Origin of the sequence: Photorhabdus stackebrandtii (assembly GCF_011189495.1) — a bacterium.
GTDB lineage: Bacteria > Pseudomonadota > Gammaproteobacteria > Enterobacterales > Enterobacteriaceae > Photorhabdus > Photorhabdus khanii.
Genome location: NZ_PUJV01000032.1, coordinates 1 through 41,132, shown reverse-complemented (window position 1 = coordinate 41,132; position 41,132 = coordinate 1). Strand labels below are relative to the sequence as shown.

32 protein-coding genes, 4 tRNA genes, 3 pseudogenes and 1 other annotated feature are annotated in these 41,132 nt (G+C 42.6%); of the genes and pseudogenes, 10 read left to right on the top strand and 29 right to left on the bottom strand.

Annotation, left to right across the window (positions count from 1 at the left end):
• Window positions 1-494: 494 nt before the first annotated feature.
• From clpB to rluD, 3 genes are all read right to left on the bottom strand, one after another.
• On the bottom strand, window positions 495-3,068 hold the full coding sequence (gene clpB / locus C5470_RS18855; RefSeq protein WP_166291238.1) for an ATP-dependent chaperone ClpB: 2,574 nt from the start codon (window positions 3,066-3,068) through the stop codon (window positions 495-497).
• Between the two features lie 134 nt (window positions 3,069-3,202).
• Window positions 3,203-3,934, bottom strand: coding sequence for a purine nucleoside phosphorylase YfiH (yfiH, locus tag C5470_RS18850; protein WP_166291236.1), 732 nt, complete (start codon window positions 3,932-3,934; stop codon window positions 3,203-3,205).
• Complete coding sequence (gene rluD, locus C5470_RS18845) at window positions 3,935-4,912, bottom strand: 23S rRNA pseudouridine(1911/1915/1917) synthase RluD (RefSeq protein WP_166291234.1); 978 nt, start codon at window positions 4,910-4,912, stop codon at window positions 3,935-3,937. It abuts the gene before it with no gap.
• A 138-nt stretch (window positions 4,913-5,050) separates the two neighbouring features.
• Between rluD and bamD the strand changes: the two genes are divergently transcribed.
• The 3 genes from bamD to pheA all read left to right on the top strand — a co-directional run bounded on the left by bamD (window position 5,051) and on the right by pheA (window position 7,848).
• The gene (gene bamD, locus C5470_RS18840) at window positions 5,051-5,782 is read left to right on the top strand and encodes an outer membrane protein assembly factor BamD (RefSeq protein ID WP_036850313.1); all 732 of its coding nucleotides are present in this window, start codon (window positions 5,051-5,053) and stop codon (window positions 5,780-5,782) included.
• Between the two features lie 288 nt (window positions 5,783-6,070).
• Window positions 6,071-6,409, top strand: coding sequence for a ribosome-associated translation inhibitor RaiA (gene raiA, locus C5470_RS18835; RefSeq protein WP_036850311.1), 339 nt, complete (start codon window positions 6,071-6,073; stop codon window positions 6,407-6,409).
• 108 nt (window positions 6,410-6,517) lie between these two features.
• Window positions 6,518-6,636 (top strand) — a sequence feature (Phe leader region).
• Between the two features lie 54 nt (window positions 6,637-6,690).
• Window positions 6,691-7,848, top strand: coding sequence for a bifunctional chorismate mutase/prephenate dehydratase (gene pheA / locus C5470_RS18830; RefSeq protein WP_166291233.1), 1,158 nt, complete (start codon window positions 6,691-6,693; stop codon window positions 7,846-7,848).
• A gap of 40 nt (window positions 7,849-7,888) precedes the next feature.
• On the opposite strand, the gene tyrA is transcribed toward pheA, so the two are convergent.
• From tyrA to ffh, 8 genes are all read right to left on the bottom strand, one after another.
• A complete protein-coding gene (gene tyrA, locus C5470_RS18825; protein WP_166291231.1) occupies window positions 7,889-9,010 on the bottom strand; it encodes a bifunctional chorismate mutase/prephenate dehydrogenase in 1,122 nt (373 codons plus the stop codon).
• Between the two features lie 5 nt (window positions 9,011-9,015).
• Complete coding sequence (locus C5470_RS18820; protein ID WP_166291229.1) at window positions 9,016-10,110, bottom strand: 3-deoxy-7-phosphoheptulonate synthase; 1,095 nt, start codon at window positions 10,108-10,110, stop codon at window positions 9,016-9,018.
• A 671-nt stretch (window positions 10,111-10,781) separates the two neighbouring features.
• Window positions 10,782-11,585 carry an alpha/beta fold hydrolase gene (locus C5470_RS18815; protein WP_166291227.1) on the bottom strand — a complete coding sequence of 268 codons (804 nt, stop codon included), beginning with the start codon at window positions 11,583-11,585 and terminating at the stop codon, window positions 10,782-10,784.
• 189 nt (window positions 11,586-11,774) lie between these two features.
• Window positions 11,775-12,128, bottom strand: coding sequence for a 50S ribosomal protein L19 (gene rplS, locus C5470_RS18810; protein WP_021325982.1), 354 nt, complete (start codon window positions 12,126-12,128; stop codon window positions 11,775-11,777).
• A gap of 63 nt (window positions 12,129-12,191) precedes the next feature.
• Window positions 12,192-12,944, bottom strand: a complete 753-nt coding sequence (trmD, locus tag C5470_RS18805; RefSeq protein WP_166291225.1) for a tRNA (guanosine(37)-N1)-methyltransferase TrmD — start codon at window positions 12,942-12,944, stop codon at window positions 12,192-12,194.
• A 39-nt stretch (window positions 12,945-12,983) separates the two neighbouring features.
• On the bottom strand, window positions 12,984-13,532 hold the full coding sequence (gene rimM, locus C5470_RS18800; protein ID WP_166291223.1) for a ribosome maturation factor RimM: 549 nt from the start codon (window positions 13,530-13,532) through the stop codon (window positions 12,984-12,986).
• An 18-nt stretch (window positions 13,533-13,550) separates the two neighbouring features.
• Complete coding sequence (rpsP, locus tag C5470_RS18795) at window positions 13,551-13,799, bottom strand: 30S ribosomal protein S16 (RefSeq protein ID WP_036850135.1); 249 nt, start codon at window positions 13,797-13,799, stop codon at window positions 13,551-13,553.
• 136 nt (window positions 13,800-13,935) lie between these two features.
• Window positions 13,936-15,297 carry a signal recognition particle protein gene (ffh, locus tag C5470_RS18790; protein WP_166291221.1) on the bottom strand — a complete coding sequence of 454 codons (1,362 nt, stop codon included), beginning with the start codon at window positions 15,295-15,297 and terminating at the stop codon, window positions 13,936-13,938.
• Window positions 15,298-15,480: 183 nt separating this feature from the next.
• Between ffh and C5470_RS18785 the strand changes: the two genes are divergently transcribed.
• Both C5470_RS18785 and C5470_RS18780 read left to right on the top strand, forming a co-directional pair.
• The gene (locus C5470_RS18785; protein ID WP_166291243.1) at window positions 15,481-16,272 is read left to right on the top strand and encodes a cytochrome C assembly family protein; all 792 of its coding nucleotides are present in this window, start codon (window positions 15,481-15,483) and stop codon (window positions 16,270-16,272) included.
• Between the two features lie 45 nt (window positions 16,273-16,317).
• Window positions 16,318-17,610 (top strand): HlyC/CorC family transporter, encoded by a 1,293-nt coding sequence (locus tag C5470_RS18780; RefSeq protein ID WP_166291219.1) that lies wholly within the window; start codon window positions 16,318-16,320, stop codon window positions 17,608-17,610.
• 109 nt (window positions 17,611-17,719) lie between these two features.
• On the opposite strand, the gene luxS is transcribed toward C5470_RS18780, so the two are convergent.
• Together luxS and gshA are read right to left on the bottom strand one after the other, a co-directional pair.
• Window positions 17,720-18,235 (bottom strand): S-ribosylhomocysteine lyase, encoded by a 516-nt coding sequence (gene luxS / locus C5470_RS18775; protein ID WP_166291218.1) that lies wholly within the window; start codon window positions 18,233-18,235, stop codon window positions 17,720-17,722.
• Window positions 18,236-18,391: 156 nt separating this feature from the next.
• Entirely contained in the window at window positions 18,392-19,951 is a 1,560-nt protein-coding gene (gene gshA / locus C5470_RS18770; protein WP_166291216.1) for a glutamate--cysteine ligase, read from the bottom strand.
• A 186-nt stretch (window positions 19,952-20,137) separates the two neighbouring features.
• Between gshA and C5470_RS18765 the strand changes: the two are divergent.
• A pseudogene (locus C5470_RS18765) lies at window positions 20,138-20,377 on the top strand (transposase); the annotation flags it as partial.
• A 119-nt stretch (window positions 20,378-20,496) separates the two neighbouring features.
• Here C5470_RS18765 and C5470_RS18760 read toward each other — a convergent pair.
• The 15 genes and pseudogenes from C5470_RS18760 to gpt form a co-directional block, all read right to left on the bottom strand.
• A tRNA-Arg gene (locus C5470_RS18760) sits at window positions 20,497-20,573 on the bottom strand.
• Window positions 20,574-20,659: 86 nt separating this feature from the next.
• Window positions 20,660-20,736: transfer RNA gene (locus tag C5470_RS18755), tRNA-Arg, on the bottom strand.
• An 87-nt stretch (window positions 20,737-20,823) separates the two neighbouring features.
• Window positions 20,824-20,900: transfer RNA gene (locus tag C5470_RS18750), tRNA-Arg, on the bottom strand.
• Window positions 20,901-20,912: 12 nt separating this feature from the next.
• A tRNA-Ser gene (locus tag C5470_RS18745) sits at window positions 20,913-21,005 on the bottom strand.
• A gap of 397 nt (window positions 21,006-21,402) precedes the next feature.
• The gene (gene csrA / locus C5470_RS18740) at window positions 21,403-21,588 is read right to left on the bottom strand and encodes a carbon storage regulator CsrA (protein ID WP_002209449.1); all 186 of its coding nucleotides are present in this window, start codon (window positions 21,586-21,588) and stop codon (window positions 21,403-21,405) included.
• Window positions 21,589-21,831: 243 nt separating this feature from the next.
• Complete coding sequence (gene alaS / locus C5470_RS18735) at window positions 21,832-24,465, bottom strand: alanine--tRNA ligase (RefSeq protein ID WP_036850117.1); 2,634 nt, start codon at window positions 24,463-24,465, stop codon at window positions 21,832-21,834.
• A gap of 317 nt (window positions 24,466-24,782) precedes the next feature.
• Entirely contained in the window at window positions 24,783-25,850 is a 1,068-nt protein-coding gene (recA, locus tag C5470_RS18730; protein ID WP_166291214.1) for a recombinase RecA, read from the bottom strand.
• Window positions 25,851-25,955: 105 nt separating this feature from the next.
• A complete protein-coding gene (pncC, locus tag C5470_RS18725) occupies window positions 25,956-26,459 on the bottom strand; it encodes a nicotinamide-nucleotide amidase (protein ID WP_166291212.1) in 504 nt (167 codons plus the stop codon).
• Between the two features lie 25 nt (window positions 26,460-26,484).
• Window positions 26,485-27,639 carry a lysophospholipid transporter LplT gene (gene lplT, locus C5470_RS18720; RefSeq protein WP_207627046.1) on the bottom strand — a complete coding sequence of 385 codons (1,155 nt, stop codon included), beginning with the start codon at window positions 27,637-27,639 and terminating at the stop codon, window positions 26,485-26,487.
• A 53-nt stretch (window positions 27,640-27,692) separates the two neighbouring features.
• A pseudogene (gene aas, locus C5470_RS18715) lies at window positions 27,693-29,718 on the bottom strand (bifunctional acyl-ACP--phospholipid O-acyltransferase/long-chain-fatty-acid--ACP ligase); the annotation flags it as partial.
• An 83-nt stretch (window positions 29,719-29,801) separates the two neighbouring features.
• Complete coding sequence (gene aroL / locus C5470_RS18710; protein ID WP_166291208.1) at window positions 29,802-30,326, bottom strand: shikimate kinase AroL; 525 nt, start codon at window positions 30,324-30,326, stop codon at window positions 29,802-29,804.
• A 174-nt stretch (window positions 30,327-30,500) separates the two neighbouring features.
• Window positions 30,501-31,754, bottom strand: a complete 1,254-nt coding sequence (proA, locus tag C5470_RS18705; RefSeq protein ID WP_166291206.1) for a glutamate-5-semialdehyde dehydrogenase — start codon at window positions 31,752-31,754, stop codon at window positions 30,501-30,503.
• Between the two features lie 9 nt (window positions 31,755-31,763).
• Window positions 31,764-32,867 (bottom strand): glutamate 5-kinase, encoded by a 1,104-nt coding sequence (proB, locus tag C5470_RS18700; protein ID WP_166291241.1) that lies wholly within the window; start codon window positions 32,865-32,867, stop codon window positions 31,764-31,766.
• Between the two features lie 132 nt (window positions 32,868-32,999).
• Complete coding sequence (frsA, locus tag C5470_RS18695; protein WP_166291204.1) at window positions 33,000-34,247, bottom strand: esterase FrsA; 1,248 nt, start codon at window positions 34,245-34,247, stop codon at window positions 33,000-33,002.
• A 14-nt stretch (window positions 34,248-34,261) separates the two neighbouring features.
• Window positions 34,262-34,723, bottom strand: a complete 462-nt coding sequence (gene gpt, locus C5470_RS18690; RefSeq protein ID WP_036850100.1) for a xanthine phosphoribosyltransferase — start codon at window positions 34,721-34,723, stop codon at window positions 34,262-34,264.
• Between the two features lie 256 nt (window positions 34,724-34,979).
• Here gpt and pepD point away from each other — a divergent pair, with 256 nt between their 5' ends.
• Complete coding sequence (gene pepD / locus C5470_RS18685) at window positions 34,980-36,440, top strand: beta-Ala-His dipeptidase (RefSeq protein ID WP_162524252.1); 1,461 nt, start codon at window positions 34,980-34,982, stop codon at window positions 36,438-36,440.
• 38 nt (window positions 36,441-36,478) lie between these two features.
• Here the strand turns inward: pepD and C5470_RS18680 are convergent.
• Window positions 36,479-36,637 (bottom strand): annotated as a pseudogene (locus C5470_RS18680) (DNA polymerase IV); the annotation flags it as partial.
• Window positions 36,638-36,834: 197 nt separating this feature from the next.
• On the opposite strand from C5470_RS18680, the gene C5470_RS18675 reads away from it, so the two are divergent.
• From C5470_RS18675 to C5470_RS18665, 3 genes are all read left to right on the top strand, one after another.
• Window positions 36,835-39,135, top strand: a complete 2,301-nt coding sequence (locus tag C5470_RS18675) for a TonB-dependent hemoglobin/transferrin/lactoferrin family receptor (RefSeq protein ID WP_166291239.1) — start codon at window positions 36,835-36,837, stop codon at window positions 39,133-39,135.
• Between the two features lie 600 nt (window positions 39,136-39,735).
• A complete protein-coding gene (locus C5470_RS18670) occupies window positions 39,736-40,050 on the top strand; it encodes an antitoxin of toxin-antitoxin stability system (RefSeq protein WP_166291202.1) in 315 nt (104 codons plus the stop codon).
• Window positions 40,051-40,211: 161 nt separating this feature from the next.
• Window positions 40,212-40,616 carry a type II toxin-antitoxin system YafO family toxin gene (locus C5470_RS18665; RefSeq protein ID WP_166291200.1) on the top strand — a complete coding sequence of 135 codons (405 nt, stop codon included), beginning with the start codon at window positions 40,212-40,214 and terminating at the stop codon, window positions 40,614-40,616.
• Window positions 40,617-41,132 lie beyond the last annotated feature (516 nt).

Sequence of the window (41,132 nt, the reverse complement as noted above, 5' to 3'; positions counted from 1 at the left end):
CATGTGTTAGGCCTGCCGCCAGCGTTCAATCTGAGCCATGATCAAACTCTTCTATTAAAAGCTTGATGCTCAAAGAATTTTACTGTTCATTCGTCATGAATCAACTGTTGTTCACTCTTCAAGACTTAGTGTATTTTTTTTGTGATACGGTCTTGTGAGTGCCCACACAGATTGTCTGATTAATTGTTAAAGAGCAGGCTGAACTAAAAAATAACATTCTGGTTCAGCCGGGCTGCGTATACTACGCTTTTCGCCCGCAGAGTCAAGCGCTTATTCACTTTTCCCTGCCTGGCCTCACAATGTTTATCAGCGTTGTGTCGGTCAGTGGTGGCGCATTATAGGGGGTTCTTCGGCGCTGGCAAGTGTTTAATTACAAAAACAATCCGACCGCTCACAAATCAAGCGAAAACAGTGCTGAATTGCGACTCCTTGCACAAAATGGCAAAAAAAGAGGCAGTTTCCTACCTCTTTATTATCTTCAGTTAAGTATAAAGTTATTGTTTTGCCACTATATGGCTATTTTCCACATCCAGAGTAACTGGTTTTCCTGGTAATAGCTGACCGGAAAGTATCTTTTGAGCTAATGGGTTTTCGATTTCCTGCTGGATAGCTCGTTTCAATGGTCGTGCGCCATACACAGGATCGAACCCAGCTTCTCCTAGCATTTCCAACGCTTGCTGAGTAATAGTAACCTGATAGCCACGCTCTTCCAGACGCTTGTACAAACGTTGCAATTGAATATCTGCAATTGCTGACAAATGCCGACGTCCTAATGGATGGAACACAACAACTTCATCAATACGGTTAATAAACTCCGGTCTGAAATGATGGTTAACAGTTTCCATCACCATATCTTTCATTTCGCCATAATTTAGGCTACCAAAACGCTCTTGAATCATGTCCGAACCCAGGTTAGAAGTCATGATCACAACCGTGTTACGGAAATCGACAGTACGACCTTGCCCATCAGTCAACCGACCATCATCCAATACCTGCAACAAAATGTTAAAAACATCCGGGTGCGCTTTTTCCACCTCATCAAGCAAAATGACAGAGTAAGGTCGACGACGAACAGCCTCTGTCAGATAGCCGCCTTCTTCGTAACCGACATATCCTGGAGGTGCCCCCACCAACCGTGATATTGCATGCTTTTCCATAAACTCAGACATGTCGATACGCACCATGGCATCATCGCTGTCAAACAGGAAATTAGCCAAAGCTTTGCATAACTCAGTTTTACCCACTCCGGTTGGGCCAAGGAACAAGAATGAACCAATCGGCCGGTTTGGGTCAGATAATCCAGCCCGATTACGGCGAATCGCATTGGATACCGCATCTACCGCTTCATCCTGACCAATAACACGTTTGTGCAATTCTTGGTCCATGCGCAGCAGCTTATCTTTTTCACTCTCAAGCATTCTGGAAACCGGAATACCCGTCCAACGAGCAAGAATTTCAGCAATTTCCGCATCAGTAACTTTGTTACGTAGCAGTTTCATTGGCTTACCTTCAGCTTGTGTGGCTGCGGCAAGCTGCTTCTCCAATCCAGGTATTTTCCCATACTGAATTTCAGACATCTTCGCTAAATCACCACTACGGCGTGCTTGTTCCAGACTGATACGGGCATTTTCCAGTTCTGCTTTTATATTCTGAGTACCAGTAAGTTCAGCTTTCTCAGCTTTCCATTCTTCTTCCAGTTCAGAATATTCCCGTTCTTTTTCAATCAGCTCTTCATTAAGCATTTCAAGCCGTTTTTTACTCGCATCATCAGATTCTTTTCTCAGTGCCTGCTGTTCCAGCTTTAATTGAATAACCCGACGTTCCAGACGGTCCAGCGTTTCAGGTTTTGAGTCCATTTGCATACGTAGACTGGCACCAGCTTCATCAATCAGGTCGATAGCTTTGTCCGGCAACATACGATCTGAGATATAACGATGAGATAATGTTGCTGCCGCGACAATCGCAGGGTCTGTAATCTGTACATGGTGATGTAGTTCATAACGCTCTTTCAGGCCACGCAAAATAGCGATGGTATCTTCCACTGAAGGTTCTGCAACGTAGACTTTTTGGAAACGACGCTCCAGTGCAGCATCTTTTTCAATATATTGGCGATATTCGTCCAATGTAGTTGCACCTACACAGTGAAGTTCACCGCGGGCCAGAGCAGGTTTCAGCATGTTACCGGCATCCATTGCCCCCTCAGCTTTACCTGCACCAACCATAGTGTGTAATTCGTCAATAAACAGAATAATACTGCCTTCCTGTTTAGAAAGATCATTCAGCACACCTTTCAATCGCTCTTCAAATTCACCACGATATTTAGCTCCTGCTAACAGTGCCCCCATATCTAGAGAAAGAACCCGCTTATTTTTCAGTCCTTCAGGAACTTCTCCATTAATAATTCGTTGAGCAAGCCCTTCGACAATAGCAGTTTTACCAACCCCAGGTTCACCAATCAAGACAGGGTTATTTTTGGTACGGCGTTGCAATACCTGAATAGTGCGACGAATTTCTTCATCACGGCCAATCACCGGATCAAGTTTGCCTTGTTCAGCACGTTCAGTCAGATCAATGGTATATTTTTTAAGAGCTTGGCGTTGATCTTCCGCGCCTTGGTCATTAATTTTTTCACCACCACGCATTTGTTCTATTGCCTTAATGATTTTTTCTTTTGTTGCTCCGACAGTTTTCAATATGTCGCTCAATGTGCCACGCTCTTCCAGCGCTGCCAGAACAAATAATTCTGAGGAAATAAAATTATCCCCCGCTTTTTGTGCTAGTTTGTCGCACAGATTTAAATGACGAATTAAGTCATTAGATGGTTGCACATCACCACCAACACCCTGTACTCGTGGCAAACGTTCTAAAACCTGCTCAAGCTGGTTGCTGAAACGGCCTGCATCAATTCCAACTAACATTAATAACGGACGAACAGAACCACCTTCTTGTTTTAACAGTGAGCTCATCAAGTGAATTGGTTCGATGAATTGATTATCATGCCCCAGCGCAAAGGACTGGGCATCAGCGAGAGCAAGCTGGAATTTATTAGTAAGACGATCCAGACGCATAACACCTCCAATACTGATTTCAGAATTTTGCTACTGGAGATTAAATGAGGCCATTCCTCAAATATTCAAGGTGATTCTGAAAAGCAAATTGTGAGGTATTCTCTTATGCGCCAGTGGATCGCCCTATGGGTAGGTTATATCAGCCAGATTAAAGTTGCCATACGTCCAGTGATTCCATCACGACGATAAGAGAAAAATTTCTCTTTATTACTGACAGTACACTCAATCCCGCCAAAAATCGCTTTTACACCAACAGATTGCAATTTTAATTTTGCCAGCAAATATATATCTGCTAAATATTTTTCACCAAAAGGCATAAAAGCTTTACTTAGATCAGAATTCTGTGCAATGAACGCTTCCATAACTTCACTGCCAACTTCAAATTCTTTCGCGCCAATTGCCGGCCCCAACCAAGCTTGAATCTGATCAGGTTCAGTTTTAAATTGAGCAATCGTATTCTCTAACACTCCAGCGCATAGACCACGCCAACCAGAATGAGCGGCTGCAACCTCATCACCAGCAGAGCTGCAAAACAGTACAGGCAAGCAATCTGCTGTCATCACAGCACAAACCTGCCCGGGAATGTTGGTGTAAACAGCATCAGCTTTATTATCTTCCACTGGCTGACCATTAAGCCTTACAACACGAGTGCCATGGACCTGTTCTAACCAGGCCGGCTGTTGAGGCAATTCTGCCACTTTAGCCAGAATATGCCTGTTTTGTTCAACAACATCAGGCTCATCGCCAACATGCTTACCAAGGTTCAGACTATCATAAGGCGACAAACTGATTCCTCCCAAACGGGTGGAACTACAGGCTTTTACTGTCGTCGGTTGTGGCCAGGCTGGAAAAATAAGCGACGTCATTTACCAATCCATTTCGTCTTTAAACGCTTCTGCATCAGCTTTTAATGCATTAATCAGAATAACCATATCTTTAGGTAAGTTAGCATGCCATTCCATTTCAATTCCGGTAATCGGATGATAAAGACGTAGCATTGTGGCGTGCAATGCCTGACGATCAAAGTTGCGCATCACATCGCGGAATTCATAGGAAGCGCCTTTCAAAGGACGAGGACGACCACCATACAGAGGATCTCCCACCAATGAGTGACTAATATAGGCCATGTGGACACGTATCTGATGCGTTCTACCCGTTTCCAGCCGCAAACGCAAACGAGTATGTGCCCTGAAATGCTCCATCACCCGATAGCGGGTAATTGCAGGTTTTCCCATCGGATGTACTGCCATATGTGTGCGTTTTGTCGGATGACGCGAAATAGGCTCTTCAATTATTCCACCAGCAGTCATACGACCTGTTGCTACAGCTTCATACTCACGGGTAATTTCGCGTAGTTGGAGTGATTCCACCAAACGAGTTTGAGCAGGAACAGTTTTAGCAATGACCATAAGCCCTGTCGTATCTTTATCAAGGCGGTGAACAATGCCCGCCCGTGGAACATCGGCTATTTCAGGGTAACGATATAACAGAGCATTTAATACCGTACCGTCTGAATTTCCCGCACCGGGGTGAACAACCAAACCACGTGGCTTATTTATTACCAGAATGTCATCATCTTCATAGACAATATCTAACGAAATATTCTGAGGCTCCCAACGTGCATCTTCCTCAATGATGGCATCAATTGAGATTTCTTCACCGCCCAGCACTTTTTCTTTTGGCTTATTGATTAATTTGCCATTAACCTGAACTCTATCATCCAAGATCCAATCTTTTATGCGTGATCTTGAATAATCAGGGAACAATTCGGCCAAAGCCTGATCTAAACGTTGACCGAGCTGAGAATCGGCGACTGTTGTATTAAGTCGTATTTGTTGTGCCATATATTATTTCTACACTTACGTTGAGTTTTGACGGCAGAGCCGTTTAATTTAATATAGTGTGCTATTGTAACTCGATCTTTTGCCGGGAGCTTCATGGATAGTCTCCCAGAAAAACACTCAGAGGATAATCAACACGTGATGATACGCATAAAACATCTGGTGGCAGCAGCCACATTGAGCCTGGTACTTGCCGGGTGCTCTGGTAGTAAAAATGCTGTCCCAGACAGCCCACCTTCGGAGATTTACTCCGAGGGTCAAGAAAAACTGCAAAACGGTAACTATAAAGCTGCGATCTCGCAATTGGAAACCCTCGATAACCGCTATCCATTTGGCCCTTATTCACAACAAGTACAACTCGATCTGATTTATGCTTATTATAAATCCTCTGACTTGGCAATGGCATTAGCCTCCATTGACCGTTTCATGCGCCTAAACCCAACTCACCCCAACATTGATTATGTTCTGTATATGCGCGGATTAACCTCACAAACATTGGATAACAGCGCACTGCAAAGTTTCTTCGGCATTGACCGCTCAGATCGTGATCCTGAACATGCCAGGGCATCATTCAGGGATTTTAGCCAATTAGTACGTTATCATCCTAACAGCCTCTATGCTGCCGATGCCAGTAAGCGTTTAGTGTTTATTAAAGAGCGCCTGGCGAAATATGAACTTTCTGTTGTGGAATATTATAACAAACGTGGCGCTTATGTCGCGGTGGTAAATCGAGCGGAACAAATGCTACGAGATTATCCTGATACACCGTCAACCCTGAAGGCACTGCTTTATATGGAAAAGGCTTATGCACGTTTGGGCTTAACAGCTCAGGCAGATAAAGTAGCAAAACTCATTGCTGCTAATCCAGTATAAAAAAACAGACAAAATAAAACAGCAGTTCCAGCTGCTGTTTTATTTTTTACTTATAAAACACAAAAAAGGACTGTTTATCAAGAGGGTTAATAAAGACTCAACTTATCAATAATGTCTCATAAGCTTTAATCCCGCAATAGATATTCTTCACATTCTTATCGCTAATCACAATTACTTCAACTACTTGCCACATATCTGATTAAAAGTGATTTAGATCACTTTTTTCATGAAAAAGAAATGTATGCTGAAATTATTGAAGGTGGATAATCAATAATGAGAGGTAACTATATGATAGTGAATATTACCAGCAAACAAATGGAGATTACCCCGGCAATTCGCAACCACGTAGAAAACCGTCTGAGTAAACTGAATAAATGGCAAGTAAACCTGATAAATCCTCATATTATTCTATCAAAAGGCCCTCAATTTTTTATGGCTGATGCAACTATAAGTATACCAAATGGTACTCTGGTTGCAGGTGCAAAACATGAAGATATGTATGCTGCCATCAATGAATTATTAGCAAAACTGGAACGTCAGTTGAATAAAGTACAGCACAAAGGAGAAGCTCGCCGTACTTATAACAGTGTTAAAGAATTAAATCTTGACCTAGAAACACAACAATAAAATAACTATGGTTTTCTCTAACGCGTTCGATTTGGGCGCGTTTTTTTATTGACAGAAACAACAACATAAGGTTAATTAGGGTATATTGTTTATGCAAACTATGAATATGATGAATACAAACCTGTTTTTCTTCTCCTTCTTTTTTACCTTCCCCTAAGGAGGCTTTCGTCCTTGAAGAAAGAACCAGAAGACGAACAGCAAGCCTCCCAATTGGGAGGCTTTTTTCTGTCCAATACAAACATATTATTGTCAGAATATGAATAACCAATTAGGAACTCATTATGGATCAAAACAATTTGCTGAGAATACGGAAAAAAGTCAGCGAACTTGATTTAAAGTTACTGATTTTACTGGCAGAACGACGCCAATTAGCCTCTGATATTGCACAAACTAAATTACAGAATAATCGTCCCATCAGAGACAAAGATCGTGAACGGGAACTATTAGATGTTCTAATTAAAAAAGGAAAAAGCCACGGGCTTGATGGCTTCTATATCACCCGTCTGTTTCAAACGATCATCGAAGATTCTGTACTCACTCAGCAAGCATTATTACAGCAACACCTCAATCAAACCCCCTACGATTCAGCTCGTATTGCGTTCCTTGGTCCTCGTGGTTCCTATTCCCATATCGCAGCCCGCCAATATGCAGCACGTCATTTTGATCAATTGGTTGAATGCAGTTGCCATAAGTTCCAGGATATCTTCCCCCTGGTTGAAACAGGACAGGCTGATTACGGAATATTGCCGATTGAAAACACCAGTTCTGGCTCTATCAATGATGTTTACGACTTATTACAACATACCAGTTTGTCAATTGTAGGAGAAATAACGATTCCCATTAACCATTGCCTGCTGGTTGCAAGCAATACAGAACTATCACAGATAAAAACGGTTTACAGCCACCCTCAACCATTCCAACAATGCAGTCAATATATTAATCAATTCCCGCATTGGAAAATTAAATATTGCGAAAGCACCGCCGCAGCTATGCAAAAAGTCGCTGAACAGAACTCACCAGAAATTGCAGCTTTAGGCAGTGAAGCCGGTGGTGCGCTTTATCAGTTACAAGTCCTGGAACAAAATCTGGCAAATCAATCACATAATATTACCCGTTTTATTATCGTTGCCCGTCAGCCTATCGAGGTTTCAGAACAGGTACCATCCAAAACGACATTTATTATGGCTACTGGGCAACAAGCGGGAGCGTTAGTAGATGCACTTATGGTACTAAAAGAACATAATATCATTATAAGCAAACTGGAATCTCGGCCGATTAGCGGAAATCCGTGGGAAGAGATGTTTTATATTGATGTCCAGGCTAATATTCGTTCAATCAATATGCAACATGTCCTGAAAACATTAGCGGAAATTACTCACTCATTAAAAGTATTGGGGTGTTATCCAACAGAAAGTATAGTTCCTGTCAGTCCATCCTGATTAAAAAGAACCGGATATTTCGATATCCGGTTCTTTTTAATTATTGACGACTATCATTCGCTTGTTGAAGCAATACTCTGCTCTCTTTCATAAAGTGAAACGCATAATCACCAAACCATTCACTAACATCTTTAAAACTACTGATAAATGCCTGTTTATCCTGGCCTTCCAGTAACTCAAGCGCTTGCCCAAAACTTTGGTGATAACGACGTATAAGATTAATATTCTCTGGTGATGACATAATAATATCAGCGTAAAGCTGAGGATCTTGCGCAAACAATCGCCCCACCATAATCAGTTCCAGGCGGTAAATTGGTGAGGATATTGATAACAATTGTTGTAAATCAGTACCTTCCTGTGCAAGATGTTGCCCATAAGCGAACGTTGTGAAGTGGCGTAACGCCTGGATAAAACTCATATTTTTATCATGCTGTTCAGCATCCATCTGATGCAGGCAAGCCCCCCAAATCAGCAGCTGTTCCAAAAACCACTGATAAGCTTCCTCTTGGCGTCCATCACAGTAAACAACAACCTGTTTTGCCAAGCTGCCCACATCCGGCCCAAACATAGGATGTAGCCCCAGCACTGGACCGTTGTGCACATCAAGCATAGCTTGTAATGGTTTCTGTTTGATAGATGCCAAATCCACCAAAATACAACGGTCAGGTAATGGTGGTAAACGGCGAATAACCTCTTCTGTCAGATGAATAGGTACACTGATAATGACCATACCCGCACCAGTCAGAATCTGCTCTGCGTCAGACCAATCTTGTGATTCCAGATTTTTGACCTCATAACCAGACAAAGTTAACAAGCGACCAAACAGTTTCCCCATTTTACCCAAGCCACCAACAATGACTATTGACCCCAATTGAGGGCAAAGAGTTTTAAATCCTTTGTCATTCTCACTGGTATAAGACTCCCGCATAATGCGACGCAGAATATCTTCAATTAAATCCGGTGGAACACCAAAATCTTCAGCCTCCTGCCGACGTGAAGCAAGCATCGCAGTTTCTCTGTCAGGCGCATAAATTGGCAACCCATTCTGGCTTTTTACCTCACCGACCTCTGCAACTAATTCCAGTCGCTTTGCCAGTAAATCCAACAAAGCCTTATCCACTTCATCAATCTTGTCCCGCAATTGAGATAATTCAGCCACCATACTTATTACCCTGCTTTTTTCAATATCGTAATTCTTTGCGACAATTGCGAACTGATTTGCTGATGCAATTTTCTCAGAACCGCTTCTGTGGTCTGCCAACTAATACAAGCGTCAGTCACTGATACTCCATATTTCATTTCACTACGAGGTTGATCAGAAGATTGGTTACCTTCATTAATATGGCTCTCCAACATAATCCCAGTGATAGATTGGTTACCCGAAATAATCTGTTCTGCTACAGAATCTACAACCTCGCTTTGGCGACGAAAATCTTTATTAGAGTTACCATGGCTGCAATCAATCATCAAGGAAGGCAATAATCCGGACTTCATCATCTGCTGTTCACATTCCATTACATGTTCAGCACTGTAATTAGGTGTCTTGCCTCCACGTAAAATAATGTGTCCATTCGGATTCCCTTGTGTTTGTAACAAACATACCTGCCCTGACTGATTTATTCCCATAAAACGATGAGGCATAGCGGCTGCACGCATCGCATTAATTGCTGTACTTAGGCTACCATCAGTCCCATTTTTGAAACCAACCGGCATAGACAAACCTGAAGCCATTTCCCGGTGCGTCTGAGATTCTGTCGTTCTTGCGCCGATTGCAGACCAACTAAACAAATCGCCTAAGTACTGTGGGCTATTCGGATCTAAAGCCTCTGTTGCAAGAGGTAATCCCATTTTAACCAAGCTAAGTAGTAAACGACGAGCAATATGCAAGCCAGCTTCCACATCAAATGAACCATCCATGAATGGATCGTTAATAAGACCTTTCCAACCCACTGTTGTACGAGGTTTTTCAAAATAGACACGCATTACAATGTACAGACTGTCACTTAATTCAGAAGAAAGTACGGCCAAACGATGAGCATAATCCAAAGCTGCATCCACATCATGAATAGAGCAAGGACCACACACGACCAGCAAACGGGGATCACGACGCTGAATAATGTCAGCAATTATTTTACGTGCATTTGCAATAGCATGCAGATCATTACCACTGAGTGAATATTGTTGTTTTAATTCTTCCGGAGTTATAAGAATTTGTTCACCACTGATGTGAACGTTATTAAGTGCATCTTTTTGTATGAACATTTCAGTTATCTCCTCAAATTATCATTATGTGTTAATTTATTTTTATGTTTTTTATGTATTTGACCAATAACATATCACGCATCGTAAAGAATACAATCCAAATGTGTAAATAAAATATAAATAGTGTAAATTTTTATTTACAAAAACAAAGACTTAATCCAAATTACAAATATACCCAGATAGTTATTAATAATATTAAAATTATCCCAAATAAAAACACATTAGGAATAATTATCATATTCAAATAAAAATTAATATCAAAACACAATAATTAATATTTTATTATTATTGACTTTGTATATTTATCTTTAAAACCATCAAGTAAAAACAAAATATTCATCTCGTTTTTATTATTGAAAATAAATAACATTAACAATCATATTTTATATTTAAGTTAGATTATCTCAATTTATTTATATGAAATTAATGAATCATACCAATAAAATATTAAGGTATGTCAAATTCACTCTTTTCCATTAATTAAGAAAATTTATGATAATACTACAGCCAGCGATATATAGTTATATGCTTATTACTAGCAGACGTTATGAAGGGAACCTGTGTCACCAGTTCTTATATATGGGTTATATCCTGAAGAAAATATTTATGCAGATCTTTACTAAACTCAATATTAAGGGCCGGAAAATCCGGCCTTTTCATTAAAAGAATCGCTACAGAGCTTGCTGCAAAAAAGCGACCAATTCCTGATTAACTTTATGGGGTTGCTCCAATGTGGAAATATGCCCGGCATCCTGAATAACAACATAATCACAGCGAAGTATTTCAGCCATCAAGTAACCTTCTAAGGGCGGACGAGGAATATCTTGTTCACCAGTGATAACAAGAGCTGGAATATCTAATTTTTCCAACAAATGAGTCCTATCTTCACGCCCAAAAATCATTCGCCCTAACGGAACAATGCTATTACATAATACTTCCGCAGGAATTGTTACCAAACGCTGAGTTAACTCATCAACCAAATTTTGCGCGGGTTGCTGACTGAAAAAGATTGGCACTATCTGTTGCAAGAGAGATTGCGGAATAGCGCCAGCCTGCTCTATCACATCCAACATAGCAAAGTATTTTTTATGAGTAATCTCAGGTTCTAACCCCACAAAGGTATCCATCAGAACTAATGCTTTAACTCTGTTCGGTACCATCGCGGCTAATTCAGTCCCCCACATACCGCCAGCCGATAAACCAATTACAGCAAATTCTTTAATTCCAAGTTGATCCATCAACGCCAGGTAATCTCTCGCCAAATCGGCCAACGTTTTATGTTGCTCTGGTAATTCCGCCGAATTCCCGTGTCCCCACAAATCGGGAGCGATCACTCTGTATTTTTTACTTAAAACTTCGATTTGTGGTGCCCACATATCAGAGTTAAACAAATAACTATGCCCCAGTAATAACGGGAAACCTTCTCCTTCATCTCGGTAAGCCATTGTTTTATTATGTAGTTGAATAGTTTTCAAAATAAATCCTTATTTTAGTTAGTCATGCATGAAATCATTTTAAAATACTCAAGATAATTTTCTTTAAGATTATTACTGTCAGATAATAAGATATTGCCGAGTGATTCATTGATGAATTAAAAATACAAAAAAAGAGGCCAGCAATTACTGGCCTCTTCAACGATAACTTTCGGATGTAACGAAAGCGTATTATTTGCTGTTCAAACGCTCTTTAATACGAGCAGCTTTACCAGAACGCTCACGCAGATAGTACAATTTAGCTCTACGAACAGCACCACGACGTTTAACGCTAATGCTGTCTACGACTGGGGAGTGAGTTTGGAATACACGCTCAACACCTTCGCCGTTAGAAATCTTGCGAACAGTGAATGCAGAGTGCAGACCGCGGTTACGAATAGCGATAACCACGCCCTCGAATGCCTGCAGACGTTTCTTAGAACCTTCTACGACCCATACCTTAACTTCCACGGTGTCACCCGGACGGAATGAAGGTACGTCTTGCTTCATCTGCTCTTGTTCAAGTTGTTTAATAATGTTGCTCATAATAATTCTCTTACCCTAGGTAAACTGATATATCAAAGACATTCCCTTTGGGATATGTCTGGATTAATTCGTTGCTTCAACCAGATGTTCCCGCTGGAACTCTGCCAGCAATATCCTTTGCTCGTCAGTCAGAGCTAGGTTTTCCAGAAGTTCAGGTCTTCTAAGCCAGGTCCGGCCAAGCGATTGTTTCATACGCCAACGATTAATTTCAGCATGATTCCCCGATAACAGAACGGATGGAACTTCCATGCCATCTAGTACCTCCGGGCGGGTATAGTGCGGACAATCCAGCAATCCATCAGCAAAAGAGTCTTCTTCAGCCGATGCCTGATGCCCCAGAACTCCCGGAATGAACCGGGAAACAGAGTCAATCATGGTCATTGCAGGAATTTCACCACCACTGAGCACGTAATCACCGATAGACCATTCTTCGTCAATCTCAGTTTGAATAACTCGCTCATCTATCCCTTCATAGCGGCCACAAATCAAAATCAGTTTCTCATTTGTTGCCAGCTCACAAACTCCTTGTTGATTGAGTTTGCGCCCCTGAGGTGAAAGATAAATCACCTTTGCATCTTCGCCTGCCGCAGTTTTTGCTGCATGAATAGCTTCCCGTAAAGGCTGAACCATCATCAACATGCCTGGACCACCGCCGTAAGGTCGATCGTCAACAGTACGATGCCGGTCGTAGGTAAAATCCCGTGGATTCCAGCATTCAATACTTAACAGGCCATTCTTTACTGCCCGGCCAGTTACCCCATAATCGGTTATTGCGCGGAACATTTCAGGAAACAGGCTAATAACCCCAATCCACATTACAGCGTCCCACTCATTTAAACCGTTTATAACCGGAGTTTAAAAACCAGGATCCCAATCTACGTCAATAGTTTTAGTAGCGAGATCGACTTTCTTGATAACCTGCCCATCAAGAAACGGAATCAGCCGTTCCTTGACACCGAATGCATCTTTCAGGCTTGCTTTAACTACCATTACATCATTAGAACCGGTTTCCATCATGTCACTGACAGTACCCAGGCTATAACCTGTTGTGCTTACTACCTGGCAACCCATCAGGTCTTTCCAGTAGTAATCACCCGCATCCAGTTCCGGTAGTTGCGCTGAATCTACGGTAATTTCGCAATTAATCAGTAAATTCGCAGCATCCCGATCATCAATACCTTTAATTTTGACGATCATATCCTGATTGTGGTGTTTCCAGGCTTCCAGTTCGATGTGTTGCCACTGACCTGCCCGTTGGATAAACCACGGTTGATACTCAAAAATGTCTTCGGCATGTTCGGTGGAAGAAAAAACTCTGAGCCAACCACGAATACCATAAGTTGAACCCAGTTTCCCCAATACGATTGGACTCACAGGAAGTTCAAGGCTGGTTTGCTTGCTCATAGTTACCACCGCGACAGATTAAGCTGCTTTTTTAGCGTCTTTGATCAGTGAAGAAACACGATCAGACACAGTTGCACCCAGACCCACCCAATGTTCAATGCGGTCCAGATCTAAACGCAGAGCTTCTGCTTTCCCTGTTGCAATAGGGTTGAAGAAGCCAACGCGCTCAATAAAGCGACCATCACGCGGGTTGCGGCTATCGGTCACTACGACTTGATAAAACGGACGCTTTTTTGCGCCGCCACGAGCTAAACGAATTGTTACCATAACATCCTCATTAGTTAACAAAACAACCAGACTCCATCGAGGAATGAAGTCCGGCTGTCAGATAAAAAGCCCGAAAAGTTTACTCACTTTGGCGCAAAAAGCAATCCAAAGTCGATATTCTTCGAGACTTTATCAATTAACGGCCCATAAATCCGGGTGGCATCATGCCTTTCATGCCACGCATCATTTTCGCCAGACCGCCTTTCTTCATTTTCTTCATCATGCGCTGCATTTCGTCGAATTGTTTAAGCAAGCGGTTAACATCCTGAACCTGAGTACCGGAACCACCGGCAATGCGGCGTTTACGGGACCCTTTGATAATTTCCGGTTTTTCCCGCTCTTTACGCGTCATGGAGTTTATAATAGCTTCCATTTTCACCAGCACTTTATCATCCATCTGGGATTTTACTGCATCAGGCACCTGAGACATTCCCGGCATTTTGCTTAACATGCTCGCCATACCGCCCATATTGCGCATTTGTTTAAGCTGGTCAAGAAAGTCATTTAAATCGAAGCCGTCACCTTTTTTTAGCTTAGAAGCCAGCTTTTCCGCTTGGGTACGATCAACTTTGCTTTCAATCTCTTCAATCAGAGAGAGAACATCACCCATCCCAAGAATTCGAGAGGCAATACGATCCGGGTGGAAAGGTTCCAGTGCATCAGTTTTTTCACCAACACCCAGGAATTTAATTGGTTTACCGGTGATATGGCGAATAGACAGAGCAGCGCCGCCACGAGCATCACCATCGACTTTAGTCAACACCACACCCGTCAGTGGCAATGCTTCATTAAAAGCTTTTGCTGTATTCGCGGCATCCTGGCCCGTCATAGCATCAACAACAAACAGGGTTTCCACTGGATTAATGGCTTCATGAACCTGTTTGATCTCATCCATCATAGCTTCGTCAACATGAAGACGACCAGCAGTATCCACCAACAGCGCATCATAGAATTTCAACTTGGCATGTTGTACAGCTTTAGTCACGATATCGACCGGTTTTTCCTGAGCATCGGAAGGGTAGAAATCAATACCGACTGTCTGCGCCAACGTTTCAAGCTGTTTGATCGCAGCCGGACGATAGACGTCAGCAGAGACCACCAAAACTTTTTTCTTTTGTTTTCCTTTCAGAAAATTACCCAATTTAGCAACGCTGGTCGTTTTACCTGCACCTTGCAAACCAGCCATCAATACAACAGCCGGAGGCTGAGTAGAGAGATTCAGTTCACTGTTAACTTCTCCCATTGCCTTAACCAGTTCATTCTGAACAATTTTGACAAATTCCTGTCCGGGGGTAAGGCTTTTGTTAACTTCGTGACCTACCGCGCTCTCTTTAACGCACGAAATAAAGTCACGCACTACAGGCAATGCGACATCAGCCTCAAGTAAAGCCATGCGAACTTCGCGCAGTGTCTCTTTAATATTGTCTTCAGTCAGTCGCCCACGGCCACTGATATTGCGCAATGTGCGCGATAGTCTGTCAGTTAAATTATCAAACATTGTCTCTGCTCAATTTTTAAAAATGGGCTACCTGTAAGCGTATTCTAAAAATTATAACACGATGATAAAGGGATCTCTGCACAGAGATTCGCACGGATGATTAACAACGGTTGGAGGCTACCCTTGCTGGCGCTATACTTAAGCTTTAATTCACCGAAAATTATCGCTAAAACGACTAACGCTATGCCAGTATTCTCTATAATTGCTTTATTCGCTTATTTACTCAGCCTGGTACTGATTATTCCCGGCTTACTGCGGAAACCAAATGGATACCGCAGACTGGCATTGCTTTCAGCGATTGTCGCTTTAATTTGTCATGCAATTGCGCTTAAATACAAGATCTTTCACGTCAGCAGTGGGCAGAATCTCACACTCTTGAATCTGGGTTCTATTGTCAGCTTACTTATCTGTATCATAATGACAATTGTCGCTTCCCACGGCCGTGCCTGGTTCCTACTGCCCATTGTCTATAGTTTTGCCATGATAAATCTGGCATTAGCCAGCCTTATGCCCGGTGAATTCATTACTCATCTGGAAGCCAGCCTTGAATTATCTATTCATATCGGCTTGGCCCTGCTTGGCTATGCGACTTTGCTTATCGCTGCACTGTATGCTTTACAACTTGGGTGGCTGGATCATCAGCTTAAAAATAAAAAACTGACTTTTACTCCGGATATGCCCCCACTAATGTTCATCGAACGCAAAATGTTTCATATCACTCAGGTTGGCGTAATATTACTGACTCTGACACTCTGCACCGGCATCCTCTATATGGATAATATTTTCAGTAAGGAGAATATCCATAAAGCAGTTCTGTCTATCATCGCGTGGTTTGTCTACATTGTTTTACTATGGGGCCACTACCATGATGGATGGCGTGGCAAACGAGTTATTTGGTTTAATCTGATTGGTGCATTTACCCTGACACTTGCCTATTTTGGCAATCGATTATTGCAAGAAATCATGATTTATTAAAAACATGATGTCCAATCAGCATCAATATTTGGAAGGAATTTTGTTTTGGAGCATGTCTCAACAAGCACATTAATTATCATTTTAATCATTATGCTTCTCGTTTCAGCGTACTTCTCCGCTTCTGAGACAGGTATGATGACACTGAACCGCTACCGCTTACGTCATCTGGCAAAGCAAGGAAGCCATTCTGCACGCAGAGTTGAACTATTGCTTCGTCATCCTGACCGGCTTATAAGCCTGATTCTTATCGGCAACAATTTGGTTAATATTCTAGCCTCTGCACTCGCTACCATCATTGGTATGCGCCTTTATGGTGATGTCGGGGTCGCTATCGCAACAGGTGTTCTGACCTTTATCGTGCTGATATTTTCTGAAGTTATGCCGAAGACTATAGCCGCTCTCTATCCTGAAAGAATCGCTTTTCCGAGCAGTTTCCTGCTGTGCCCATTACAAAAAATCATGATGCCGTTAGTTTGGCTGCTAAATAAAATTACCTTATTGTTAATGCGTTGCCTCGGTATCAAACACCCTACCAACCACAATGATGCAATTAGTAAAGATGAACTACGCACTATTGTGAATGAATCAGATGCCAAGCTATCACGGCAAAATCAGGATATGCTGATTTCAATTTTAGACCTGGAAAAAGTCACCATCGGCGACATTATGGTTCCCCGTAATGAAATTGTTGGTATTGATATTAATGATGACTGGAAATCCATCATACGTCAGTTAACTCATTCACCTCATGGCCGGATCGTGCTTTATCGTGATTCACTTGATGATGCCATTGGTATGCTCCGTGTACGTGAAGCTTACCGACTGATGACGGAAAAAAAAGAATTCACCAAAAGAAACCTGATTAAAGCAGCGGATAAAATTTACTATATCCCGATCAGCGCCCCACTTAATGTTCAACTGGTAAACTTCCAACGCAATAAGGAAAAAGCCGGACTTATCGTTGATGAATACGGTGATATTCAAGGGCTGGTAGCTGTTGAAGATATTCTTGAAGAGATCGTCGGTGATTTTACAACATCAATGTCTCCATCTCTGGCTGAAGAAGTTTCACCTCAAAGCGACGGTACTATTTTAGTTGACGGGACAGCCAACATCCGTGAATTAAATAAAGCTTTTAACTGGGCATTACCTGTTGAGGGACCACGAACAGTTAATGGTATGGTGCTTGAAGAGTTAGGAGAAATACCTGCACTGAATGTACAAGTGCAAATTGGCAAATATAATTTTGAAGTGCTTTCTGTGAACGATAATGTCATTAAACAAGTTCGAGTCACGCCCATCAACCAACTTGCTGGACAAAAAGCACAAACAGCTTAAATGACCGCTTAAGATCCATACCGTTGGAGGTATGCTACAACTCCCCCCAACGGTATATTTTTGCTAATATCTCATTGAAAAAATTCGAAATCTCATTGCTGTTATAGAGCTATACATGCAATTCTGTCAGCTTTTCTTCTGGTAATGCCAGTTCATCATTCTTATTAATACGAACATCTGAATCAAGAATATGGCGGGCAATATCCTGAGCCTCTGTCAGTGAATGCATGTGATAAGTACCGCATTGATAAATATTTAATTCTGGGATCTGATTCTGATCTTTCACTTTCAATACATCGGCCATTGCTGCTTTCCAAGCTTCAGCAACACGTATTTCTGCTGGCGCACCAACCAGGCTCATATAAAAACCAGTTCGACACCCCATTGGTGATATATCAACAATTTCAACACCATCACCATTGAGATGGTTACGCATAAAACCAGCAAATAAATGTTCAAGTGTATGAATACCCTTCTCAGGCATAACCTCTTTATTTGGCACACAGAAGCGTAAATCAAAAACCGTGATGGTGTCACCATGAGGCGTTTTCATGGTCTTAGCAACTCTGACAGCTGGTGCAACCATACGGGTATGGTCAACAGTGAAACTATCCAGTAAAGGCATTTCTTCATCTCCACAAAAAATTCAGCTTTTTTTACAGGCAAATGAAACCTTTTCATCTACCATCGGTCGTAAAGAGTGAAAGACGCGCAATTATTACCATTCCTATTTTTCCAGAAGGTTTTATTTGGTCACTATTATTAGTGGCCATTTTCTTCTCTAGCATCCTGCCTGTTGTTTCAGATATTCATCAAAACTGATGGTATCTTCATGTTCCAACGCGTCTTGTCTCTCCAAGGAAGCCCTGCGTTCAATAGCGAACTGTTTGTCGCTAATAACCTCATATTTTTCATTGATTAATTGATGATGATATTTATCTGCCAATTCCAGCCCAAAGCCACCGATGCCCTGAGTCTTCATTTTCTCCAGCACACGAGCCGATAAAGTCAGTGATGAATCATCAAACATAGCAATCAATTCTTCGCAAACCTTCCGATATTGCGTACCAGAACAACTATCCAGTATTTCCGCAACCCGTTTCAAGTCATTAAATAATTCTTTGCCAACTTTAGCTAATGGTTCCTCTACGCTACCACAACCAAAGCCAATCATCTGCCCTGGTTTACGCCCTTCAAGGATCACTCTATTCCAGTTTTTACGGCAACACTCCAACTCATCACTACTCATTTCCGGCGCTTCAGCAAGCACACACCATATTAAGAATAGGTCAAGAAAGCGAATTTGGGTTTCATTGACCCCAATCGCCGTAAACGGATTAATATCCAATGAGCGAACTTCAATATATTCCACCCCTCCACGTAACAAAGCATCAGAAGGCGATTCATTCCCCTTTGCTACACGTTTAGGCCGGATTGGCGCATATAACTCATTTTCAATCTGTAAGACGTTTGTATTGAGTTGGATATATTTATCGTCTTGTTTAATGCCCAATTTAGCAAACTCGTCAGACGGTTTGTAAATCGCTTTTTTCAGCCCTTCAACATAGGTACGAAGGTTATTAAACGTAATATTCAAATCACGCTGTGATTTATTGGTGTATCCCAGATCACTCATTCTTAATGAAGTAGCATAAGGCAGATAACAAGCCCCATTTTCTATGCGTTCAAAAGGCAAAGAAGTCTCCCTGCCACGCAAGAATGAAGAACAAATTGCAGGAGAAGCGCCAAACAAGTATGGAATCACCCATCCAAAACGATAATAGTTACGGATCAAACGAAAATAGCCATCAGAGATCCGCTCTTTACCACTCTCTGCATCTTCAATGCCAGCCCATGCCTGCCAAAACTCAATCGGTAATGAAAAATTATAATGAACCCCAGAGATAGTCTGCATTAAAGCACCATAACGGTTTTTCAGCCCTTCACGATATAACGTCTTATAGCGACCAATATTCGATGTGCCATATTGAGCCAGAGTAATGTTCTCTTCCGCATCAATAAAGCATGGCATACTCAAAGGCCACATTTTTTCTTCATCCAGAACACGCGCCGTATGACGATGAATATCGCTAAGAAATGAAATAGTATATTTTATGTCATCATCAACTGGTGTTATGAATTCTAGCAATGACTCTGCAAAATCAGTCGTAATCCATTTGTGCGTAAGCGCTGCGCCAAGTGCTTTAGGATGCCCCGTTGCTGCCAAACCACCATCCGAAGTAACACGCAATGTTTCACGCTCAACACCGCGACAAATTCCCTTTAAAATTGTCGGATGCGCCTCTAGCCATGATAGAGCCTTTGATACGTCCGGGATCAATTCGACCTCCCGTAGTGTTTTAGAAGAATTTTTATAAGGGTTTACTTTATCTTAAACAAGTCAAATTGTCGCTGATTAGATATATAAGCAAAAGTATTTCAGTGCCATACAAAGGGCGGGGCGGGCTGGTTACAGTAATACAGATAAAGAAAAAGCTGGCTGTCGTGGACATTGCCCGGAGTGGCGCAGGTTTACAAGCGACGAAAAGAGACGATAGAGCGCAGTTTTGCGGATGCGAAGCAACATCATGGGCACCGTTATGCGCATTTCCGTGGGTTACTGAAAGTTCAGACACCGTGTCTGCTGGCGGCAACAGCCCAAAATATCAAGAAGATAGCGCTGCTGACCGCGACGCTGTGTTATTTTTATCTGTGGATAGCAGGGAGACTTATATTGCCGGGGCTAAAACGGCGCCAAGGTGGGTGATCAAGCCGGCTTAATGAGGAAAATAGTCCCCCGATTTTTCATAATGGAAAAACAAACCCCATTATTTTGAATGAGGTTCGTCAGTAGTCTGAGCACCGTTTTTTAGACGGGCTTAATTATGGTGCATCCAGGAGGATTCGAACCTCCGACCGCTCGGTTCGTAGCCGAGTACTCTATCCAGCTGAGCTATGGATGCATGTTCAGTTTATTACTCTGGTAAAAGTCAGCAGCTGCTTTGATTACCTGAATCGTACCTCAGATGATTGCATCTCAAGGTTAATATGGCGCATCCAGGAGGATTCGAACCTCCGACCGCTCGGTTCGTAGCCGAGTACTCTATCCAGCTGAGCTATGGATGCGTGGTCAGTTTGTTACTCTGGTAAAAGGCAGTAGTTGCTTTGATTACCTGAATGGTGCCTTAGATAACTTCATCTCAAGGCTAATTATGGTGCATCCAGGAGGATTCGAACCTCCGACCGCTCGGTTCGTAGCCGAGTACTCTATCCAGCTGAGCTATGGATGCGTGGTCTTAAAATGGCGGTGAGAGAGGGATTCGAACCCTCGATGCAGCTTTTGACCGCATACTCCCTTAGCAGGGGAGCGCCTTCAGCCTCTCGGCCATCTCACCGTACGCTTTCTTTCGAGCTATTTTTCGAACTGTGGCTCAGAACTTTTGTTTAAGCTCCTCGTCACTGCGTGGCGCACATATTACTTTCCCAGACTTATAAGTCAAACAATTTTTCTAAATCTGTGTTTGTTTGGATACTTCACACACAAGATGGATGGTTTGACGACAAAAAGTGTATTTTGTCAGCAGTAAATTATCCTACCTTCAATTGAAGTGTATGCAAGCCCAAGCCATTATTTCCCACAATAACATCATGGGCGCTGCCTTTTCTTACGATAGAAAAACAAAAAAGAGGGGATGATAGGTAAAAATTTAAGAATAAAGGGAGCAAGCTACTAACAGAGAGGAAATACCTCAAAAATGGCGCCCGGTTCTGACATAGGACGCCAACTTAGGGTCAATAAGTTGTTGGCTGAGATTTTTCGGCCTGAATCCGCTGATAAATTTCTTCACGGTGAACAGAAACTTCTTTAGGGGCATTTACACCAATACGAACTTGGTTACCTTTAACCCCCAGTACTGTAACTGTTACCTCATCGCCTATCATGAGCGTTTCACCAACTCGACGAGTCAGAATAAGCATTCTTTGCTCCTTGAAAATTTAAAAGAGTCGGGTCTTTAGGTTTCCCCGCTATTATCCATCCAAACACCGTGAAAACGTAAAACAATGTTATATGCTTAAAGTATAAGCAATTTTGAGCGCATTTCCTACATATATAGTTTAGCCAAAATAAATAAATGTGCGCTCAACCTTTTAACAATTTCACAACAAGATTTCAAGGCACCATAAAAGCAACTATCATGGTGCCCTCCAAACTCAGGTAATTCAGGTAAGCCGCGATGCTACCCACTCTTCCACGCTATCTAAAGCAGAAGGCAACGCTTTAACATCAGGACCACCTGCTTGGGCCATATCAGGGCGACCACCACCTTTACCACCGATTTGTTGAGCTACAGAAGAAATTAACTCACCTGCTTTTATTCTAGCAGTCAGATCCTTTGTGACACCAACAATTAGGCTGACTTTATCATCACTTATAGTAGAAAGCACAATAATTGCTGAACCCAGTTGATTTTTTAGATCATCAACCATAGTTCTCAGCATTTTAGGCTCTGTATTACTCAACTGGCTAACCAGCAACCTCACACCGTTAAAGTCTTTTGCTTTACTTGCCAAAGAAGAGCTTTCCTGTATAGCCTGTTGATCTTTAAGCTGTTGGAGCTCTTTTTCCAGTGCTTTGGTTTTATCCAGTGTTACCCGTACTTTTTCACTCAGGTTATTGATATCACCTTTCACCAATTGAGCAATATCCTGAAGCAAATTAGCTTGTTGGTGCACAGATTCCAACGCTTTTTTACCTGTAATTGCTTCAATCCTACGGATACCCGCAGCAGTTCCAGATTCAGCAGTAATACGGAATAAACCAATATCACCAGTACGGCTTGCGTGAGTCCCGCCACATAATTCAGTGGAAAAATTCCCCATTGACAGTACACGAACTTGCTCTTCGTATTTTTCACCAAACAGTGCCATAGCGCCTTTGGTTTTTGCCGCTTCCAGATCCATCAATTCAGTCACTATCGGTGAATTCTTACGAACTTCAGCATTAACCAAATCCTCAACCTGACGGATCTGCTCCGGTTTCATTGCTTCAAAATGAGAAAAATCAAAGCGGAGATATTTATCGTTAACCAAGGAGCCTTTCTGAGATACATGTTCGCCTAAAATCTGACGTAATGCAGCATGTAACAGATGGGTTGCTGAATGATTCAAACGGATTGCATCACGACGTTCTATATCAATAACAGCATTGACCTTATGGTTTACACTTAAGGTACCCTTTGCAAGCTTACCGATGTGACCGATAGCCCGACTGTATTTTTGTGTATCAGCAACATCAAAAACACAATCGTTATTGCTCAGAATACCCCTGTCACCAACTTGCCCACCGGACTCTGCGTAAAAAGTGGTCTGATCCAGTATAATAATCGCTTCTTCACCAGCTTGAATTTGATTGACTAATTCGCCATTACGGAAGATGGCTGTTACTACTGCTTGCTGTTCGTTATGATCGTAACCAGAGAAATCACTGCGTTCATCAACTTTGATCAACTCATTATAATCAGTCCCGAAACCACTTGATTCACGAGCCCGACGACGCTGACTTTCCATTGCAACTGCAAAACCGTCTTCATCCACCTTAATATTACGCTCACGGCAAACATCAGCGGTTAAATCCACAGGAAAGCCATAGGTATCGTACAGACGGAAGGCGGTTTCACCATCCAGAATATCACCGGACAGTCTTGATAGTTCATCGTCCAGCAATTGAAGACCGCGTTCCAGAGTACGGGCAAATTGCTCTTCCTCTGTTCTCAAAACCTGCTCAACAATGGTTTGCTGACGCTTAAGTTCCTCTCCCGCAGCGCCCATCACTTCTATCAATGGAGCAACCAATTTATAGAAGAAGGTATCTTTAGCACCCAACATGTTACCGTGACGGATAGCCCGGCGGATAATACGGCGCAGAACATAACCACGGTTTTCATTGGAAGGAATAACACCATCACAAATCAGGAACGCACATGAACGGATGTGGTCGGCAATAACCCGCAGAGATTTATTACTCAGATCATCTGTAGCACCTGTGACACCAGCCACAGCAGCAATCAACTCACGGAACAGATCAATCTCATAGTTGGAATTAACATGCTGCAATACAGCAGCAATACGCTCCAGCCCCATACCGGTATCTACGGATGGTTTTGGCAGCGGCTCCATCGTGCCATCAACACGACGATTGAACTGCATAAAGACGATGTTCCAGATTTCAATATACCTGTCACCATCTTCCTCTGGACTTCCTGGCGGGCCACCCCAGATATGATCACCATGATCATAAAAAATTTCAGTACAAGGGCCACAAGGACCGGTATCACCCATTTGCCAGAAGTTATCTGATGCATAAGGTGCACCTTTGTTATCACCAATACGGATAATTCTTTCTGCGGGTATTCCAACTTCATTTTGCCAGATATCATAGGCTTCATTATCAGTCTGATAGACAGTCACCCATAATTTTTCTTTAGGCAAATTGAACCAATCCTTGCCGGTCAGAAGTTCCCAAGCATAGCTAATAGCATCATGTTTGAAGTAATCACCAAAACTAAAATTACCCAGCATTTCAAAGAAAGTATGATGACGTGCGGTGTAACCTACGTTTTCTAAATCATTATGTTTACCACCGGCACGAACACAGCGCTGAGCAGTTGTTGCTCGGGAATAAGATCTTTTGTCCTGCCCAAGAAATACATCCTTAAACTGGTTCATCCCTGCGTTGGTAAACAGCAGTGTTGGGTCATTATTTGGCACCAAAGAACTGCTTGGTACTACCTGATGCCCTTTAGTATGAAAAAAGTCGAGAAACGCTTGACGGATCTCAGCGGTGCTTTTGCTCATAATTGTCCCAAAATCAAGCTGGAAAAAACAGATTTATGAATTGGTTAGGTGGAATATTTCATCACCTATTTTCAACTCACGAATAAACAAAGTGGGGATAAGATAAAATTTCTTCCATTAGAAGTAAAATCCCAGATACATCCATTCGCTGGCAGCATTGTAAATCGTCTGGGTATTTTCTGAAAGCATGATCGCATAATATGCATAATACTTGCTTTTTGAGAGAAGAAACCGCGTCATTATTAACGCGGTTATAAGTTTGGTGACACAACTTTTACAGCTTTAATACTAAAATACAGGCTATCAATATAATCAGATTAGAATTCTTCGTTATTCAACTCTTCGTTTTCGTTGTCTTCATAATCAGCAGCAGCGCTGCTGAATTCTCCAGCATTGTGTAGCAGCATTTCGCGTAATTTTTTATCCAGCTCAGTAGCAATTTCAGGGTGTTCTTTCAAGTAAATAGTCGCATTCGCTTTGCCCTGGCCAATTTTATCACCATTGTAGCTGTACCACGCACCTGCTTTTTCCACCAGTTTATGTTTCACACCCAAGTCGATCAATTCACCATAAGTGTTGATGCCTTCACCGTACATAATCTGGAATTCTGCTTGCTTAAATGGCGCTGCCACCTTGTTTTTCACAACCTTAACACGAGTTTCGCTACCAACGACTTCTTCGCCACTTTTCACAGAACCAATGCGGCGAATATCCAGACGTACAGAAGCATAGAATTTCAGCGCATTACCCCCGGTTGTAGTTTCGGGGTTACCGAACATAACACCAATTTTCATCCGGATCTGGTTGATAAAGATCAGAAGCGTATTGGAACTTTTCAGGTTACCCGCCAGTTTGCGCATTGCCTGACTCATCATACGAGCAGCTAACCCCATATGAGAATCACCGATTTCTCCTTCGATTTCAGCTTTTGGTGTTAAAGCCGCAACGGAGTCGACAATAATGACATCAACCGCGCCGGAACGTGTCAACGCATCACAAATCTCAAGAGCCTGTTCTCCGGTGTCTGGCTGAGAACACAACAGGTTATCAATATCAACACCCAGTTTCTTCGCATAGACAGGATCAAGGGCATGTTCAGCATCAATAAACGCACAGGTTTTACCTTCACGTTGTGCTGCGGCAATAACCTGTAATGTCAGCGTTGTCTTACCAGAAGATTCCGGGCCATAGATTTCGACAATGCGTCCCATCGGCAAGCCACCAGCACCTAATGCAATATCCAGTGACAGTGAGCCAGTGGAGATAGTTTCAACGTCCATTGAACGGTCTTCGCCCAGACGCATGATGGAACCTTTACCAAACTGTTTTTCAATTTGGCCCAGTGCCGCTGCCAGTGCTTTTTGTTTATTTTCATCAATAGCCATTTTTACTCCCTCGTAAGCAATGAAAGGGTTACCTCACTGCCGATGAATAATTTTTAATACCAACATGTTGCCTGCAATTATACTGTATAGTCATACAGCATCAAGCTAATTTTTTATAATCTCTGATAACAATGTCTTCAGAGAATACATTGCGGATTGAAGGCGTATTTCATTTCGATCACCGTTAAAACAACAATGACGGGATACAATTTCTATCCCATTTATTGTGCGATATGCAAACCCAAACCACACTGTGCCAACAGGCTTCTCTTCGCTGCCACCATCAGGCCCAGCAATACCACTGACAGAAACTGCCAGATCCGCGTGCGCTGCTTTCAATGCCCCTGCTGCCATCTCTTTCACAACCTGTTCACTGACAGCGCCATATTGCTGTAAAGTAGTTTCTGATACACCAAGCATCTGATGTTTGGCTTTATTACTGTATGTCACAAAACCCCGGTCAAAATAAGCAGAGCTACCGGCAATATCTGAGATTGCTTTCGCCAGCCAGCCACCAGTGCAAGATTCAGCACAGGTCACCCACAATTTCTGCTGTTGCAGTTTCATTCCCAGTTCAATACTAAGCTGAGTCAGAATTTTTTCATCCATAAACACACCTTTATCCGGTAAAAGATCAATTTTTCTGAAACTGGTTCCAAATCCACAAACCGGTGATTGTCAAAGTAAACAGCACACCAAAACCTACCCCTGTGATGACAACCGGGACACCTATTTTAATGACCAATGAATATAGGCCAAGCATCAGTAACATGGCGGTATTCTCACCCAAATTCTGTACGGCGATAGCATGGCCGGCCCCAACTGTTTGCCTGCCACTTTCCTGCAATAACGCATTCAGAGGAACGACAAACAGGCCACCAAAAATGCCAAGAATAATGAGTACGACGTGAGAAACCCAGAGACTCTGCTGAGCAGTAAAAATTACCACCAACACACCAATTAAAATACCGGCAGGCATACAATGGCGAACGGTTTTCAGTGTGATAAAACGGGCAGCAATCCCTGCGCCGATAATAATCCCGATAGCAACCATCACATTGAGTGCTGTTGGTGTACTGTTATCAACAATTCCTAAAACAACAGGCACCCATAAAACCAACAGAAATCTCAATGTGATCCCCGCGCCCCAAAACAGACTGGTTCCAACCAAAGAAAATCGTGCTTCTTTGTTATGCCAAAGAATACAACAAGCTGAAGTAAAATCTGTCAGCATCTTTTTCAGGCTCCAGCCCTTACCCTGGCAGGCTGGCGATAATCGTGGGATAAAGAAATTAACAATGACAGCAATACCGTATATCAGCGCACAAGTAAATAATGCAGCGGTCAGGCTCCAATCAGACAACAAACCACCCGCTACAGAACCTGTGAGAATAGCAGCTATGGTTGAAGCCTCCAGCAAACCATTAGCTTTCACTAAGCGATCGCCATCTGTCAATTCAACCAAGATTCCGTATTTGGCCGGTGAATATGCTGCTGCCCCAATCCCAACCAAAGCATAGCCAAAAAATGGATCATAACCCAGGCAAATACTCAGCGCGCCTAATAGCTTGAAGCTATTGGCAAACAGCATCACACGACCTTTTGGAAAACGATCTGCTATTCGCCCGACAAAAGGCGCCAACAGGATATACGCAAGGACAAACACTATCTGCAATATCGGCTGACTCCAGTCAGGATAAAACTGGGCTTTCAACTGTGCCAAAATCGCAAACAACAGAGCATTATCCGCAAAAGCCGAAAAAAACTGTGATACCAATACGGCTTTCATGCCACGGGTTAATAGCGGTTGATCAACAACAGAAGATACATTCACAATTATTATTCCTGAGCTGTCTGAAGCATTAATGAGTATTCAAGTTTCGAATCAGTAGTGAACAGCACCAATATTTTTCCTTTGCTATGGTCACCCTTAACTGTAGCAACATGTATGGCATCAGGAGAGACTTGCAATGCAAGTTTCTTCACTGTCCAGTGGCACCATTTCGTCTGACAATTCAGCAAAACGTTTCACTCGATCAAGAACAGTGCAGAATCCTTGTTCATCAATTGAAACAATATCTCCAGTATCGAACCAGCCACACTGAACATTCCCATGCTCATCCTCTGCCGACGGACGTTCCAAATGATTTGGATCATCCCCCCTCAGATATCCTTTCATAACATTCGGGCCACGCAGTTGCAAACATCCCCCTTCCCTAATACCTGCCACCGGAATCAAACGGAACTCCATTGCCGGTAAAATTCGCCCAACAGTACCGGCTTTAGCCATCATTGGCACATTAAATGCAACGACAGGCGCACATTCTGTCATTCCATACCCTTCCAGAATACGGATCCCGAATTTATCTTGCCAAACACATTTAGTGTTCTCAGCGAGCTTTTCAACACCCGCCATCACACAGCGAAGACGTGCAAAATCGTAGGGATGGGCAAAATAGGCATAATTCTCCAGAAAAGTAGATGTGCCCAATAATACGGTACAGTTACGTTCATATACCAATTCTGGTACCACTCTATAGTGCAGTGGATTTGGGTAAAGGAATAACCGGCTCCCCGTCAACAACGGAGTGAATAGGCCAACAGTCAGTCCAAATGCATGAAACAGTGGTACAGAAGACATAAAACGGTCAAGTGGATTGAAGTCAGTAATGGTTTTTATCTGTTCCACATTTGCCAACAAACTAGAGTGACTATGAACCACACCTTTTGGTACACCTTCTGAACCGGACGTAAACAACACTAATGCATCATCATCTGGCTTTTGTGCCACCATCGCTTGTTTCGGGAAAAAGAGGTGCCACAAGATCCATAATTTATCCAGAAGAGTCACTGTACCTTTCAAATCCTCAAGATAAACCCAGTTAACCTCAGTAATTTGCTCAGATAGATGAGTTAACTGCTCCTTTTTTAGAAACTGCCGGGAAGTCACAATCGTTTTGATACTGGCGGTTATTATGGCATTTTTCAGCCCGTAACTCCCTGCTGTATAATTTAATAAGGCGGGAATTCTTCCTCTCAAAGACGCCCCAAATATAGCCGCTGCCATAATAGTGGTATTTGGTAAAAGAAAACCAATCCGTTCATTCCGACAGGAAAAACGTTGCAGAATACGGCTAATACCCAGCGTTTTCGTAAGCAAACTGTTATAGCTATCTTCTTTAAAAGAAGCGTCTTCAATACAGGGCTTAAAACGGCCAAATCGTTTTTGTGCAACCAGTAAAGATTCAAATATTGTTTCTTGCGGGCGAGTCGCCATTCGCGCACTCATCATAATTTCATGCAAGCGTTCTCCCGCCAAACGGCGTCTTTGGTCCGCGTTAGGTGCATCCGGCATTGGCAATTGTGTGGCAGGCAGAATTTTTATTGTCACCTTCGGAAAAAGATGAAGTTTGAAGATACCTTTTAACCGGCTGAATATCGTTTGTTCCAACCCCTCAATGCGGACAGGCACCACCATTGCTCCCGACACAGCGGCAATAAAAGCCGCCCCATCGTAGATTTTCATCAAAGAACCTGTAACCGTAATTCGCCCTTCCGGGAAGACAACTATCGGTCTTCCTTTACCTATTTCTTTGACCAGCCCCCTGACGGCCATTGGACTTATTGGATCCAGAGGAACTATTTCAACATAGCGCCTCACCCATTTCATAAAACCCCGGTTTGCAATATCGGAGTAAACAGCAAATACCGGCCTGACAGGTAAGAAAAGTGTTAGCAAAACACCATCAAGAAAAGAGACATGATTAGGTGTGATAAGGCATTTTGGGTAGGTAAATTGTTTAATATCTCCTTCTATCGTCAAACGGAACATTAAACGAAAAACAAACTTTAGAAATTTAAACAACATATTCGTATCTCAACCCATTTGAAAAATAAATAGAAGATGTTATTTATCACTCGATACTGTAATATTTTTTAAATAAAAAAGTATCAGGATATTCTTCTGGGAAGAATCATCTCTTTTACACAAGCTATAATTTTTTCCGGTGAAAGTTGCGCGTTAATAATATGATCTGCACACTCACAATAGAGTGCTTCCCTGGCGGTGAGTACTTCTTCCATTTCTTCAACAATAGATTTTCCAGTTAAACTGGGGCGTTGAGTACTTTCCGGCTGCTGCATTAATCGTTCAGCCAATATGTCAGCGGAAGTCTGAAGATAAATCACCGTACCATTTTGTCGCATATATTGGCGATTTTCAGCGGAAAGAATAATCCCACCCCCGGTGGAAATAACCCGGTTACTTTGACTAACTTGTTGTAAAACCTTACTTTCCAATTGTCGGAATTGCTGCCAGCCTTGCTGGTTAACAATATCCGCAATGGTCATATTACTGGTTTGTTGGATATGATGATCGGTGTCAATAAATGTGTACGATAATTCATTGGCTAATAGTTTTCCAACTGTCGTTTTTCCTGCCCCACGTGCACCTACAATAAACAATATTGGGTTCATTGCCTGATATCCTTGGTAAATTTCATCATTAAAAATATATTAACACCTATAGTAACCAGAACTTTACATCAACGTAAAATCAAAAGTTAATCTATATGGAAAAAGCTACCCCAAAGCATGATCCTACCGATATATCAATGAATCAGATACACTTCTGGGGTAACAATAAACCGATTACCTACGGATTAAATCATCTCCATAACCAACCCATTTATACGTAGTCAACGCATCTAATCCCATTGGACCACGGGAATGCAGTTTCTGAGTACTGACGGCAACCTCCGCCCCCAAACCAAACTGTCCACCATCAGTAAAACGCGTGCTGGCATTCACATAAACCGCCGCAGAATCTACCTGACAAACAAAATAGTCAGCATTATGCAAAGATTGAGTCAGAATCGCATCAGAATGGGATGTGCCGTATGTACGGATATGGCTAATTGCCCTGTCAATATCACTGACAATTTCCACATTCATATCCAGAGATAACCACTCATCGCTGTAATCTGCTTCTGCCACATCCACGACTTTTGCCGGGCCTTCCCGCAAAAATTCCATTGCTGATTTACTCGCGTGAAGGGTAACACCTTGCCCTGCCATATTCCGGCTCAGTACAGGCAGAAAATCTGCCGCGATCTTCTGATGTACCAGCAACGTTTCCAAAGCATTACAGGCACTTGGTCGTTGAACCTTAGCGTTAGTGATGACAGTCAATGCCTTATCAAAATCAACACTTTCATCGACAAAAGTATGGCAGACACCGATACCACCAGTAATAACCGGAATGGTCGACTGCTCACGGCAAAGCTTATGCAACCCACCACCACCGCGTGGAATCAGCATATCCACATAACGGTCCATTTTCAGTAGCTGAGTAACCAATTCACGATCGGGTTTATCTATCGCCTGCACTGCTGCGGCAGGCAACCCACTCTGCTCGAGTGCCTGCTGAATGACTTTCACTGTTGCCTGATTGGTGTTATGAGTTTCTTTACCACCACGCAAAATAACGGCATTACCTGTTTTCAAACACAGAGACGCAACATCAATAGTGACATTAGGACGGGCTTCATAAATCACCCCAACCACCCCAAGCGGTACACGGCGGCGTTCTAACTTCAAACCATTATCAAGCAGACCGCCATCAATGAGCTGCCCTACCGGGTCAGTTAAACGGCACACCTGGCGAACATCGTTAGCTATCGCTGCCAAACGTTCTGGTGTCAGTAACAGACGATCCAACAACGCTTCACTCATTCCCTGTTCACGAGCCTGAGCCATATCAAGCTGATTAGCGTCGAGAATGATTGTATTTTTCTGCTCCAGCAAATCTGCAATGTGGATTAATGCCTGATTTTTCTGTTTCGTACTGAGCAGTGCCAATTGCCATGAAGCTTCTTTGGCGGCCTTTCCCATTTGTTCTAACATTATGAATCCTTAACTCACAATCATGTCGTCACGATGAACTGCAACAGCGCCATATTCATAACCGAGAATTTGGTTTATCTGCTGTGAATGGTGGCCTGCAATCAAACGCAGAGCATCACTGTTATAACGGCAAACGCCGTGCGCCAAATCCTTACCAGACAGGCTACGAATACAGATAACTTCTCCACGGGAGAAATCACCTTTAATATTTTTAATCCCTTTCGGCAACAAAGAGCTGCCTTTTTCACAGATTGCTGTTTCAGCACCGTGATCAACAATAATTTCACCGGCAGGAGGGGCACCAAAAATCCAACGCTTGCGATTTTCCATCGGGCTTTCCAACCCATGAAAGCGAGTCCCCACCGAATTACCTTCAACAACATCCGCGATAACATCAGGTTTGTTACCGGCAGCAATAATGACATCAATACCGGCCCGGCCTGCAATACCCGCGGCCTGAAGCTTAGTCGCCATTCCCCCCGTCCCTAAACCAGAAACGCTATCACCTGCAACCATACGTAATTCGTCGCTGATGTCATGGACTTCCGGAATAAGTTCTGCATTCGTATTGCTACGCGGATCAGCGGTATATAGCCCTTCAATATCAGTCAATAATAACAGTTTATCTGCTCCCCCCAGAATTGCCGCCAGTGCAGATAAATTATCATTATCACCCACTTTAATTTCTGCGGTTGCAACCGCATCATTCTCATTGATTATCGGAACAATGCGATTATCAAGCAGGGCATTTAAGGTATCTCTGGCATTTAAAAAACGCTCCCGATCTTCTAAATCCGCACGGGTCAGTAACATTTGACCAACATGAATACCGTAAATAGAAAAAAACTGTTCCCACAGCTGAATCAACCGGCTTTGACCTACTGCCGCCAGCAATTGCTTAGAAGCAATAGTTGCAGGTAAATCCGGATATCCCAGATGTTCCCGGCCAGCCGCAATAGCACCGGAAGTTACAATAATAATACGGTGGCCTTTTTCATGTTGTTGAGCACATTGGCGTACCAGCTCGACAATATGAGCCCGGTTCAGACGACGAGAGCCGTCGGTCAATACACTTGTCCCCAGCTTCACAACCAATGTTTGGCTACCATTCATCATATTTTTGCCGTTATATTTAATTTGAAAAAACAGCGTTCAGTTTTAGCAGGAGAGAAGCGTTATGCCAACAGGCATAACGATAAATTGAAAAAAGGTGAGTTCAAAATAAACTTATGCCCTCAATCTCAACTAACCCATTTTATTTTTCAACCACTGACTGGTTTCCTGTAATGCCTTATTGAAGCTGCTGTAAACAGGTGTTGCCGGAATAGTCAATAATTTACTGTCCATTGATGACATTGCTATCAGCTTTGATTCTTCCTTCGGGCTGAAAATATCATTCTGCCAGTAACCAGCTAGCATAGGAACGGAACAACGTCGGCCTAACAGGCCTTGTTTTTTAAGGGAATAACAACCAAGTTCGAAGCGAAACGCATTTTCATCCACGTTATAAATACCCATCCGGCTGGCAAACATATCCAGATACATCACAGGAGCATTTTGCTGGCGTTCAGCGCTATTGAGCCACTCATGGACAATAGCGCCAAAAGTCGCAATACATTTGATACGCTTAGATTCCAAATATGCCAGGCGGACAGCAATATTAGCACCAAAACGGAAACCCAAAACGCCAACCCGTGTATGGTCAATCCAAGGGATGTCATCCAGTTGATGGATTATTTGTTGATGAAGAGTACAAGTATCCTGTGTCAATCGCAGACGTGAGCAGTAACCCACTGAAGGCATATCCACAGTCAGCATGGCAAATCCCAAAGGCGCCAGATAATCACGGAATAACTGATAATAATCACTTTGCAAATTATCTAAGCTACCACACACCAGAATAGTTGGAGAGGGTCCTTGTGGTCGTTGAGGCAAATGTAGAAAGCCAGTTACACAACCGCCCTCTTTCAGTTTGAACTCTATCTTCCTCAACTGATAGTCAGAGCACCGGGCCGCATTTTCATAGGCTTTATTTGCCAAAACAACGGCCTGCTGAGACAGATCATCACCTTTGAGATGAGGATAACCGGCGATGCTATACAAATTGGCCGCTTTCAACCAGAAATTCCCGGCTTCAGCGGTCTGTTCTGTCTGTAACGCTCTCTGTTGCCACAGCATCGCCTGATGTGACCACTCAAAAATCCAATTACCTTTACGGTACCCAACTACCGTATCCAGTAAATTATCATCACTGCGTTGAGCGTTTGTCATGGCAATCCGGCACAAGACTTCTTCTATCTCAAAAGGATCAATTCCCCGCCAAATCCACATCAGCCGGTTAATCATACGATACCAGCGCCCATGACTATTACCATCCAACGTATTGTAATTACCGACAATCAGCCGGGGATGGCGGTGCTTTACCAGCGTGGAAGTTTCCTGATGCTTTTGTCTTGGCTTAAAAAGTGATTCTGAAAGATTTTGATTTGCCATAACAAATGCTGATTTTATTTACTTTCACAAATTGGCGGAATGAATACTACGCTCATATCCCAAGGTTGCTCGATCCAAGTATCTTGCGGAATATCAACAACATAATCATCAACAAGAGGACGACCCGCCGGTTTGGCAAAAATAGTCACAAAATGCGCTTTTGGATACATATCACGGATAACCTGAGCGGTGCCCCCGGTATCAACCAGATCATCGACAACGATGAAACCTTCACCATCACCTTCTGCTTTTTTCAGCACTTGCAGATCGCGTTGATTATTATGGTCATAGCTGGAAATACAGACAGTATCTACATGACGGATACCCAATTCACGCGCCAGGAGAGCGCCAGGGACAAGACCACCCCGACTGACAGCAATAATGCCTTTCCACTGTTCGACAGGGAGTAAACGTTGCGCCAATTTACGGGCATGTATTTGCAACATATCCCAGGTTACGACATATTTTTCGCTCATAAGAATGGATCCCGGCAACTTAAGAATATTTCAGAAAAGAGTTTTCACAGAAAAAGTTGCGCGAGATTATATTGATTTAGGTCAGCAAAAACCAGCGGAAACAGGGAATCGATGAATCACATTATCCTTACCAAAAGAAAGTGGTATTCTGAACTCAATAGCATCAAAGTGTTAATCGCTTGTAATAATAAAACCTATGTCTCTGGTAGAGAGTAGTATTTCCATCTTATTGAGATGCAGTCACAGGAGATTCGTCGTGTCAGAACTATCACAATTATCCCCTCAGCCTCTGTGGGACATCTTTGCTAAAATCTGCTCTATTCCTCACCCTTCTTATCATGAAGAAGCGCTGGCGACCCACATTGTTCAATGGGCGCAGGAAAAAGGCTTGCACGTTGAACGCGATCAAGTTGGCAATATTCTGCTCAGAAAGCCAGCCAGTAAAGGGCTGGAAAATCGTAAAGCGGTTGTGCTGCAAGCTCACCTTGATATGGTGCCACAGAAAAACAACGATACAGAACATGACTTCACAAAAGATCCTATCCGCCCTTATATCGATGGTGAATGGGTTACTACACAGGGTACAACATTGGGTGCAGATAATGGTATTGGCCTGGCATCAGCATTGGCGGTGCTGGCTGATGACAATGTAAAACATGGCCCTCTGGAAGTTTTACTGACCATGACGGAAGAAACCGGAATGGATGGTGCTTTTGGCCTGCAACCGGGCTGGCTGCAAGCTGATATTTTAATCAATACCGATTCAGAAGAAGAAGGCGAAATCTACATGGGTTGTGCCGGAGGTATCGATTTCACCACAACATTAGCACTTACCCGTGAAGCGGTTCCGTCTCACTACAAAACACTAAAACTCACCATCAAAGGTCTGAAAGGCGGGCATTCAGGTTGTGATATTCATTTAGGGCTGGGTAATGCCAACAAATTACTGGCACGATTCCTGGCTGCCCATACTGAGGAACTGGCGCTAAAACTGCTTGAATTCCAGGGCGGTACGCTGCGTAATGCCATTCCACGTGAAGGTCATGTTATTGTTGCCGTCCCCACCGATAAAACAGCGCAGCTGACTCAACTGAAAGATAAATACCTGGGGATCTTGAAAAATGAATATGCCATGGTCGAGAAAAATCTGACTGTATTGTTGGAAGAGGTTGAAACCGATCTTCAAGCACTGACGGATGATTGCCAGAACCGTTTTATCTCATTGCTGAACAGTACACCCAACGGTGTTATCCGTATGAGTGACATCATCAAAGGCGTAGTAGAAACTTCTCTCAACGTGGGCGTTGTGGCGATGGAACAGGATAAAGTCAATATTATTTGTCTGATCCGTTCGCTTATCGACAGCGGCAAATCCTATATTATAGGTATGCTCGCTTCCCTGGCAAAACTGTCAAGCGCTGAAATTTCCGCTAAAGGCGATTATCCAGGCTGGCAGCCGGATGCAAATTCTCCGGTTATGCACCTGGTACGTGAAACTTATCAACAGCTGTTCGATAAAACACCCAATATTATGGTGATTCACGCAGGGTTGGAATGTGGCCTGTTTAAGAAACCTTATCCTGATATGGATATGGTCTCTATCGGGCCAACTATCACGGGTGCTCACTCCCCTGACGAACAGGTTCACATCAAAAGTGTTGGGCAATATTGGCAACTACTGACCGCAGTCTTGAAAGCTATTCCTGAAAAGTCTTAATCAAATCTCCCCTGCTCCGATTGTAGTCGCAGGGGAAATTACCATTCAAGCAAAAGTTGCCGATCCATTTGTGGGTCCAGCAAAGTCACATGCAGGCCCACTAAACGAACTCCGCGCCCTTTCCGTCGGGATACCCATGTTTTCTGAGCCAATTGGAGTAAATCCGGTTTATCCAGTAATGGATGGATATATTCCTGATCCACATGAATAATCTTTCGCATTTTGCTTTGACCAATCATCATAAACTGTATAAACATACAGTTATTCATTATTAAGATCAATCAGAAAAAAAAGTTAATCCCGTTATTAACTTTTTTCTGTCCGATTCCCTTCGTCAAGTGACCTGTTTAAGCAGGTTCTTTTATTTAATTACATTCCAAAGGTAGTTATGGCAATGAAAAATCACGGGAAACAACAAAAAGCATCCGTACCAGTAACAACACAGCAAATTAATCGCACTGTTCGTTACGCTTTATCAGGCATGATTGTTCTTAGTACCGGCCTGCCCGGTTATCTGGCAGCACAGGAGAATAAAACACAAAAAGCAGCAGAGAAATTAGAAAAGCCAGAGAAAGTGATTGCATTTCCCACGCTTTCCGTTATTGGAGAATTAAACAATAGCGTCAACGCTGGAAGTTCTGTATTAAGAAAATCGGATATTGAGCGTACCCAGGCAGACAATATCGCCGAGTTACTCAATCAACTCCCTGGCGTTTCTATGTCAGGCTCGCCCCGCCCAGGAGGTCAAACCCTGAACATCTGGGGAATGGGTGATACAGAAGACATAAAAATCACACTGGATGATGCACCAAAAGGCTTTGAAAAATATTTCCAGGGATCTATCTTTATTGAGCCGGAATTAATCAAACAGATAGATGTCGACAAAGGCCCACATAACCTGCTTGACGGTAATGGCGGATTTGGCGGAACAGTTAAAATTATCACTAAAGATGCAAATGATCTATTACAGCCAGGAGAAGATTTTGGTGGGTTACTGAAATACAGCTATCACACCAATGACCGGCAAAATATTTATAGCAGCGCAATCTATGGCCGGACAAAAGAAGGCTTTGCTGACGGCTTGTTATATATGAGTAAACGGGATGGCGGCAACATTAAGCGGCCAGATGGCACTCGTTTTGCTTTCTCTAAAAGTGATCAGGCATCCTATTTACTGAAAACTAATTTTTACCTGAATGATACTCACACATTGACACTTTCTGCTATGCGTTCTGATTCTGCTGGTTGGCAGCCATGGGCAGCAAAACGCGATGAAATAGTCGTTCCGTCAGAATCCGACGTTGAAAAATATGGTTGGAATGAAGCCTGGCGCCGTAAGTTGGTTTATCGTGATCAAACGGATCAAAACTACACCGCCAAGTGGAATATCGCACCGGAAGACAATCCATTACTTAACCTGACAGCAACCTATGCCTATTCGAAAACAGAACAGCATGATAAACGCTCTGAAAAAGCCCACAGCGGTTTTCTTGGTTCATTGGGAAATGAAAGCTGGATCGACTATGTGGATAACTTAGCAGATTTAAATAATAAAAGTGCTTTTATAACCGGGCCAATAGAACACACATTACTCATTGGAGCTCGTTGGCATAAAAATCAACGTAATACCCTTATACATGATAAAAGCAAGGACAAAAGACCTGACTATAATTATGGCTATTTTCAGCCGACCTATATGCCCTCAGGAGAGCAAAAAACGCGTAGTTTCTATTTGCAGGATGAAATGATTATCGGCAACCTTACTGTGACACCCGGTATTCGCTATGACCATATCACCAATACCGGCAAGCCAAATATCGCTGCAATCTACAATGATAGCTCACCAAATGTAGGCCATGATTACAGCAGCGTCACCTATACCGGTTGGTCTCCTCATTTCGGTATCATGTGGAAAGCAACGCAAAACCTGTCACTATTTTCGGATGTCAGCCGGACATGGCGTGCGCCACTCGTGGATGAACAGTATGAAATGCAATATGCACAAGCGAGTGTCACGGCCACCAGCCGTAATTTAGATGTAGAAAGAGTGACGGGTTTACGCTTCGGTGCGATTCTGAATTTCAATAACCTGCTGGCAGACCAAGATAGTTTGCAAATCCGTACGACTTTATTCCGTAACAGAGGCAAGGATGAAATATTTGTCCGTCGTGGAGTCGTGTGTAAATCACCGGATTGCGGAAAGCCTTTATCCAACTACCGTAATTTACCGGGATACACCATTCAGGGGCTGGAAATCGAGACTTTCTACGACAGCGATTACCTGTTTGGAAAACTTTCTTACTCAACTATCCGTGGTCAGAGAGATGCTTCACCACGCGATCCTTGGGGTAATAAAACCTGGATTGCGGAAATTCCCCCCACCTCTGCCCGCGCCATGTTAGGCGTAAAAATCCCTCAATGGCAGATGGCAATGGGCTGGACCGGCGATTTTGTCCGTAAGCAAGACAGATCGCCTAAAGATGGAGACCCAATGGCGGTACTCTGGTCAATACCCAAAAGCCAAGGTTACGTTCTGCACGGTTTATTCACCAGTTGGCAACCTGATTTCCAGCAAGGTCTTGAAGCCCGTGTAACAGTAAATAACCTGTTTAATCATGATTATTCCCCATATCTCAGTGAATCTGTTTCCGGGGTTGGGCGTAACATTAAATTCAGTATCTCCCAGAAGTTCTGATTTCCCAACTGATAGTTCCCTCTTTTTGAGGGAACTCAGGCTGCTGACCCACCCATTTAAAATTTCGCGTCATCGGAAACTTTAGATAGTGTGTTATCGGCTGATTAGTTTTCTCTAATGCTTTAATAATACTTTATTGCATCAACGATGGTAAAAGTCTGGCAGATTAATCAGCCAGAAAGGTTAAACGGGCATTTAAACGTTTAAATAAAACCGTAGAAAAACAACGTTATTGGAATGATTAAATCAATGTAAAAAAATTTAAACCCGCGTATTGAAGGTGTTGGTTTTGCATAATAAATGCAACATAATAATGTCGCAAATAACCTGGTTAATATTCATTTAAATCATTTGCTTGCGGATTTTGTTACCCCTATTTTTAATGATTTAATCGGTTTATGAAAAAGTTTATTCCCCGGTTGAAAACATTATTAAAGTCGGTTTCTTGAAACTCTTTGTCTATGGAAACCTCAAAGATTGCCAAACAGCTAAAGATAGGCCGATAAACGGTCTACAAGATACTGGTTTCAGATTAAATATAGAGCTATATTTAGCCCTATATTTAGTATATTTTATAATTTTTCTGAACGGAGGTTTACCATGTTGCAGAAAGTCATGTGTGGCTACACAACAGCTATCAGTAAGTTTAAATCCAATCCCAGTGCAGCACTAGCAGAAGCCCAGGGGGATGCTATTGCTGTTTCATCTAACAATCAGATCCAGTTTTACGCCGTTCCTACTGCACTTTTTGAGGAGATGAGCGCATTTTGTGAATATGCACAACGGGGAAGTACGGAGTTGAAAAGCATCCCAGCCAATTTCACCGGAGAAGGGCTAAATATGAATAAAATAGCCACTAAGATGGCTGCAAAAATCAAAGAGGGGATGGCCGGGGACGACGAAGAATGGTCGTAAGATATAGACCTATCTCTCCGAAGAAAAGACACGACCAATCTTTAGTGATCTGCTGGTGATGAACAGCGCCCTTCATCTCCAGCAGATCATTTTCACCTTAGTGAAAATGAAATAAAGAAAATAACGGAAAAGTCACTAAGTAATTAAAAGGAAACTCTGCGGTGATAAGAATATTCACACACCGTGTTTTGAAAGAGGCTTTAGGCGAACAGAAAACCAAGGCGCTGGTTGATGACTTTCGGGCCTATAAAGAGGGAAAAGGCTTACCCGTTACCTTTGGTCGAGACGTTCCCTACCGGTTTACGCATAATCGATCTTACCTTGAATTGCAGCACCTGCATTTCAAAGACAAAGGATTTCCACTCAAACTGGTGCAATTTAAACGAACCAGTGGTTATGTTTTGGTTTATTGCCTTGGTTTTTTCGACGCCAACACCTATCTGTTAATCGCGATTATCAAACACTGGGATCACAACAAGCCCAATGATGTAGCTGAAACGGACAGGGATATCCATTTAATGAACGAGCTGGAAAAAATCGCCGAAGGCTTTCGGGAAAAATACTAGTCTGACAGTAATAAGTGAACATTTGTTATTCCGATTTTTCATGATTGATGGTTTAATTGGTTTAATTGGTTTAATTGGTTTAATTGGTTTAATTGGTTTAATTGGTTTAATTGGTTTAATTGGTTTAATTGGTTTAATTGGTTTATGAAAAAGTTTATTCACTGATTGAAAATCATTATTTAAATCAGTTAATTTTCAAATATATTATCTGATTAACCTATTCTATATTATCATTCATCCTTTTTCACTAATATTTTTATGATGAGCAGCTTTTAAATTGTTATTAAAAGCCATTTTTTAACCTCTAATTTTAATTGGTATAATAAGGTTTTAATCGTTGTTTTTACTACTCTTAACACCTGTTTTATAATGAACAACCCCGCCGCAAGGAGGGTGTCGCAAAAGGGTTGAGGTCATTTTTTCAACGCGTCAAATTGAATCCAGCTCCCCTTCTTTAGTGCCTGTTATTTGTCCGAATAACAGGCTAAACATCACCCATAATATCAGAGCTACCGC

Bases quoted from the DNA above. Each gene is read 5' to 3' on its own strand.
- bamD (WP_036850313.1), top strand. From the start codon at position 5,051: ATGATACGCATAAAACATCTGGTGGCAGCAGCCACATTGAGCCTGGTA.
- raiA (WP_036850311.1), top strand. From the start codon at position 6,071: ATGATAGTGAATATTACCAGCAAACAAATGGAGATTACCCCGGCAATT.
- rpsP (WP_036850135.1), bottom strand. From the start codon at position 13,799: ATGGTAACAATTCGTTTAGCTCGTGGCGGCGCAAAAAAGCGTCCGTTT.
- alaS (WP_036850117.1), bottom strand. From the start codon at position 24,465: ATGAGCAAAAGCACCGCTGAGATCCGTCAAGCGTTTCTCGACTTTTTT.
- yfiH (WP_166291236.1), bottom strand. From the start codon at position 3,934: ATGACGTCGCTTATTTTTCCAGCCTGGCCACAACCGACGACAGTAAAA.
- ffh (WP_166291221.1), bottom strand. From the start codon at position 15,297: ATGTTTGATAATTTAACTGACAGACTATCGCGCACATTGCGCAATATC.
- recA (WP_166291214.1), bottom strand. From the start codon at position 25,850: ATGGCTATTGATGAAAATAAACAAAAAGCACTGGCAGCGGCACTGGGC.
- luxS (WP_166291218.1), bottom strand. From the start codon at position 18,235: ATGCCTTTACTGGATAGTTTCACTGTTGACCATACCCGTATGGTTGCA.
- frsA (WP_166291204.1), bottom strand. From the start codon at position 34,247: ATGGCAAATCAAAATCTTTCAGAATCACTTTTTAAGCCAAGACAAAAG.
- trmD (WP_166291225.1), bottom strand. From the start codon at position 12,944: ATGTGGATTGGGGTTATTAGCCTGTTTCCTGAAATGTTCCGCGCAATA.
- proB (WP_166291241.1), bottom strand. From the start codon at position 32,867: ATGAATGGTAGCCAAACATTGGTTGTGAAGCTGGGGACAAGTGTATTG.
- gpt (WP_036850100.1), bottom strand. From the start codon at position 34,723: ATGAGCGAAAAATATGTCGTAACCTGGGATATGTTGCAAATACATGCC.
- aroL (WP_166291208.1), bottom strand. From the start codon at position 30,326: ATGAACCCAATATTGTTTATTGTAGGTGCACGTGGGGCAGGAAAAACG.
- pheA (WP_166291233.1), top strand. From the start codon at position 6,691: ATGGATCAAAACAATTTGCTGAGAATACGGAAAAAAGTCAGCGAACTT.
- csrA (WP_002209449.1), bottom strand. From the start codon at position 21,588: ATGCTTATTCTGACTCGTCGAGTTGGTGAAACGCTCATGATAGGCGAT.
- rimM (WP_166291223.1), bottom strand. From the start codon at position 13,532: ATGAGCAAGCAAACCAGCCTTGAACTTCCTGTGAGTCCAATCGTATTG.
- proA (WP_166291206.1), bottom strand. From the start codon at position 31,754: ATGTTAGAACAAATGGGAAAGGCCGCCAAAGAAGCTTCATGGCAATTG.
- C5470_RS18675 (WP_166291239.1), top strand. From the start codon at position 36,835: ATGAAAAATCACGGGAAACAACAAAAAGCATCCGTACCAGTAACAACA.
- tyrA (WP_166291231.1), bottom strand. From the start codon at position 9,010: ATGGTGGCTGAATTATCTCAATTGCGGGACAAGATTGATGAAGTGGAT.
- C5470_RS18670 (WP_166291202.1), top strand. From the start codon at position 39,736: ATGTTGCAGAAAGTCATGTGTGGCTACACAACAGCTATCAGTAAGTTT.
- pncC (WP_166291212.1), bottom strand. From the start codon at position 26,459: ATGGATGAAAAAATTCTGACTCAGCTTAGTATTGAACTGGGAATGAAA.
- C5470_RS18820 (WP_166291229.1), bottom strand. From the start codon at position 10,110: ATGTTCATACAAAAAGATGCACTTAATAACGTTCACATCAGTGGTGAA.
- rplS (WP_021325982.1), bottom strand. From the start codon at position 12,128: ATGAGCAACATTATTAAACAACTTGAACAAGAGCAGATGAAGCAAGAC.
- clpB (WP_166291238.1), bottom strand. From the start codon at position 3,068: ATGCGTCTGGATCGTCTTACTAATAAATTCCAGCTTGCTCTCGCTGAT.
- C5470_RS18785 (WP_166291243.1), top strand. From the start codon at position 15,481: ATGCCAGTATTCTCTATAATTGCTTTATTCGCTTATTTACTCAGCCTG.
- lplT (WP_207627046.1), bottom strand. From the start codon at position 27,639: ATGAAAGCCGTATTGGTATCACAGTTTTTTTCGGCTTTTGCGGATAAT.
- rluD (WP_166291234.1), bottom strand. From the start codon at position 4,912: ATGGCACAACAAATACGACTTAATACAACAGTCGCCGATTCTCAGCTC.